The sequence below is a fragment of the Microbacterium sp. A84 genome (assembly GCF_051842815.1).
Classification (GTDB): Bacteria; Actinomycetota; Actinomycetes; order Actinomycetales; family Microbacteriaceae; genus Microbacterium.
On record NZ_JBPXMS010000004.1, the window covers coordinates 1 to 55,074 of the forward strand.

Below are 55,074 nucleotides of genomic sequence, written 5' to 3' on the forward strand. Positions count from 1 at the left end.
ACTTCTCTATCTTACCTGAGCCATTCAGCATGTCAAACCGACACGCCGTCAGACCCAAATTCGAGTAATTGTTCGAAGCGATCAAGCGCTTCGAGGCAACTTCTCTATCTTACCCTGTGGCAACCGTTTGTCAAATCGGCGATCCGAGCGAAACTCGGTTGCGATCTGCGGTACCACAGAGCATCCCGACTCAGATTCTCACCGAAGTGATCTTCTGTGTTGGGAGGTGGTCCGCTACTTGAGGGGAGCTGGGCCTGGGCCCTGTCTCAACCCTGTGGGGCGAACAAGTAATAACTTACGCGGGATCTGGAAGTCGGGCAAATCACGGCAGCCCCCCGGGCGTGTCCGAGCGGACGTTGGAACGCTTCTCCCCAGGTCACGCGCAGTTTCTTAGTGCGGATCATTCCCTGAGGCGTACGATCGTGCCATGGATTCGCTCCCCACCAGCGCGGAGACCGGGGCATCCCCTCGGCGAATTGTCCCTCTCCCTTCTCGTCTTGCGACCGGAGATCTGGCATGGGCCAGTGTCGCGTCGGTTTGGCTCGGCGCTGGTATCAGTCATGCTCCGCAGCTTGACCCCGATCGCATCGCGATGGCCTACCGCAGCGACGGGCTGTTCCGCATCGACGGTGAGCAGCCATCCGTGTGGTCGCCATTCTCCGGTTTCTGGCAAACGAAGAACGGCTGGGTACGCACCCATGGCAACTATCCGCATCATGCGCGCGCCCTCTGCCGCGGTCTTGACCTGCCTGAAGGTGCGAGTGTCGCTGATCTGCGCGCGACGTTCGCTACGGCATCCGTTCAAGAATCCGTCGAACGCATCACCCGCGCAGGAGGCCTGGCCGTCGCTGTCGCCCGTGAGAATCCGCAGTACGACGCGGCGCTGCGATCGCGACCCCTCGTCGAGATCCGTCGCATCGGCAACGAGGCACCGACAAGACCCAAGGCACCGTCAAGGCCCAGGGCGTCGAGACTAACCTCCGAGGCAGCAGCTCAGGCAGCGCCGCTGGGCGGCATCCGCGTTCTCGACCTCACGCGCGTCATTGCCGGCCCGGTCTGCACTCGCACTCTCGCTCTGCTGGGTGCCGATGTTCTGCGCATAGATCCTCCTCACATTCCGGAGCCGGAATGGCAGCACCTCGATACCGGCCACGGCAAGCGGACGACTCTTCTTGACGCACGATCCGAACAGATGACAGCGCTGCTCGAGCAAGCGGATATCGTTGTGCTCGGCTACCGCCCGGCAGCCCTTGCACGCCTCGGGCTCTCCCCCGGCCAACTCGGCGAGCGGTATCCCGGGCTGATCATCGTGCAGTTGAGCGCGTGGGGGCTGGATCAACCAGACCGCGCGGGCTTCGACAGCCTCGTGCAAGCGGAATCCGGAATCGCACTCATCGAATCCGCCGACGGTGAAGTTCCCGGCGCACTTCCCGCGCAGGCTCTTGATCACAGCGCCGGCTATCTGCTGGCGGCCGCCGTGTGCGCAGTGGTAGATCGACGCGTTCGTGAAGGAGGAACGTGGCACATCGCCACGTCATTGCGTCGCGTCGCCGCCGAGCTGCTCGGGATGCCGAGGCGTGATGCCCCGGAACCGGAACGAGAGATCGACCCGTCCATGCACACTCAGAATTTCAGTGTTGATGGGCATGCGCTCATCACTGCTGCGCCGGTGCTGCCCGGGTTCAGCTTCGCGCCGCCCCGACCGTGGGGCCGCGACGCGCCACAGTGGTGAGGATCACACACAGGGCGAGAGTGAGCATCGCCCAGAACCCACATGCTGGTGGCAGCACACGGTAAGCGAGGTGCCGGATCGTGAATTCCTCAGTGAAGGGCCCGAACACGACGTAGCCGATCACCCATGATCCGATGAGGATGACGGGGAGCGAAATCCACCAGGCCACGCGCACCCAGTGGGGAAGCACCTGCCTCACCACGCCTCCCGGTTCGGTCCGACGTAGCCAGAGCAGCGCCCAGATTGCGATGATCAACAGGCCGACGACGCTCGAACCGTGCTGCAGCCATTTGAAGCCCTGCAAAGGACCCCACTGATCCGCGAGCGCTGGTAGCAGCTCGCTCCCCCATCGTTCCTCATGCGTGAACAGGTCCCAGAGGATGTGCGAGATCACCCCAAGCAGCAACGACACCGCGAGCAGCAGCGGGTAGAACCGGTTCTTGCCGACGCCGATGGCGAGGCGGGCAGCATCCCATGGCTCCTGACTCCACTCGTCAGGAAGCCTGCGCGCGAGCCAGGACGGCGACAGCTCCCGAGTGGCAGGACGAAGTACGATCCGCCACAGCAGGAACAGCCCGAGCGCGATCACGCCGGTCCATATGATGTTCGCGATCGTGTGCGTGAAGTTGTAGGTGATACCGAAACCGCGCAGGAACAGCGGCAGATCCGGTGTCATCGCACCGATCGCGATCGCCGCAGGAATCAGTGGCGTGCGCAGGAACGGCAGCGCCACCACCGCATGGCTCGGCGTGAACGGCATGGCTTCAGCCCAGGAAGATGCCTGCGAGGGTCTTCTTGCCTCGGCGCAGCACCGATACACCACCGGGTAGGGTTCCCTGCACGACTGCAGCACCGTCCTCGACACGGGCACCGTCGAGTGAGACACCACCCTGTGTGATCGCGCGGCGCGCCTCGGAAATGCTCGCGACGAGTCCGGTCGCGACGAGCGCGTCGACGACCGTTGTTCCGACCGAGACTGTCGCGTTGGGCAGCTCCTCGAGTGCCGAACGGAGCGTCACAGCATCCAGCGCAGTCAGATCACCCTGGCCGAAGAGCGCTTCGGATGCCGCGATGACGGCGGCCGTCGCATCGATACCGTGCACCGTGGCGACGACCTCGAGGGCGAGTCGCTTCTGCGCGGCACGACGGAACGGCTCGGACTCGACGAGCGCCGCGTAATCCTCGATTTCAGCCCTCGTGAGGAAGGTGAAGATCTTCAGACGTTCGATGACGTCGGCATCCGCGCTGCTGAGCCAGAACTGGTACATCCGGTAGGGGCTGCACATCTGGGGATCCAGCCAGATGGCGTTCCCCTCGCTCTTGCCGAACTTGGTGCCGTCACTGTTCGTGATCAGCGGCGTGCCGATCGCATGTGCAGACTCCCCCTCGACGCGACGGATGAGGTCGGTGCCACTGGTGAGGTTGCCCCACTGATCGGAGCCCCCCGTCTGCAGCACACAGTCGTACTGGCGGTAGAGCTCCAGAAAGTCCATTCCCTGCAGAATCTGGTAGCTGAACTCCGTGTAGCTGATGCCAGCATCGGAGTTCAGTCGCGCAGCGACCGCGTCCTTTTTCAGCATGGTTCCGACGCGGTAGTGCTTGCCGATCTCACGCAGGAAATCGATCGCCGACATCGGCGCCGTCCAGTCGAGGTTATTCACGAGCCGGGCAGCGTTGTCACCTTCGAAGCTGAGGTAGCGCTCGACCTGCGCGCGCAGGCGATCAACCCATTCCGCGACAGTCTCCGGCGTGTTGAGCGTGCGCTCGGCTGTCGGCCGCGGGTCACCGACAAGACCGGTCGAGCCTCCGACGAGTCCGAGCGGCTTGTGTCCGGCGAGCTGCAGTCGACGAAGCAGAAGCAATTGCACGAGGTTTCCCAGGTGCAGGCTCGGCGCCGTCGGGTCGAATCCGCAGTAATACGTGATCGGGTCCCCAGCGAGAAGGGCGCGCAGCGCCTCCTGGTCAGTGGACACGTGGACAAGGCCACGCCACACGATCTCGTCCCACACGTTTTCGAACGTGGGATCGATCGCCGGGGCGGCAGTTGTCAGAGCAGAATTCGACACGCGCTCCAGGCTATCAGCGCGGATCCTCCTCCAACTCACGGATGTACCCGGCGAACCCTGGCACGGGAATGGTCACTGTGCCATGTCCTTCGGAACGGATCAGGCCTTTCGCGATCAGGCGCGCACGCACCGAGGAGAGGCTGCGGGAGGAAACATCCAGCACTTCGGCGAGGTCGGCTCGGTCGACGAAATCCTGCTTCTCCTGCAACCAGGCGACAGCCACGAGGAAGCGGCGCTGATTCGGTGTGGTGTTCGCCCAGCGTGCGGCGAAGAGGTTTCGCAGGTCGCGGTCGACACTCGCACGTGCCGTCTTCACATTGCGCTTGGTGATCGTGCCGCCGGCATCCGGTCGCCCTGCCGCAACCCACGCGGCGTCACCATAGAGCTGCACTGCGTAGGGGTATCCGGCAGCGAGTTCCGCGGCCCGCTCGAGCGCGTCCGAATCCCATGCGACGTTCAGCTCCGCTGCGGGATCCCGCAGTGCTGCCACCTGCGCGCCGACCGACAGCATCTCCAGCGGGCGATACGCGAAACGCTCGCTGAAGGTGACGGCATCGGCGATCTGCTCCGGAGCGTTCGGAAGACCAGCGGCATACACCGCGGCAGGAATGTCCGGATGCTCCGCTTGCAGGTGCTGCCATGCATAGGCAAGCGTCCGGATGCCGTCCGCATCCGCCGACTGCACCTCGTCGATGAAGAGCACCAGGGCCTTCACCCGCTTGCGATCCTCTGCAGTCGCGCGAATCAGCTTCTCGAGCGTGCGTGCGCCGACGGTTTCGGCCATGGTCGCGGCCTTGGTCTTCGCGCTGGTCTTAGCGCTGACGGAGGCAACCCCTGGCACACCGATCGTGACCGTCAACTCGTCAAGATGCTCGCGGATCGTAGCCGCCGCTGCCTGTGGCCACGAGCGCGTGGCTTCGCGGATGCCGTCGATGATTTGAACGACCAGTCCCGCTGGCTCACCCGCCGTGACCCAGATGCAGAGCGCTTCACGTTCTTCGGCGAGGCGTTGATAGGCACGCAGCAGCGAGGTCTTACCGATGCCGCGTTCGCCAAATGCCACGTGGACGCGGCCGATCAGCCTTTGGAGGTCGACCATGAGCGAGAGCCGCTCGGTGAACTCCTCGATCAGCTCACCGCGACCGGGAACAGCGCGTGCGATTTCACCTGGCGTGTACGGGCTCGGCTGCATTGCACGCTCCAAACAGATACATCGGGATACTTGGGCCCAAGTATCTCAAAGTATCCAGGCGGCGGCAATGATTACATCAGAGCCCGAGAGCGTGCGCGGCTGACTGCGCGCGGGCGATGAGCTCGGCCCGCTGCTCGGCGACGCGTACGGGCGCAGTGCCGCCCGCCCCGGTGCGAGACGCCACCGACCCTTCGATGCTCAGCACTTCGCGCACTTCGGGGGTGAGATGCGGTGAGACCTCGGCGAGCAGCTCATCCGATGCATCCTCAAGACCGATCTCCTGCAGTTCACAGGCCTTGACCAGCGCGCCGGAGATTTCGTGCGCATCGCGGAACGGGACGCGGCGCTTGACCAGCCATTCGGCGACATCTGTCGCGAGCGAGAAGCCCTGCGGGGCAAGTGCTGCCATCCGCTCGGTGTGGAAAGTGAGCGTCGCGACCATGCCGGCGAATGCGGGCAACACGACCTCGAGAGTGTTCACCGAGTCGAAGACCGGCTCCTTGTCCTCCTGCAGATCACGGTTGTACGCGATCGGCAGCCCCTTCAGCGTGGCCATGAGGCCGGACAGGTTACCGATCAGCCGGCCGGACTTGCCACGGGCGAGCTCAGCGATATCGGGATTCTTCTTCTGCGGCATGATGCTCGACCCGGTCGAGTAGCTGTCATGCAGTGTGACGAAACCGAACTCGCGCGTGTTCCAGAGGATGATCTCCTCGCTCAAACGCGAGAGGTCGACGCCGATCATCGCCGTGATGAACGCGAACTCCGCAACCACGTCGCGCGCGGAGGTGCCGTCGAGCGAATTCTCCGCTGGGCGGTCGAGCCCGAGCTCACGAGCGACCAGCGCGGGGTCGAGACCCAGAGTCGAGCCTGCGAGCGCTCCCCCGCCGTAGGGCGAGACGCCGGCACGCACGCGCCAGTCGACGAGGCGTTCAAGTTCGCGCACGAGCGGCCAGGCGTGCGCCTGCAGGTGGTGGGCAAGCAGCACTGGCTGCGCGTGCTGCAGGTGGGTGCGTCCGGGGAGGATCGCTCCGGGGTGCGCTTCGGCTTGTGCAACGAGAGCGTCGATGACGCGCAGGATGTCGCGGGCGATGACCTTGGCGTGATCGATCAGGTACATCCGCACGAGCGTGGCGATCTGGTCGTTGCGGCTGCGGCCCGCCCGGAGGCGTCCGCCGAGCTCGGCACCGAGTTCGACGATCAGCGCCTGCTCGAGGGCTCCGTGCACATCCTCGTCAGAGGGTGCCGGACGCAGCGTGCCGTCGGCGACCTTTCGCGCGACGGCATCCAAGCCCGCGTGCATCCGCTGCTCTTCGTCTGCCTCGAGGTAACCGGCTGCGGCAAGAGCCTTGGCGTGCGCGTGCGAGCCCGCGATGTCGTAGGGCGCGAGGATCCAGTCGAAGTGCGTGGACCGGCTGAGCTCCACCAATTCGGGAGACGGTCCACTCGCGAATCGTGCACCCCAGAGTGCGCCCTCATTCGTGCCGTCGTTCTTCGCCTCGCTCATGGTTCCAGCCTAGCGGCGCACCGGGCTGGGCCCGACGGCTCTCGTGGCTCGCTCGAGCACCCACTCCAGCGGACCTCGACCGATCAGCAGCGCCCACGCCGTGCAACCGAGAATCGTGCCGATCGCGAGAGGCCAGAACGGCTCGAGCGCCACAAACCCGAAGAAGTCGCTGGTGTTGCCCAGCGTCGTCAGTGCGACCGCTGCCCAGACCAGCAGCTGAACCGTATATGCGGTCAGCGGCATGGCTCCGGTTGCGCGCAATGGCAAGGTGACTGCCTTCAGCACGCGCAGGCGGCACAGCAGAAGACACGTGCCGATGACTGCGATGACGAACCCGCCCGAGCCGATGACCTCGAACAGACCGGAGGAGTGCGGCTCAGCCGTCCACACAGACGACCAGTACTCGTCGTCCTGCGGCAGTGGCAGTGTTGCCAGGGCGTATCCGACTGCGGCCAGCGCCGCTCCCCCGAACAGCATCCGCACCTGCACCACGAGTCGAGGCACTCCCGCCCTCGCAACGCCGAGACCAGCGAGGACGAATGCGATCCATACGGTGAACGGATAGTGCCACCCCAGCATCGCGTCGACCTCGCCGTCGATAGGCAGCCCAGCGAACACCGGCTGCACAAACGGCATGACGATGCCCAGCCCTGCCGCGATCCACAGCAGCGTGCGCGCAGACAGCGAGGTGAACGGCAACACCAGCAGGAACAGGATCGCGTAGGCGGGCAGGATCACGTACACCGGCACACCAGTGAGGATCAGCAGCACGCCGAGCACCCAGAGGATGAGAGCGCGCAGCACGAGCTTCAACCGGGCGACAGCCATCCGCTTGGCCGGAAGCGGCGTGCGCCCCCCGGTGACGAGCCCGATGGAGACACCGGCAAGAGTCGCGAACAGGATCGACGAGCGGCCGTCGACGACCGCCATCCACGTGGTGGGGTCGGTCCAGATGAAGCCGTCGGCGATCAGCAGCAGGTGCGCCGCGAACATCCCGAGCACGGCGAGACCGCGCGCCAGATCAACACCCGCGATGCGAGCGGGACCATTCAGACGACGCCAGTGGGTCGTCGGCCATCCCGCTCGCATCAGTGGAGACTCAGTTCTGGCGAAGCAGCCAGACCAGGAGTGCCTTCTGGGCGTGCAGGCGGTTCTCCGCCTCGTCCCAGACGACACTCTGCGGTCCGTCGATGATCTCGGAGTCGACCTCGTAGCCACGGTCGGCGGGAAGGCAATGGATGAAGATCGCCTCCGGGTCAGCGAGGCTCATGGTCTCCGCGGTGACCTTGTACCCGCCAAGATCGCGGATGCGCGCGAGCTTCTCCTCTTCCTTGCCCATCGACACCCAGGTGTCGGTGACGATGACGTCTGCACCTGCAGCTGCTTCGACGGGGTCGGTGAACAGCGTGATCGAACCACCGGTCTCGGCGGCGCGACGGTCAGCGTCCGCGACGACATCGGCGCGCGGAGAGTAAGACTCGGGCGACGCGATGCGCACGTGCATTCCTGCTGTGACGCAGGCAAGCGCATAGGAGTGCGCCATGTTGCTCTCACCATCGCCGAAGAACGTCAACGTCAGCCCCTTGAGCTCACCTTTGTGCTCGCGGATCGTGAGCAGGTCGGCGAGCAGCTGGCAGGGGTGGAAGTCATCGGAGAGCGCGTTGACGACCGGCACGCGGGTGCCCTCGGCCATCTCCTCGAGCCCCGCCTGCGCGTAGGTACGCCAGACGATGGCGGCGACCTGGCGCTCGAGCACGCGGGCCGTGTCGGACGGGGTCTCTTTGCCGCCGAGCTGACTGCTCGCGGTCGAGATGATCAGTGGCGTGCCACCGAGATCGGCGATACCGACCGCGAACGAGACCCGAGTGCGGGTGGACGACTTGTCGAAGATGACCGCGACGGTCTGCGGACCGGCGAGCGACTTGTCAGCCCAACGGTCCTTCTTCAGCTCGATCGCGAGGTCGAGGATCTCCGCCTGCTCGGCGGGGGTGAGGTCATCGTCACGCAACAGGTGGCGGGTCATGCGGGTACCTTTCCGGTTTCGGATGCCGCGATGCTCGTCTGCACGTCGGCGAGAGCTGCAGAGAACAGCGTCTGGAATTCTTCGATCTCGGCGTCGCCGATGTTCAGGGCCGGCGCAATGCGCACCGTAGAGGGATTCGCCGCGTTGATGATGAGCCCGCGCTCCTGTGCCGCGGCGACGACGTCACCGGCGACCGGAGCGGTCAACGCCACGCCGAGAAGCAGGCCACGTCCGCGAACCGCATCGACCAGCTCAGAGTCGAGCCCTTCGATGAGGGTGCGCAGCTGCGCGCCACGCGTCGCAGCGTTCTCCACGAGCCCCGCGTTCTCGATCTCGGCAAGCACCGCGTTGGCCACGGCAGTGCCCAACGGGTTCCCGCCGAAGGTCGATCCGTGGGACCCAGGGGTGAGCAGCGCGCTCGCCGAACCGAAGGTGACGAGTGCGCCGATCGGGAAGCCTCCGCCGATGCCCTTGGCGAGCGTGATGGCGTCAGGGGTGATGCCCTCGTGAGTGAAGCCGAACCATGCGCCGGTGCGGCCGGCGCCGGTCTGGATCTCGTCGACGATGAGCAGCGCGCCGTGCTTCAGCGTGAGCGCACGTGCCGCTGCGAGATAGCCCTCCGGCAGTTCGACGACGCCAGCCTCACCCTGGATGGGCTCGACGAAGACAGCGGCGACGCGGTCGTCCAACGCTGCCTCGAGAGCCTCAACGGTGGCCGGAATGTGCTCGACGCCGCCAGGCATCGGCTCGAAGGGCGCCCGGTAGGCCTTCTTCGCGGTCAGGGCGAGCGATCCCATGGTGCGTCCATGGAAGGCACTGTCCAGAGCCAGGATGCGGGGGCGCTCTGCTCCGCCGTGCAGACGTGCCAGTTTGAACGCGGCCTCGTTGGCCTCGGCGCCCGAGTTCGAGAAGAACACCCGCCCGTCGATGCCGGCGCCTGCCAGACGCTTCAATCGCGCAGCAAGTTCAAGCTGCGGCGGCGTGGCGAAGTAGTTCGACACGTGCGAGAGGATCGCGGCCTGCTTCGAGATCGCCTCGACGAACACCGGGTGCGCATGGCCGAGCGAGGTCACCGCGATGCCTGCGAGGAAGTCGAGGTGGCGCTTGCCGTCACCGTCCCAGAGATAGGAGCCTTCGCCGCGGGTCAGCAATGCCAACCGGTCGCCTGCGTTGAGCACCAGATCCCGTGCTGCTTCTTCCTGCCAGACGGTCATGCCGTCACCCCCGAATTTCCGAGTACCACTTGTGTTCCGATTCCCTTGCTTGTGAAGAGTTCGACGAGCACCGAGTGCGGCACGCGTCCGTCAATGATGGCTGCGGCATCCACTCCGCCTTCGACCGCATCCAGGCACGCACGCATCTTCGGGATCATTCCCGATTCCAGCGTCGGCAACATCTCTGTGAGCTGCGCCGACGTGAGGTGCGATACGAGCGAATCCCGGTTCGGCCAGTCTGCATACAGCCCGGGAACGTCTGTGAGGACGACCAGCTTGCGTGCGTTCAGTGCGACAGCCAGAGCGGATGCCGCGGCATCCGCATTCACGTTCAGCGACTGCCCTGGGTGATCAAGATCGGGCGCGATGCTGGAGATCACCGGAATGCGGCCCGCCGCCAGGTGATCGAGAACCGCGGTCGGGTCAACCTGCACGACATCGCCAACGCGCCCGAGATCGATCGTTTCACCGTCAATGACGACACCACGGCGGCGTCCGCCGAAGAGCCCTGCGTCTTCTCCGCTGAGACCGGTCGCAATCGGACCGTGCGAGTTGATCTTCGCGACGAGCTGCGGGTTCACCTGACCGGTCAGCACCATGCGCACGACGCTGATCGCCTCGGTGTTGGTGACTCGGTAGCCGCCCTTGAACTCGCTGGGGATCGCAAGGCGATCGAGCATGTTCGAGATCTGCGGTCCGCCGCCGTGCACGACGACCGGCTGCACGCCGACGTAGCGCAGGTACGCGATGTCTTGCGCGAAGGCCTCCTGCAACTCATCCGAGACCATCGCATTGCCGCCGTACTTGACGACGACGATCTGATCGCGGAACTTCTTCAGCCACGGCAGCGACTCGATGAGCGTCGTGGCCTTCACCGCAGCGACGTCGGGAGGTGTGTCCTGAATATCAGTCATGAGGCGTACGCACTGTTCTCGTGGACGTAATCGTGCGTGAGGTCGTTGGTGCGAATTGTCGCCTCAGCCTCGCCCACCTGGAGGTCGATCAGCAGATCGGTGGCGCGCGGGGTGAGGTCGACTTCTTCGCGGGGACGGTCTGGGCCGCCCTCGTGGCAGACCCGGACGCCATTCATCCAGACATCGACGTTGTACGGGTCGAACTGCGCAGAGGTGGTGCCGATCGCGGCGAGCACGCGGCCCCAGTTCGGGTCGTTACCGAAGATCGCCGCTTTGAAAAGGTTGTTACGGGCGACGGAGCGGCCGACTTCCACTGCGTCCTGCTCGCTGACAGCGTTCGTGACGCGGATCGTGATGTTGTGGCTGGCGCCCTCGGCATCGCCCTGCAGTTTGATCGCGAGCTGGTCGCTGAGCTCGATCAGCGCGAGCGCGAAGTCATCCAGATCAGGACGGATGCCACTGGCGCCGTTGGCGAGCAGCGTCACCTGGTCATTGGTCGACATGCATCCGTCAGAGTCGAGCCGATCAAAAGTCTGGCCGGTGGCCTGGCGAAGAGCGGTGTCGGCGTCGAGTGCGTCGAGGTCAGCGTCGGTCGTGATGACGACGAGCATCGTGGCAAGGCCAGGTGCCAGCATCCCGGCGCCCTTGGCCATGCCGCCGATCGTCCAGCCGTCGCGCGAGATGACGGCGGTCTTGGCGACCGTGTCGGTCGTCATGATGGCCTGGGCTGCGAGGTCTCCGCCCTCGGCGCTGAGTTCGGCGATTGCCTGCTCGGTACCGGAGAGCACCTTGTCGCGGAATGTCTGATCGCCGGTGCCGATGAGGCCGGTGGAGCAGACCAGAATGTCCCCGGCGCTCACGTTCAGCAACTCGGCGGCCTTCTCGGCGGTCTGATGTGTGGTCTGGAAGCCGAAGCTGCCGGTGAAGCAGTTCGCGCCACCGGAGTTCAGCACGATGGCTTCGACCGTACGATCGGCGATCACCTGCTGTGACCAGATGATCGGGTTCGCCTTGGCACGGTTGCTGGTGAAAACAGCGGCGCCGATCTTGCGCGGTCCGCGGTTGACGACGACAGCGAGGTCGGGCTTTCCTGTCGACTTGAGACCTGCGACGATACCGGCCGCTTCGAATCCTTGAGGTGCAGTGACGCTCACGGGGCGACTCCGTTCAGTGAGAGGGCCCGGTCTTCGGGAAGACCCAGCGCGAGGTTCATGGATTGGATGGCCGCGCCGGCCGTGCCTTTGACGAGGTTGTCGACCGCAGTGACAACGGTGACGCGATTCGCTGCGCGGTCGATTGCGAGGCCGATGAGGGCGGTGTTGGCGCCTATGACGTCCGCGGTGCGTGGGAACTGCCCCTCGGGTAGTAGCTGTACGAAGGTCTCGCCGGCGTAAGCGGTCTCCCATGCGGCGCGGATCTCGGCGTCAGAGACGCCGGGAACGATCGGCGCCGTGGACGTGGCGAGGATGCCGCGCGCCATCGGCACGAGCACGGGTGTGAAGGAGATGCGCACGGTCTCGGCGCCTGCCGCGGCGAGCGCCTGCTGGATCTCCGGGATGTGCCGATGAGTGCCGCCGACCGCGTAGGGGTTCGCCGAGCCGAGGATCTCACTGGCCAGCAGGTTGGTCTTCATGCTCTTACCCGCGCCCGAAGGCCCGACCGCGAGCACCGAGACGATGTCGCTGGGGTCGATGACTCCGGCGGCCACACCCGGTGCGAGGCTCAAGCTCACTGTGGATGCGTTGCAGCCGGGGGCTGCGATGCGCTTCGCGCCGCGTAGGTGCTCCCGTTGCTTCACGCCATTAATGAGCAGCTCCGGCACACCATAGGCCCACGGCTCATGGAAGTGCCCACCGTAGAAGGCATCCCAGGATTCCTGTGATGTCAGGCGGTGATCGGCACCCGCATCGATGATGAGGGGCACATCGTCCAGGGCATCCGTGTACTGGCCGGACTGGCCGTGTGGGAGGGCGAGGAAGACAATGTCGTGTCCCGCAAGAATCTCGGGGGTGGTGTCCTGCAGCGTGAGATGCGCGAGCGAACGCAGGTGCGGCTGATGCTGGATCAGCGGCTGCCCGGCGTTGGAGTGCGCGGTAACGGTGCGGATCTCGATATCAGGGTGACTCGCAAGCAGGCGCAGAATCTCGCCGCCCGCATAGCCGGATGCGCCGGAGACGGCGACGGTATACGTCATGGTTCTACCTTAACGGTCTGGGGGTGGTGGGCCGAAGGCGGCGACACCGGTGCTCAACCCGCTGAGCCGAAGATCGGCGTTCGGGGAACACGGGGTCGCCTATAGTCGGCGGCCGCCCAGCCGGCTGCGGCGTCGGCGCACGACGACGACGCTCGGAGCGAGCGTCAGTGAAGCGGATGCGGCCGAAGGCATGTGGTGAGAATAGACCCGCGGCCGCAGCATCCGCAAATCGCGCGTGCGTCAGGTGCGCCTCATGATCCCGTAGGAGCGGCGAAGAACGCCCGCTCATGCCGGGCCGACGCCTCGAATGCCGTCCGCATCCGAGCGCGGGTGGCAGGCGCAGCCGTGGTTGCCGCAGCAGCCACGTACGCGATCGCCTGACCCGTGGCATCCTCGAACGCGGGGTCGGCATAGGTGGCCAGCCAGGATGCGTAAGGATGCTCCGCACTCTGCGCATACGCGCCGAACTCTCCCGCGTGCAGCCGCTGGCCGAGGTCGGTGTACAGCCAGAAGCACGGAAGCGCTGCCGCAATGAGTTCTGGATAGCTCCCGGAGTGGGCGGCTGCCCGCAGATGATGGAGATACGCGGTGGTCGCTGGCGCTGGTTCCGCGGCGAATGTGTCAGGTGTGACACCCTGCGCCGGGGTAAGCCAGGACACGTGCAGTTCGAGCTCACCGGCGATGGCGCCGTGTGCAGACTGTGCCCAGAATGCCTGTTCCGCGGACGTGGGCGCGAGCCGCGCCGCATCGGCAAGCACCCTGGCGTATTCACGTAGGTACAGGGCATCCTGCGCGAGGTAGAACAGGAACAATTCCTGCCGGAGGGTGCCGTCAGCGAGTGCGCGGATGAAAGGCAACGCGTCGATGTCTGCACGTACCTGTGCGGTCGCATCCCACCATTCGGCGGTGAGTTCCTGCACGGTGGGGCGAGTCTGCAGACCGCCGCGCTCCCAGAGGCCGGCGAAGTGGTGCACGGGGCCGTGCCCCTTTCCGACGTCGAGATCGGCGCCAGCTCTGAGCGATTCACGCAGCCAGGAACGAGCGGATGCCACGGCTTGTGGCCATTCGTCGCCACGAGCGCGCCGGGTGGCGAGCGCTGCCGAGAGCGAGCATCCGGTGCCGTGCGTGCTCGTGGTATCGATGCGCGTGCCGGGGAATTCGTGCACGGTGTTTGCATCAGTGCCTGCCTCTATGAGCGCGTCTGGTGCTTCGTCTCCGGTCAGGTGGCCGCCTTTCACGAGCACCGCCGCTCCCGTACGCTCGGCCAGTTCGCGTGCGACGGCGATGCCGTCCGCGCAGTCATCGATGGCGTCTCGGCCCGTGAGCGTGGCCAGCTCGGGGAGGTTCGGAGTGATGACATCCGCGTATTGCAGCAGATCGTGAAGCGCGGCTTCCGCTTCGGCGTCCAGCAGACGATCTCCGCTGGTGGCGACCATAACCGGGTCCAGGACGACGACAGGCGGGCGCACCTCTTCCAGCCAGGAGATGACCGTACGGATGACGTCTGTGCCCGCGAGCATCCCGATCTTCACCGCATCGATCTCGATGTCGTCCGAGATCGCATCCAGCTGCGCACGCAGGAAGTCCGTCGGTGGCACGTGCACTGCGCGCACTCCCTGCGTGTTCTGTGCGGTGAGTGCGGTGATCACGGCCATCCCGTAGCCGCCGTTGGCTGCGATCGACTTGAGATCGGCCTGGATGCCGGCGCCGCCGGAGGGGTCACTGCCCGCGATGCTGAGAATCCGCGGCACTGTCTCTCCGCGCCACCGGCGGCGGAAGACCTGGGCCGCCGCACGCGGGTCTTCGGCTGCGCACAGCGCCGAAACCAGCGCGACTCCGGCAGCGCCGGCGGCGCGCAACGCCGCGACATCATCGAGGCCGACCCCGCCGATCGCGACGCACGGCAACGGGCTCGCCGCAGCGAAAGCACGGAAGCCGTCGATGCCCATTGCCGGCGGATGATCGGGCTTCGTACTGGTCGGGCGGATGACTCCGACGCCGAGGTGATCGATGGTTCCGGCGGGAAGTGCGCGGACGGCCTCGAGGTGCTCAGGAGTGTTCGCGGTGAGGCCGATGATGGCGTCGGGCCCGAGCATTTCGCGGGCGTGCAGCACCGAGACGTCCCCCTGTCCGAGATGAACGCCGTCGACGCGCGCTCCCCGCTCGCGCGCGGCCAGGGCCGCGTCCAGGCGGTCGTTGACGAGGAGCAACGCGCGCCCGTCGATCACATGGGACAGCTCCACCAGCTGCTCGACGATGTCGGCATCGGTCGCCGTCTTGTCGCGCAGCTGCACGATACGCACACCACCGGCGACCGCGCGCCGCACCGTCTCTACGACGCCGCGGGTGCCGCACAGCTCGGGGTCGGTGACGAGATAGATCGAGAGGTCGACGTTCATCGCTCGCTCCTTCCGATTCGGGCTGCGGCCGCGATATGTTCGGGTTCGAGCGCGGCGAGGGCATCGAGCAGTGCGACGGCGAAGCTTCCCGGTCCGTGAGACTGCGCGGCCGCACGCTCAGCGGCAACCGTGTACACGAGGCTTGCCGAGGCGACCGTCCTCAGTGTGGATACGTCGGTGCCGCGTGCGACGCCGAGGAACGCGGCCATGACAGCGCCGAGGGCGCACCCGCCACCGGTCACCTTCGTGAGTAGCTCATGACCGTTCGCGATGCGGATGATCTCTTCACCGTCGGTGATGAGGTCGACGGGGCCCGACACCGCGACGACGCTCCCGAAGCGCTGGGCGAGGGTACGAGCGGCGTCGGAAGCGGCATCCGTCGTGTCGGTGGCATCCACTCCCCTGCCGCCGGCCGTCATGCCAGCCAAGGCGAGGATCTCGGAGGCGTTTCCTCGGATAGCTGTCGGACGTTTCGCTACGAGTTCATGGGCCAGCGCAGTGCGCACCGGCAGTGCACCGATCGCGACGGGGTCGAGCACCCAGGGCGTGCCTGAGGCCGCGGCTCCGGTGGCCGCCTCGCGGCAGGCGTCTCGCTGCTCTGGCGTCGGGGTGCCGAGGTTCAGCAGAACGCCAGAGGCGATGCCGGCGAACATCTCGGTCTCCCCCACGATGTCGACCATCGCGGGCGCTGCACCGATAGCCAGCAGCACGTTCGCGGTGAAGCCGGTCACGACGGCGTTCGTGATGCAGTGCGTGAGCGGTGGTTCAGCCCGCAGAGACGTCAGCAGCTGGGCCGCGTCTTCGACGAGGGTGGTGGACGGTGGACGCAGAAGATCGCTCAATGCGACATCCCTTCGCTAGTACGAACTAGATCAGGTTCGACGGGTGTGGTCTCAGCCGCCCTGTGGCGGCACCCCGTGTCACTGCTCGGAGTCTAGCGGAGCGTGAATCACGCCAGGCCTGGCGCTACCGGTCAAGATCGAAAGCGAGTGATACCGCGGTGGCGAGCTGTGATTCCTGCGACTCGGTGAGGAATCCGATCGTTCGCCCGAGCGCGGATGCCGGAATGGTCACGGTGTTGTCGAGCGCGATGGCGCATGCGTGATCGAGACCGTTCTCACGCCCGAGCGACACCTCGCTGCTGAGGCCTTTCACGGTCGATGTGATCGGCGCGACCGTCACCTTCGTCATCGCTGCGCGCGCTGCTTCCCGGGTGAGCACAACCACCGGTCGAGTCTTGTCGAGATGTGCGAGGCAGATCTCTCGCATCAGTCGCGCTCGATCTCGAAATGGCCAGTCACCCAGTCGACAAGGCCGTCAAGATCATCGTCCGCACCCTTGGCGCGAAGAATTGAGGCGTCACGCTCTGCCGCGCGGCGCCTCAACTCGCGCTGAATCGCGACAGCCACCAACTCGGTGCGGCTTGCCACGGCTCCGGCCGCCACCAGCGCATCCAGCTGCGAGACCGTCTCGTCTGGCAGGCGGACTGCGATCTGTGTGCTCATGCGATGATTCTATCCTTGTGCATCCCATTTTGGTATGCACCAAAATTCACTGCCTGAACGAATGTCAGAAGGGTGGAGCGGCCGGCATGGGCTGTCTGGTGCGATGCCCGGTGGGTGTAGTGACTTCGACGGTGCGATCGGGGCGACTTCGATAGACGGCCCGCGTGAGATGTCGATTCACATGATCGCGCGGGCACAGTGGGCGCAGCTCAGCAATGTTGGTCTTGCCGCCCTGAGACCATGGGATCTCATGGTCGATATCCGACTGCTGTGCGAGGCGGGTACACCCGTCGCGGGCGCACGTTCCGTGCTGCAGGACCAGCCAGTCCTTCTGCGCCGGCGTCGCCCGGCGACTTCGGCGCTCCATATCGAGGATGACGCTGTCGATCGGATCGACGATCACCCGACGGAACGCCCCGATGTCGAGGAGGATCTGCTTCGCCGTCAGTGGGTCGATCGGTCCGTGGCCGACGAGCTCTGCCTGAGGCTCAGGAAGCGCAACGTTCGCATCCACATCCCCATCTGCATCACCAGAGAGCAGCTGGACGGGGATCGTGATGAACACCTTCGTCTGCACCGCGGTCGACGTGCCGATACCGCGCAACCATTCCGAGCACAGGTCGGCGCGTATCTGCGCACGAGTGCGGCACTCATTCGGATCCTGCTGAAGTTTCTTCGCACTCTCATCCGCACGCTGATAGGCCGCGACGGCCTCCTCATTCGAGATCAGCAGTCCGAACCAGGTCATGCCCTCACCCCTGTGATCGAGCACCACCCGCCGATCACGCAGCGCTTTGGCATGACGAACGCTGGGCGGTTCAGGCATGAGCTTGTCCACCAGTCGGCGCAACCGCTGTAGGAACAGCTGCGGCGTGCAGGTCAGCGACCACTCTGCGGTCGCTTCGTCGATGCGCCGGAACGCTTCCCGTTCGGCTTCGCGTTCGGCCGCATTGCCAGCGGCGGGAGCACGCACCTTTAGGAGTGCCCCGACTGCATGCGAGACGAGATACATCGACGCGAACCCGTCGCGCGCATTGCGCCAGAGCGTGGGCAGGTGTTCGTGAGCCTGCTCGGCCACGTGCAACTGTCCACGAACATAGTCTTCTGAACTCTTCAACCTCAACGCGATATCGAAGATCGCTCCTCGCTCAGCAAGGTCCACGGCATCAACATCCGTGGACAGTGCGTACAACTCAGGATTGCGGCGCGCGAGCGCGACAGCATCCGCAATACGCGCAGCCCTACTGGCCGCATGACGATTCAGATCGATATCCGCGCACTGCAGGTCGACAAGTACGGACTCGACGACAAACGCGGCATCACGAGGCCGGTCATCCACATCGTCGAACCAGGGTTCCATATACCCAGTATAGAACATACATACCCATACCGCCAGGGTTACTTTCGAAGATTTATGCTAAAACGGTTGCTGACTTCAGTCCTACCAGGGCATCGGGCGCTCAAGGTCACGCGTGGCGTCATCCGGGAGGCGCGGGAGTTCCTCACCCGCCGCGCGAATGCAGAGCCATCGCAGTTCACCGGGGCTGTCCGGCCGTGCACGCCAGGTGCGCCACACTCCCTGACCGACGCGAATGACCGACCCGGGACCGACATCGACGACATCGTCATCGAGCCCTATCTGACCGAACCCCTCGAGGAACACGTAGAGCTCCTCAGCCTTGCTGTGCGTGTGCCAGTAACCGGCCTCTTCGCCAGGGATGAGGGCATTGGAGGTCATGCCGATGTACTGCATCGCGAGTTCGTGATCGACGACGCGTCTGCCGTCGCGTGAGCGCGCCGGAACAAAACCGCCGAAGTGCTCACGCCACTGGTCTGATGCGCCGATCTCGGTCACTTCGTAATTACTCATGCGTGCGCCCTTCGTCGATTGTCATCGTGCATCAGTTCATCACTGATTCTGTAGGGTAAATAGCTCGGGTAGCCCCGCTACCCCGCCCGAATCTAGGAGCCACGCAGCATGGGATCCGAACTGTACGACGAGCTTGATCGCATCCTTGCGGCCCGAGATCGAAACAACATGGGTCCGACGATTGCGGCTCTGCTCCCACTTTATGAGCAGCACCCGCACAACCCGCGCGTGCTCTATGAAGTGGGTGGCGCATACGACACCGCCGGGGAAGAGACCACAGCCGCGGGATTCTACGAACGTGCCATGTCCGTTGGTCTTGAAGGTGACCTGCGCCGCCGATGCTATCTGCAGTACGGCAGCACACTTCGCAACCTCGGCCGCCTGGACGAGTCCGTGACGGTATTCGCCCAAGCACGCAAAGAGTTCCCGGATTCCGTCGCCCTCGGCGCATTCGAATCACTCACGCTACATGCGGCCGGCCACGCCAATACCGCGCTCGGTAGCCTCCTCACGCTGCTTGCCGATCATGTGGATGCCGAGGAACTAGACCGATACAAGCCCGCCATGCGCGGTAACGCCGAGTATCTGGCGTCGCTCGATTCGGCGACTTCTGAACCAGCCTCATAACCGGTCAGATTCCGCATCCCTCAAAACGAAGAGCGCCGGTATCCCTTACGGAACACCGGCGCTCATCACCTCAAAACGAGCGTCACTCGCGAAGAATCGCACCAAATCGCTCGGACGCCACAGCCACACCGGCGAGCTTCGCCTCGGTGGCCTCGGCGGCAGTCAACGTGCGATCGGCACGGAAGCGCAGCGCGAACGTCAGGCTCTTCTGCCCGTCATCGACGCCCTGCCCGCGGTAGTCATCAACCAGACGCAGCGATTCGAGCAGCGCACCTGCCCCCTCCACGAGAGCTGCACGCAGTTCGCCGGCAGTCACCGTCGCCGAAATGACGAGCGATACATCCTGCGTGGCGGCGGGATACGTCGACAGCGACTCGGCGACAACGCGGGAGCCCGCGAGTTCGAGGACGCCATCGAGATCGAGTTCGAGCACAACAGCGCGACCGGGAAGATCAGCGTCAGCCGCGACGTCCGGGTGCAGTTCGCCGACGTAGCCAACTTCGGTTCCACCCACACTCAACACACCGGTGCGCCCCGGATGCAGCGCCGCACGCTGTCCCTGAACGACGTCAATCTCAACGCCAGCAGCAACAGCGATCACGCGCACAGCATCCAGCGCATCCGACAGCCCGGCCGGCTCAGCATCGCGACCCGGCTGACGTGCCGACACATTGCCAGTGAAGAGCGCGGCGACGTGACGGTGCTGCGGCGGAATAGATGCGTTCAGTGCTGCGAGCGTCTCATCCGTTGGCAGTGCGCCCAACGGCGGCACCTCATCGGTGCCGTATACGACTCCCGGCTCTGGCAGGAACACCAGACCGGTCTCGTAGATCGCAAGATCTGTCAGACCACGCGCGATGTTGCGGTGCGCAATCTGAAGCAACCCAGGAATCAGCGAGCGGCGCAGGAACGGCGACTGTCCATCGAGGGGGTTCGCCATTCGGATGCTGGGCAGGTGCTCCCCCGACGCCGACCCGTGCAGGTGATTTTGCTGCTCGGTCGTGAACGGGAACGACGGCGTCTCGACGAGTCCTGCCGCGGCCAGCGCGTTCGCGACACGACGTCGACCCTGCTGAAGCACGGTGAGTCCACGACCGGACGGCGGTGTCGGCAGCACGGACGGAATGCGGTCGAGGCCATGAATGCGCGCGACCTCTTCGGCCAGCGTCCACTTGTCGGTGAGGTCTGGACGCCAGCTCGGCGGGATGACCTGCCAGCCGTAAGCGGTCTCGGTGACCTCTGCGCCGATCGTCTCCAGCGCGCCGACGATTTCTTCATCGGTGTAGTCGACGCCGATGAGGTCGGGGACGAACTCTGCGGGAAGCTCAATGCCATCGATGGAGACGTCGGAGAACAGCGCCCCGCCGACCTCATCGATCTGGCCACCGGCGAGGGAGATCATGAGGTCGGCGACACGGCGAGCCGCCACGAAGGGAACCAGCGGGTCGACACCACGTTCGAATCGCTTGGATGCTTCGCTGGGAAGCTTGTGACGACGGGCACTGCGCGCGATCGAGATCGGGTCGAAGATCGCGGCCTCGACGAGAACGTTGCGCGTTTCGTCGCCCATCTCCGTCGTACCGCCGCCCATGACGCCAGCGAGACCGATCGGGCCCGAGTCGTCAGTGATGAGCAGGTCCTCGACGTGGAGCGTGCGCTCCTGGCCGTCGAGCGTCTTCATCGTCTCGCCATGCTGCGCACGGCGTACTGTGATTCCACCGGAGAGCTTGTCGAGGTCGTAGCCGTGAATCGGGTTTCCCAGCTCGAGCATCACGTAGTTGGTGATGTCGATGAGCACGCCGAGCGAGCGGATGCCGGCGAGCGACAGCCGCGCGATCATCCACGGTGGCGTCGGGCGCGAGGGATCGACATCGCGGACGACACGCACGACGAACTCCTGCACCGCGGGGTTCTCGCGCAGCGGCTCGGCGTCGACCGCAAGCGGGAAGCCGGTGCCAGGTGAGACTTCGTCCCACTCGTGCTCTGCCGGATCACGGAAGTCCGCGCCCGTGGCGTGCGAGTACTCGCGCGCGACACCGCGGATGGAGAAGGCGTAGCCGCGGTCGGGCGTGACGTTGATCTCGACGGCAACGTCGTCCAGACCGAGAAGCTCGATCGCATCAGTGCCGACAGGTGCGTCGACGCCCAGCGACGACAGGATCAGGATGCCGTTGTGCTCATCCCCCAGCCCCAGCTCGCGTGCCGAAGCGATCATGCCGTCGGAGACATGACCGTAGGTCTTGCGCGCGGCGATGGGGAACGGGCCGGGCAGCACAGAGCCGGGCAGAGTCACCACGACCTTGTCGCCGACGACGAAGTTGCTTGCACCGCAGACGATTCCGCGAGGTTCTGCCTCGCCGACATCGAGCTGGCACCAGCGGATCGTCTTGCCGTTGGACTGCGGCTCATCCTCGAATGAGAGCACCTGTCCGACGACGACAGGACCGGAGATCTCGAAACCGTGGATCTCCTCCTCTTCGAAGCCGACCGACACCAGTGCCTCGAGGACATCTTCAGGAGTGGCATCCGGTGCCACATCCACGTACTCACGCAACCACGAAAGCGGGACGCGCATCACACCACCATCCCGAACTGTTCGCTGAAACGGACATCGCCCTCGGCCATGTCACGCATGTCCTGTACATCGCTGCGGAACATCAGCGCGCGTTCGACGCCGATGCCGAATGCGAAACCGCTGTAGACCTCTGGGTCGATGCCCGCCGCACGCAGCACGTTGGGGTTGACCATGCCGCAGCCGCCCCACTCGATCCAGCGGGCGCCGCCCTTGAAGGTCGGGTGCCACAGATCGAACTCGGCAGAGGGTTCGGTGAACGGGAAGAAGTTCGTGCGCAGACGGGTCTTCGCATCTTCGCCGAACAGCTGCTTGGCGAGGTGATCGAGCGTGCCTTTGAGATGGGCCATCGTGATGCCCTTGTCGACGACCAGGCCTTCGACCTGTGTGAACACCGGCAGGTGCGTGGCGTCGAACTCATCCGTGCGATAGACCCGGCCAGGGCACAGCACATAGATCGGCACCTCGCGGTCAAGCATCGAGCGCACCTGCACAGGGCTCGTGTGCGTGCGCATGACGAGGTGACGATCGACCGGATCGACGAAGAACGTGTCCTGCATCTGACGTGCCGGGTGGTCGACATCGAAGTTCAGCGCGTCGAAGTTGAACCACTCGTGCTCAAGCTCTGGGCCTTCTGCGACTTCCCAGCCCATGCTGACGAAGATGTCGGAGATGTCATCCTGCAACTGCATGAGCGGATGCCGCGCGCCGACGCGCGTACGCGATGAGACGGCGGTGATATCGACCCGCTCCGCCTCCAGCCGTTCGGCGGTCTCGGCCTCGGCGAGCTCGCCTTCTTTCGCGGCGAGCGCCTTGGTCACCTGCCCTCGGCCCTGGCCGACGAGCTTGCCAAAAGTGGCCTTATGCTCGGGCGCGACCTGACGCATCGAGGCGTTCAGGACCGCCAGCGGCGACCCCTCAGCGACGTGCGCGGTGCGAGCCGCTTTCAGCTCTGCGGTACTGGCGGCGGCGCCGATCGCGGCAAGAGCTGCGGCGACGGCGGATTCCACCGCCTCGGGCGTGATTTCAGGAGCATCAGACACGAGACATGAGTCTACCGGCGGTCGCTGGTCCTCCCCTACGGGCATCCACAGTAAGTCGTCAACCAGCCATCCAGGCTCCGGCTCGTTGCCGGCGGGTAAATCGAGACGGGACGCGGCTTGGTCACTGCCCCAGACCGGAGTCGGATTTCCCCGTGTCTTTCTGCAGGGTGATGAGCTCAGTGTTAGTCCCGTCGTGCATGACCGCTGCGTTGTCTGCAGCGAGAGCCTGCAGCTTCGGGGAGTGACGCGTGCGGATCTCGAGGTACTTCGCGACACCGGAAAGGATCAGACACATGATGATGTAGATGCCACCGATTACGAGTGCCGCCTGCAGGATCGGGCGCCCAGGCTGCGAGCTGAGTAGCTTGGCGTAGTACAGCAACTCCTGGTACGTGATGATGAACCCGAGCGCAGTGTCCTTCATCGCGACGACGAGCTGGGCGACGATAACCGGCAACATCGCACGGACAGCCTGCGGCAGCAGGATCAGCGTCATCACGCTGCTCTTTCGCAGCCCGATCGCGAAACCGGCCTCCCGCTGCCCACGTGGCAGCGATTCGATCCCCGCCCGCAGGGCTTCCGCGAGCACCGAGCCGTTGTAGACCATCAGTGCGACCACTACGGCCCAGTACGGGTCCACCTTCACGCCCAGAGTTGGCAGGCCGTAGTAGAGGATCATCATCATCACGAGCACCGGCACAGCTCGGAACGCCTCGGTGACCACAGTTACCGGAACACGCACCCACGCGTGATCGGACAGACGTCCGATCGCGAGCACGAAACCGAGCGCAAGGCTCAGCACGGCGGCCAGTGCGAAGGCGCGCAGCGTATTCAGCGTCATTTCTCCGATCGACGCCCAAACGGTCGAGTAGGTGAAAACGTTCCACTTCGCTGCACTGAACTGATTTGTCAGCGACAGGCGCCAGATGAGGAACGCGATGACCGCGACGACCAAGGCGATCGTCGCGACCGCCAGGATCAGGTTGCGACGACGGGCGCGGGGCCCTGGGACGTCAAAGAGGACGGAGCTCATCGTATGATCCTCCATCGGTTCTCGAGAGTTCGCTGCAGCCAGGTGAGCAGCATGACCAGGGCGACGAAGATGGCGGCGACCCAAAGCAGGATCTCCATCGGAGTGCCCGGGCGCGTGTGCGAGTTAGAGATCGTCGACTGCAACTGCGGAAGCACCGCGATCGAGAACCCGGCGGCGACTGTCGTGTTCTTCAGTAAAGCGATGAACACGCTCATCATCGGGGGCACGACCGATCGGAACGCCTGCGGCAACACGACCTGTGTCATTACCTGTCCGAACGGCAATCCGATCGCGCGAGCCGCTTCGGCCTGACCCACCGGCACGGTGTTGATGCCGGCACGCAACGTCTCGGCGACGTACGTCGCGGAGTACACGCCGATCGCGAGAATGCCGAGCACTGTGTTCGACAGCGTCGGTAGCGCCAATGCACTGTATCCGAACACGAAAAAGAAGAACACCAGAGTGAGAGGGGTGTTGCGAACGAGCGTGACGTATGCCGTGCCCACTGCGCGTGCGATCGGCACCGGCGAGACCCGCATCGCACCGACGACGATGCCCAGCACCAGCGCGATGATCCCCCCGAAGAAGAACACAAGCAGGGTGTACGAGATCCCCTCGCCCCACAGGTCGAGGTTGCCGAAGATGGCGTCCACGCGCCCTCCTTCTCAAATATCAGGGTGCGGGGCGGCCATTACGACCGCCCCGCAGCATGGATCGTCAGTCGACGGCCGGCTGGTCAACCTCGATGCCCGACTGGCCGAGCGTGGCGTCGAAGATCGCCTGCCAGGTGTCGCCGCCATCCGTGAACAATGTGTTGACATGCTCAACGAGTGCGGTATCGCCCTTCGGAATGCCGACGCCGTAGCGTTCCTCGGTGAACAGTCCATCAAGCACCTTCAGCTCGTCTGGGCTCTGAGCCGCGTAGCCGATAAGGATCGCCGCGTCGGTGGTGACGGCGTCGACCTTGCCGTTGAGCAGATCGTCCACGCACGCGGAGTACACGTCGTACTCCTCGGTGTTGATCTCGGGGAAGTTCTCCTTGATGTTCGAGATCGGCGTGGAGCCCGTTGCCGAGCAGACCGTCATGCCGTTGAAGTCCGAGACATCGTTCACCTCGGTCATCTCGCTGTCTGCGGAAACGAGGAAGCCTTGTCCGGTGATGAAGTATGGTCCGGCGAACTCGATCTGCTCCATGCGGGAGTCGGTGATCGAGTAGGTGCCAACGTAGTAGTCGATGTCGCCGTTCACAAGCGCCTGTTCACGGTTCGCCGACGCGATCGGCTCATACGTGATATCGCCTTCTTCGAAGCCGAGCGATGCCGCGATCCAGCGCGCGATCTCGATGTCGAAACCGCTGCGTTCTCCGGTCGTGACATCGAGATAACCGAGGTTGGGCTGGTCCTCTTTCACACCGATGATCGGTCCGCCGCGCTCGACCATCGCGTCGTACGTCGGGCTGCCCTCGACCGTGACGTCTGTGGCCACCTCGAACATCGATTCCTCGACGTCGCCTTCGCCTCCACCCGGGCTCGTCGGGCTACCGCTATTGCAGGCGGTCAGTGCCAACAGCGCGGTGGCCGCGATTCCGATTCCTGCCAATGTCCGTGTGCGTCGCATGAGAGTCTCCTTCTTGTGCTGTGTGTAGAGAGAAAGTCAGTGAGTCAGAAGCTTGGAGAGGAAGTCCTTGGCCCGGTCGCTCTTCGGATGCAGGAAGAAGTCCTCCGGAGTCGCCTCTTCGACGATCTTCCCGTCGGCCATGAAGACAACTCGGTTCGCCGCCTTACGAGCGAAACCCATCTCGTGCGTGACGACGATCATCGTCATTCCGTCTTTGGCGAGGCCGACCATGACGTCGAGCACCTCGTTGATCATCTCCGGGTCCAACGCGCTGGTCGGCTCGTCGAAGAGCATCACCTTCGGGCGCATCGCGAGAGCCCGCGCGATCGCCACGCGCTGCTGCTGACCGCCGGAGAGCTGAGCGGGCAGTTTCGAGGCCTGCTGGGCGACGCCGACACGTTCGAGGAGCTGCATCGCTTCCTTTTCAGCATCCGCCTTCTTGAGGCCTCGTACCTTGATCGGCCCCAGCGTCACGTTCTCGAGGATCGTGAGGTGCGCGAACAGGTTGAACGACTGGAAAACCATGCCGACGTCGGCGCGAAGATTCGCCAACCCTTTGCCCTCGGAGGGAAGCACTTTGCCGTCGATGCTGATCACACCGCTGGTGATCGTCTCAAGACGGTTGATCGTCCGGCACAGCGTCGACTTACCCGAGCCTGACGGCCCGATCACGACGACGACCTCGCCCTTGTTCACAGTGAGGTTGATATCGGTCAGCGCCTGGAACTCGCCGTAATGCTTCTGAACGTTCTCCACCACGACAAGGGGTGTACCAGTCTCGGTCATGTCCCCACCCTAGGAGTACGGGGGCGCAGGTACCAGCATCAGTCTCAGCGGGTTATCGAGTTGTAACCGACACGAAACAACTCGCAGCGTGCACAGGAGGTGTCAGCGGCCGTCCGCAGCCCGTTGCGCGAAGGCGCTTTCATACAGGCAGACACTCGCAGCGGTCGCCAAGTTGAGTGATTCGGCCTTGCCAAAGATCGGAAGTTTGAGGACGTGATCCGCCAGCTCCAGTGCGGATTCCTCAAGACCGTGAGCCTCATTGCCGAACAGCCAGGCAGTCGGCTGTGCGAGCACGCCGTCGGCGCGCGCCTGCAGCAGGTCGTCGCCCTTCACATCTGCGGCAAGCACAGTAAGCCCCGCCACGTGAGCGCGCTGAATGACGTCCGCAAGATCACCACCGACCGATACCGGGAGGTGGAACAGCGAACCGGTCGTTGAACGCACGACCTTGGGGTTGTACGGATCGACCGTGCGGCCGGTCAGCACCACAGCGTCCGCTCCTGCAGCATCCGCGGCACGGATGATGGTGCCAAGGTTTCCTGGATCACGCACTTCCTCGCAGATAGCGACGAGGCGAGGGGATGCCGCGAAAATGTCGCGGACCGACGTCGGAGTCTGCTGAACGACAGCGATGACCCCCTGCGGCGTGACGGTGTCCGCCATGGCGTTGAGCACATCGTCGGTCACGAACTCGACCTCGAGTTCGTGCTCGCCGGCCGCGGCGCGCAGATCCGGATGCTTGTCCCAACCTGTGGGCGTCGCGAAAAGTTCGACGATCGCATCAGGGCGGTATGCGAGAGCCTCGCGAACAGCCTGTGGACCCTCCAACAGGAACAGTCCGGTCTCCGTCCGTGCACTCCGCTTGGTCAGCTTCGCGACGGCTCGTACACGCGGGGATCGGGGATTCTCGAGCACGATCTCAGTCTAGGGATACCAGGACCGCTCCCGCGTACACATCCAACGGCCAGTCTTCATTCGGCATCCACGCAGGCGCCGCGAATAGAGTTTCCGCGTGTCCCCAGCCGCTCAACGCTCGTCGACGCGGCGCCGTCTCGTTGTCGCGTCTGCCGCTGTGCTGACCGTCTGCGCCGGGTTACTCGTGCATCGATTCGGCACCGGTGTCCAAGGGGACATCGTGGGCGACGCGCTGTACGCCGTTTTGATCTACCTCGTTCTCGTCTTCCTGATGCCACGCACGCCGAGAACCGTGCCAGCAGCACTCGCGATCATCTTCTGCACCTGCATCGAACTGCTGCAACTCACCGATGTGCCGTCAACCATCGCCGCGGAGTTCCCCCCGGCCGCGCTCGTGTTCGGCGCATCCTTTGATCAGCGCGACATTCTCGTTTACGCGTTCGCCGTCGTCGCCGTGATGCTGCTGGATGTCGCTGTCACCTACGCCGCGCGCCGCAGCACCCGCCACCCGGCGCGCTGAGAGCACAGAAACGGGCGCCTCCCCCAAGGGAAGCGCCCGTTTTTGAAAGATGCTTATGCAGCCGACTTCGGAGCGTTGACATCCGAAGGCAGAGCCTTCTTGGCCGTCTCGACGAGCGAGACGAACGTGGCCGGCTCGTTCACCGCGAGCTCAGCGAGCATGCGACGGTCCACCTGGACGCCAGCAAGACCGAGGCCCTGGATGAAACGGTTGTACGTGATGCCGTTCTGGCGAGCAGCGGCGTTGATGCGCTGGATCCAGAGGCGGCGGAAGTCGCCCTTGCGCTTGCGACGGTCGCGGTACGAGTAGACCAGCGAGTGGATGACCTGCTCTTTAGCCTTACGGTAAAGGCGCGAACGCTGACCGCGGTAACCCTTGGCGCGCTCAAGAATGACGCGACGCTTCTTGTGAGCGTTTACCGCCCGTTTGACTCTTGCCATTTTCCTATGTTCCTATTCCTACGATCGGGCGCGTCAGCGGCCGAGAAGCTTCTTCGCGGTCTTGGTGTCAGCCTTCGACAGCAGCTGGTCCTGGTTGAGGCGGCGGGTGCGACGGCTCGACTTGTGCTCGAGGTTGTGGCGCATTCCGGCCTGCTGCTTCTTCAGCTTTCCGCTTCCGGTGATCTTGAAGCGCTTCTTAGCACCCGAATGGGTCTTCTGCTTCGGCATCTTCTCTTCCTTCGTATTGCGCCTTATTAGGCGACGGTGTCAACCCGCGGTACGGGAGTTTGGGGGCGGGAGTTACTCCGCGGGTGCTTCTTCGGCTGATGCATCCGTCTCGTGAGACGCGTGCTTGTTGGCCGCACGCTGCGCATCGCGCTGCGCGTTCTGCTCGGCCTTCGCATCAGACTTGTTCTTCAGCGGCGCCACGACCATGACCATGTTGCGGCCATCGATCATCGGGTTCGATTCGACAGTGCCGAGCTCAGCAACGTCTTCAGCGAACTTGCGCAGCAGGCGAACGCCCTGCTCGGGGCGCGACTGCTCGCGGCCACGGAACAGGATCATGGCCTTGACCTTGTCGCCAGCCTTGAGGAAGCTTTCCGCACGCTTGAGCTTGGTCGTGTAGTCGTGCGCCTCGATCTTCAGACGGAAGCGGACTTCCTTGAGGATCGTGTTCGCCTGGTTGCGACGAGCTTCCTTCGCCTTCTGGGCGGCCTCGTACTTGAACTTGCCAAAATCCATGATCTTGACCACGGGTGGCTTCGAGTTGGGGGCAACCTCGACGAGGTCAAGATCGGCTTCCTGCGCGAGGCGCAGTGCAGCTTCGATGCGGACGACGCCGATCTGCTCACCCGCGGGGCCGACGAGGCGGACCTCGGGGACGCGGATGCGCTCATTGGTACGGGGATCGCTGATGCGGAACTCCTTTAGACGATGGGATCAAGCCACCGTGACGCGGTCTGCGTCACGGGCGAAATCGGAATCGTCTCCCACCCACCGGCATTCAGACACCGGTTTCGCACCCTGAACTTCGGACAGAGTCCGATCTGCCGGCGTGAACCGACGGAGTGCAAGACCCGGTAGCCTGGAACGGCAAGCGCGGGTGGGAAGTGAATCCTCTTTCGGTTCAGAGCGTACTGCTCTGAAGCCCGCCAAAGTCTAACAGAAGGCAAGGCATAGTGACGATTCCGGTTCCCAGTGACGGCCACGACGAGCGCCATGAGTATTGGCAGCAGCGGGAAGAAGCCGCCGCAGCGGCGACTCGAGATATTGCGGACGTGCCCGCTGTCGAGGTGATCACCACCGCGGCTGTGCATCTGATGAGCGCTGCAGCAGTCAAAACCGGCCTTGCCGACGACCCGGACAATGAGCTCGACCTCGACGAGGCCCGCAAGCTCATCAACGCACTCGCCGGGCTCATCACCGCCGGCGCGCCGGAGATCAGCGACATGCACGCCCGTTCACTTCGCGACGGACTGCGTTCGTTGCAGCTCGCGTTCCGCGAAGCATCCGTCATCCCCGACCCGATCGGCAAGGGGCCTGGCGAGAAGTGGACCGGGCCGGTCAACTAGTCGTTCGGGTGCGGGCTCGCGCCTGCGCGCGTAGGGAGCCCGCCTTCAAGCGGAGCGGCGGAGCTTGACGGTCAAGGAGTCCGCGAGGACGGCGATGCGGTCATCGGCGGCCCAGCGCTGCGCGAGGCGGGCCAGCACGGCATCCAGAACGTCGCGCTCGAGACCGTCGATGAGCTCGAGGATCACAATCAGCTCTGCACCCTGCAGCCGCGCCTCAGGATCCCCTGGCGCCACCGCGACGTCGATCACGGCGAGCTCGTGAGCGACGCTCGCCTGCAGCGCCGTGAACACTTCGGGTGACAGGAAGCTCGGCTCCCACGGCTGATCCTGCGCGACCGCCCATACTGCCGGGCGGCGGATGACAAACTCGGTCTCCGACGTCGGATCCAAGACGATGAGATCCGTCTGCTCAGACGACGCAGCAAGTGCGGCACGCACTGCCTCGACCGGGATCGGCCGTGCCGTGGCATCCCATTTCTGCATCGCGGTGACCGACGAGAACACCGGCTGCACCGCCCGCCCGTCGGGAGCGGCGACCGTCACGATCGACAGCTCTTGGGTCTTATCGACGACGAGCCCGCTGGGCGCGACGCCCTCCTCGCCTCTCTCGACGATGAGGGGAATCAAAACCCTGGCCGAGCGGAACGCATCGACAACCTCGGTCTGACTGCCCTCCCCCGCCCGAAAGCGAAGCAGCGCCGCGAGCAATGCCGGATCAGCCGAGCCATCGTCCTCGGCGCGCGTGTTTGCTTCGAAGCTGCGTCCCTCCCAGGGGACGCCGGCCGAGTCAGTCCCCTGCGACATCCAGTGCCTCTGCCAGCGTGAATGCGCCGGCATAGAGTGCCTTGCCGACGATCGCACCCTCGACACCGAGGTGCACGAGTTCACGCAGCGCGGCGATGTCATCGAGGCTGGACACGCCGCCGGATGCGACGACCGGCTTGGGCGTGCGCGCGGTGACTTCGCGCAGGAGTTCGAGGTTCGGGCCGCGCAGCGTTCCGTCCTTCGTGACGTCTGTGACGACGTAGCGGCTGCAACCGGCGTCCTCGAGGCGCTCGAGCACTTCCCAGAGGTCTCCGCCTTCCTTCGTCCAGCCGCGCGCAGCGAGCGTCGTGCCGCGCACGTCCAGTCCGACAGCGACTGCCTCACCGTAACGACCGATCACGTCGGCTGCCCATTCCGGGTTCTCGAGCGCGGCCGTGCCCAGGTTGATGCGCGCCGCGCCGCTCTCCAGCGCCGCCTCGATGCTGGCGTCATCACGAATGCCGCCGGAGAGCTCGATGTTCACGGAACGGAACTGCTTGATGACCTTGCGCAGGATCGGTGTGTTGTTTCCGCGCCCGAAAGCCGCGTCCAGGTCGACGAGGTGAATCCACTCGGCGCCCTGATCGACGAACTCACCCGCGGCATCCAGCGGGTCGCCGTAGTTGGTCTCGGTGCCAGCCTCGCCCTGAGTCAGACGGACGGCCTTGCCGCCGGCAACGTCGACTGCCGGAAGAAGGGTGAGCTTGGGTGTGGACGCGAAGTCGTTCATGTCATCCTCGGGTGGGGTGAAGGGCGCCGTAGACGGGCACGAGAACTGAGGGTACCCCGCTGTCGGGCGCTCCTCAAATGCGAGTCGACTCATACTGCGACGTCGCGCGCCCGCGCAGCCGACGCAGATGAACATCAGGTCGGGACGCTAGGCTCACAGGAAATGTCTGATTCACCTGAATTCGCCACGCCCACACGCGCAGAGACTGCGCAACCGGACGCCGGCGAGCATCCAGTCATCCGCTCGGTTCCGCTGTTGGAATCAGCCCTTCCCTCTGCCCCCTCGCGGCGCCGTTCAGACGTCGACAAGGACGCGGACGCAGCGCCGCAGTATCACCGGAACGGCAATGTCGATGCGCCCGCAGCGGATGCAGAGCAGCAGCCCTCGCGGAAGCAGCAGCGCGAGGCACGCGAACGGCAATCGTTCCTGCAGACCGATCGACCCGAAGAACCTGCTCGTCAGGGTGCCCGCGGCACATTGAACAAGCTGGGCTTCAAGTTCTCGCCCAGCGCAGCCGAGCAGTCGTCGCGAGACGATGAACTGTCAGTGAGTCAGCACTGGCCGGGTCCGCGGACGATCGCCGTGGTCAACGGCAAGGGCGGAGCAGGAAAGACTCCGACGACGATCCTCCTCTCCGCGGTGTTCGCACGCTACGGCGGCGCAGGCGTTCTCGCCTGGGACAACAACCAGACGCGCGGAACGCTCGGCTGGCGAACCGAGGCCGGCGCGCATGACCGCACACTGCTGGAGATGCTGCCCGAAGCGGAGCGACTGCTCGGCACCGGAGCGCAGTCGGCAGATCTGGCGCACTTCGTGCACCACCAGCCCCGCGAGAAGTATGACGTTCTGCGCTCCAAGCCGATCCGGCTTGCGCACGAGAACCGTCTGAGCCCCGAAGACGTGGATGCCATCCACGCGGTGGCCGCGAAGTTCTACCGGTTGATCATCATCGACTCGGGCAACGACGAGTCCGATCCCATGTGGCTCAGAATGATCGATCGCGCAGATCAGATCGTCGTTGCAACGACGACGCGCGACGATCACGCCGAAGCAGGAGCGTTGCTGCTTGAGGCGCTCGAAGACCGCGATGAGCGCTCGGCAAAGCTCGCCGAGCAGTCGGTAGTCGTGGTCTCACAGGCCGACCCGAAGGCGACAGCGGCCGACGTGAGTCATATCGTCGGCGGGTACCAATCGCTCGCGCGCGAGGTCGTCACGATTCCCTTCGACCACGAAATGGTCGATGGCCACCTTCACTATGGCGCGCTGGCCAACAACACTCAGCGGGCCTGGCTTTCGGCTGCTGCGTCGGTCGCCCGAGGGTTTTGAGCCCCCAGCGGTTTTGAGCCCCACCGGTGGCGGGCGGGTTAGAGACTCTCGACCCAGTTCCTCAGCAGGCGGATGCCGGCATCGCCGGACTTCTCCGGATGGAACTGCGTGGCAGACAACGGACCGTTCTCGACCGCTGCAAGGAACGGATTCCCGTATGTCGTCCAGGTCAGCTTGGGCTGCGGGAACGGCGGAATAACGTCGAGCTCCCAGCGCTGCGCCGCGAACGAGTGCACGAAGTAGAAACGCTCATCTTCGATGCCGTCGAAGAGCACGCTGCCCTCGTCAGGTGTGACCGTGTTCCAGCCCATGTGCGGCAGAACCGGCGCATCAAGCTCGGTCACTGTTCCCGGCCATTCTCCGAGGCCCTCGACGTTGTGTCCGCGCTCGACTCCGTGCGAGAACAGCACCTGCATGCCAACGCACACGCCGAGCACCGGGCGTCCGCCCGACAACCGCCGGTCGATGATCTCATCGCCGCCCTTGGTGATCAGTGCCTCGCGCACTGCGGCGAACGCACCAACGCCGGGCACGAACAGCCCATCCGCTTCGAGTGCTTCTTTTCGATCGCCGGTGAGCTTCGCGTCGGCCCCCGCTGCGATCAGCGCCTTGACCGCCGAGTGGACGTTGCCCGACTCGTAGTCGTAAACCGCGACGGTGGGGGTGCGCGTCACAGCGCTCCCTTGGTGGACGGTATGCCGACGACCAGCGGGTCGAGCGCTTTGGCCTGACGGAACGCTCGTGCGAACGCCTTGAACTCCGCCTCGGCGATGTGGTGCGGGTCGCGGCCGCCCAACACGCGCACGTGCACCGTGAGCGCGGCGTTGAACGTGATCGCCTCGAATACGTGGCGAACGAGCGAACCGGTGAAATGCCCACCGATGAGGTGGTGCTCGAACCCGGCAGGTTCGCCGGTGTGTACGAGGTACGGCCGACCGCTGATGTCGACGACGGCCTGCGCGAGCGCTTCGTCGAGAGGGACCAGTGCGTCGCCGTAGCGCGATATGCCGGCCTTGTCGCCGAGCGCCTCGCCGATGGCCTGACCGAGAACGATCGAGATGTCTTCGACAGTGTGGTGGGCATCGATGTTTGTGTCGCCAGAGGCACGCACGGTCAGATCGGTGAGCGAGTGCTTCGCGAACGCCGTGAGCATGTGGTCGAAGAACGGCACGGAGGTGTCGATGTGGCTCTGACCAGTGCCGTCGAGATTCACCTCGAGTTCAACAGTCGACTCAGATGTGCTGCGGGTGCGGGTCGCGGTACGAGAAGCGCTCATGAGGCTGATTCTATCGAGGCCAGCGCATCGAGGAACGCCGTGGTCTCGGACTCGGTACCGGCCGTGACACGCAGGTGGTTCGGGATGCCGACATCGCGCACCAGAACGCCGCGATCGTAGAGGGCCTGGAAAGTCGCCTTCGGATCAGCCACTCCCCCGAACAGCACGAAGTTCGACCACGATTCGTGCGGCTGATATCCGAGCGCTTCGAGCGTCGCGGTGATGCGATCGCGTTGCTCAACGATGTCGTCGACCATCGCCAGCATTGTGGACGAATTGCGCAGAGCCGCAACAGCCGCAGCCTGGGTGAGCGCGCTCAGGTGGTACGGAAGGCGCACAAGCCGAAGGGCATCGATGAATGCGGGGTCTGCTGCGAGGTAGCCGACCCGAGCGCCCGCGAACGCGAACGCCTTGCTCATCGTGCGCGATACCGCGAGACGTGGGCGTCCCTCGAGAAGAGTCAGGGCGGAGACTGCCCCGCGTGGGGCGAATTCCCAATAGGCCTCATCGACGACCACGACGCCGCGGGTCGCTTCGTAGACCGCCTCGACAACATCGATGCCGAGTGGTGTACCCGTCGGATTGTTCGGCCTGCACAGCATGACGACGTCCGGGTCGGCATCCCTGATCTGTGCTGCGGCGTCGACAGCGGTGAGTGTGTAGTCGGACTGCCGAGTACCCGCCGCCCAGCGGGCGCCGGTGCCCTGCGCAAGCAGCGGATACATCGAGTAGGTGGGCGCGAATCCGAAGGCGGTGCGCCCTGGACCTGCGAAGGCCTGCAGGACGTGCTGCAGCACCTCGTTCGAGCCGTTACCCGCCCAGATCTGCGAGGCGTCGAGGCCGTGCCCGAGATAACCGGCAAAGCCCTCACGGAGGGCGGTGAACTCACGGTCTGGGTAGCGATTCACCTCACGCAGCGCGACGGCGACGTCATCGAGGATGTCGCTCGCCACCTCGTCGGGAAGAGGATGAGAGTTCTCATTCACGTTCAGCGCGACAGGAAGCGGAACCTGCGGTGCACCATAGGGGGTAAGCCCACGAAGATCATCACGGAGGGGGAGGTCAGCAAGCGAAGCAGTCACCCTCCCCATGTTAACGGTGAGATCAGTTGTTCTACCTCTCCGTTGCTGTATTGCTCAGTTGCTGTACTGCGCGGGGATGGCCAGCTGCTGGCCGACCTGCAGGGATCCGGTACGGAGGAGATTAAGCCGCTCGATCTCACCAATCACAGCGCGCGGATCGGTCGACGGCGCAAGGGACTCCGCGATCGACCACAGTGTGTCACCGGGCAGAATCGTGATCGTCTCGAATGTCGCGGTCTCCGCCGAATCGCCTGATGCGATGGCCGAGCCGCCGCCGATCGCCGCGATCCCGATGCCCGCAGCGAGTGGGAGTGCCGCAAGAGCGACCAACACGCGACGCCCCCGGGTAGTCATTCGAAGCCGGGTGGTGCCAGTTGAAACGGTGGTGCCTGTTGAAACGGTCGTACCTGCTGTGATGCTGATGGTGCTCATGGGATTCTCCTCTGCCTCTTTGGCGTAGCGTTCGCATTCACCACTCGGCCGGGAGCAGTGAATGCGAAGCTACGTACCGAATGTATCTTCGAATTCGAACATCTGTCAAGACTTATTCGAAAGCGAACCGCTGTTTTCTCCGACACGCTCGAACAGATCTTCCTAATCGGCGTGTTTCTCGGATACGATTTCGATAGACACACCACATCACGGACCTCAGACATTCGAAGAGCAGCCCCGGGATCGCGTACAAAGGAGCACCCATGACCGACATGAGCGACATCAGCGATAACTCCGCCTCCGAACCCGAGGCTCCGCGCACTCGCCGGCGCAAGAGCCTCAGCCCGAAGCAGATGGCGATCCTCGAGGTCATTCAGACCTCCATCGCCACGCACGGATACCCGCCGAGCATGCGCGAGATCGGCGATGCGGTGAACCTCAAGTCGCTGTCGAGCGTGACCCATCAGCTGGGCCAGCTTGAGCTCAGCGGCTATCTGCGCCGTGACCCAGGCAAGACTCGGGCGATGGAAGTGCTGATCGATCTGCCGGGCTCCAGTGGTGAGAACCCTGCTGATTCCAGCACTCCGGTGGGCGACGCGGCAATGGTGCCGTTGGTCGGACAGATCGCCGCTGGCGTGCCGATCACAGCGGATCAGCAGGTCGAAGAGATTTTCCCTCTCCCCCGTCAGCTCGTTGGCAAGGGCGATCTGTTCATGCTCAAGGTCACCGGCGAATCGATGATCGACGCCGCGATCTGCGACGGTGACTGGGTGGTCATCCGCACGCAGAACACGGCAGAGAACGGTGAGATCGTTGCGGCAATGCTGGACGGCGAAGCCACAGTGAAGACGTTCCGCCAGCGCGACGGTCACACGTGGCTGCTGCCCCGCAACTCCTCCTTCGAGCCCATCCTCGGCGATGACGCCACGGTGCTCGGCAAAGTCGTCGCTGTGCTCCGCGCGATCTGATCTGAGACAGCACAAATAATCTGAGACAGCACAAAGGAGGCGCTCCCCGTCGGGGAGCGCCTCCTTTTTTCTCGAACTATTACGCCGTGACTGAGATGTCTTCTCGCACGCGACGGGTCGCCTCGACGATGTTGCGCAGCGACTCGGTCGTCTCGTCGTAGCCGCGAGTCTTCAGGCCACAGTCCGGGTTGATCCAGAGCTGACGCGTCGGGAGCTCATCCACTGCGCGACGCAGCAGCGACTCGATCTCGTCGACCGTGGGAACGCGCGGAGAGTGAATGTCGTAGACGCCGGGTCCGATGCCGTGATCGAAGCCGACCTCGGCGATATCCGTGACGACACCCATGCGGCTGCGAGCGGCCTCGATCGAGGTCACGTCAGCATCCAGCGCACGGATCGCGTCGATGACGACACCGAACTCCGAGTAACACAGGTGTGTGTGCACCTGTGTGGCCGCAGCCGCTCCCCCAGTGGCCAGACGGAACGAGTTCACTGACCAGTTCAAGTACGCGGCCTGATCGGACTTCTTCAGCGGCAGCAGCTCACGCAGTGCCGGCTCGTCGACCTGGATGATGGCGATTCCGGCGGCCTCGAGATCGGTGATCTCGTCACGCAGTGCGAGGGCGACCTGGTTCGCGGTCTCTCCCAGCGGCTGGTCATCGCGCACGAACGACCACGCGAGGATCGTCACGGGACCGGTGAGCATGCCCTTCATGTGCTTGGCAGTCTTCGACTGTGCGTAGACCGACCATCCGACCGTGATGGGAGCCGGACGCGAGACGTCGCCCCACAGAATCGATGGGCGCGTGGCACGCGAACCATAGGACTGCACCCAACCGTTCTCCGTCACAGAGAATCCGGAGAGGTTCTCCGCGAAGTACTGCACCATGTCGTTGCGCTCTGGTTCACCGTGCACGAGCACGTCCAGCCCGAGGTCTTCCTGCAGTTCGACGACGGTGTCCACCTCGCGGCGAAGGAATGTGTCGTAGTCGTCCTGCGACAGCTCACCGCGGATGTACTGCGCACGAGCACGACGGATGTCACCGGTCTGCGGGAACGAACCGATCGTGGTGAGCGGCAGTGCCGGCAGGCCGAGGGCTTCCGCCTGGGCGGCCTCGCGCTCAGCATAGGAAACACGCGAGAAGTCGCCATCGGCAAGTTCACGCGAACGCACAGCACCGTCACGCACGCCCGGTGCGTTGCTGCGGTCGGCAAGAGCTGCGGATGCCGCATCCAGCTCTGCCTGAATCGCCTGACGGCCGGAGCCGAGGCCACGAGCCAGGGCGACGACCTGTTCGACCTTCTGGTCGGCGAATGCGAGCCAGCTGGCCAGTCGTTCGTCGAGCTTCGACTCGTCGGTCACGTCATGCGGGACGTGCAGCAGTGAGGTGGAGGTGGATGCCGCGACCTGAGCCGCGCCGAGCGCGCCCAGCGCCTCGAGCTTGTCGAACGCGCCAGCGAGGTCGCCGCGCCAGATGTTGTGACCGTCGATCACTCCACCGACGAGCACCTTGTCGGCCAGTCCCTCGACCGCTGCCGGGACGCTACCGCGCACCAGGTCGATCGCGATGGCCTCGATGGGAGCCGCAGCAAGTACGGCAAGGCTCGCGTCCAGAGCAGCGTAAGGAGCCGCAACGAGGATCGACGGGCGCGAAGCTGCGCCACCGATGACGGCCAGCGCGCGAGCTGCGGCATCCGCCAACTGCTCGGCGGAGGCGGGGAGCGATTCGCTGACGAGCGCGGGCTCATCCAGCTGGACCCACTCGGCTCCGGCTGCGCGGAGGCGGGCGAGCAACTCGACATAGACCGGCACGAGGTCATCCAGACGCGACAGCGGGTCAAAGCCCTCCGGCGCCGCGTCCGATGCCTTCGCCAGTGCCAACAGCGTGACGGGACCGACGATGACGGGGCGGGTGACGAAACCCGCGGCGACTGCCTCCTCGACCTGGCGCACGACACGGTCGCTGGAGAGCGAGAACGTCGTCTCCGGACCGATCTCGGGAACGAGGTAGTGGTAGTTCGAGTCGAACCACTTGGTCATCTCGAGCGCGGCACGCTCACCCTCGCCGCGCGCGATGGTGAAGTACGCCGGCAAGCCGATCGAGCCGTCCGTCTCGCGGAGGTTGTCGAAGCGGGTGGGGATGGCGCCTACCGTGACTGCCGCATCGTGCACCTGGTCGTAGTACGAGAATGACTCCGGGATCGCCGAGTCGGTGCGGCCGAGGCCGAGGGATGCAAGGCGCTCACGGCTCGCCGCGCGCAGGTCAGCGGCGGTCTGCTCGAGGGCTACGAGGTCGGAGCGGCCGGCCCAGAAGGCCTCGACAGCCTTCTTGAGCTCGCGACGGCGGCCGATGCGCGGGTAGCCGAGGATGGTCCCCTGGGGGAATGCGGTCATGATGTGTTCCTTTCGGGGATGGATCTAGTGATGCAGGGCAGGAAGGACGCCTGCCTCTGCGAGAACGGTCAGAACGGTTTCGTGTTGGTTGAACGCGTACAGGTGCACTCCGGGTGCTCCGCCGGCCACGACCTCGCGGGTCAGGCGCGCTGCCCACTCGGTGCCGATCTCGCGACGCCCCTCAGGCGTCGGCTCGACCTCGAGAGCGATCGAGAGCTCGCTGGGCAGGTCCTCGCCGGTGAGTTCGAGCACGCGCCTCAGACGCGCGGGCGAGGTGATCGGCATGATGCCGGGGAGAATCGGAATCGTGACACCCGCGGCCCGCGCACGCTCGACGAACGCGAGGTAGTCGTCAGCGTGGAAGAACAGCTGTGTGATCGCGAACGTCGCTCCGGCCGCCTGTTTGGCAAGCAACGCCTCGACATCCTGCGTGCGGTGAGCAGAGCGCGGGTGCCCCTTGGGGAATGCGGCCACGGCGATGTTGACATCGCGCCCGCGGGTGACGCGAGCGGCCCCGGGAAAGCCCGGAATCGGCGTCTCCTCATAGGGGGCGCGCTCGGCCTGCGCGCGGCCGATCAATTGCACAAGTTGCGCTGAGCTCTCCAGATCGCCGAGGAAGGGCTCCGTCTGACCGATGGGCGGGTCACCGCGAAGGGCGAGGAAGCTGAGGATGCCGGCATCCAGGAACTCTCGGATGAGGGCCGCGGCGCCCGCGTAGGTATTACCGACACATGTCAGGTGCGCGAGCGGCTCGACGTCGGTGTTCTCACGGATGAAGCGCAGCACATCGAGTGAGCGCCCACCTGTGGAGCCGCCTGCGCCGTAAGTGACGGAGATAAAATCAGGGCCGGCTGCGGCAAGCTGGCGGACAGTCTCGTGCAGCGCCTCATCGCTCGACGCCGAACGCGGCGGGTAGAGCTCGAAGGAGAACGGGACACGTGGGGCCCCGAGCGTCGAAGACTCGGAAGACATCATTCTCCTGGGGTGACAGAGTGGGCAGGGCAGCCGCGAACGATCTCAAAAACACTTGCTCGTTCGCGGGCGGGTGCCGGGCTCGGCTGTCGCTCCACGTCCGGGATGAACCGGCCGTTTCCAGAAACTTATGCCACCGATGCCGCCTCGCGCACAGTGTGTGACGCCGTGTGTCACAGCACCACCGCATAGGGTCGAAGCATGCAGCCGTACGGTACCTGGACTTCCCCCTTCCACGCGGCGGATATCGCCTCATCTGCGCCCCGCATTGACGGCGCGAAGTTCGTCGGCGATGAGATCTGGTGGGGCGAGTCCGTCCCGGCCGAAGGCGGACGCGTCACTGTGCGCAGTTCGAACGGCAACGTGCTCTTACCGGAACCGTGGAACGCCCGCTCACGAGTGCACGAGTATGGTGGCGGCGCGTGGACGGCGGATGCCGACGGCACGCTGTTCTTCGTGAACGCGAAGGATCAGCGGGTGTATCGGATGCTCCCTGGCGCCGAACCGGAGCCGCTGACGCCAGCCGGTCCGAACCACGGCGGGCTGCGGTTGCAGCACGGCCGACTCTTCGCGGTGCGCGAAGACCTCACCGGCGATCGGCACCGCCGCGCGATCGTGGAGATCCCGACCGACGGCGACGACGACGACGACGTTCAGGAGATCATTGCGACCTCCGGGTTCGTCGCGCATCCTGCTCTCTCCCCCGACGGCACGCGCATCGCGTGGGTCCAGTGGAGCGATCGCCACATGCCGTGGCAGCTGGCACTGCTGCACGTCGCCCAGCTCGGCGGCGACACGGTTGCCAGCACCCCCACACGCGCCGCACTGCAACCCGAATGGATCAGTGACACCGAACTCGTTTATGCCGATGATCCGACGGGACGCTGGCAGCTGCAGAGCATCACGCTCGACGGTCTGGAGCGCACCTCCGGCCCAGACCCGATCGCACCGGCTGACGCCGACACTGGTTACGGCCTGTGGGTGCTCGGCAATCGCTGGTATCAGCCGCTGTCTGACGGGCGGATTGTAGCCGTGCGCACCAACGGCTCTGATGAGATCAGACTGATCGAGCGCGATGGATCCAACAAACGCCTCGAGGTGCCAGCCAGCGCGCATGTGAGCGTCGATGATGTCTCAGGCACCCGCGTGCTGCTGTCCGGTGGAGGGGCAGGCGTCAATGCCGGACTCTGGTGCGTGGACGTCAACTCCGGCGCAGTCGAACGCGTGCGCGGAGGGGCCGCGGTCGATGAGGCATGGATGCCGGCGGCGACGCGGGTCACCTTCGACGGGCCGAACGGCCCCGTGCACGCCTTCGATTACGCACCCGCGAACCCCCATGCCACCGCCCCCGCTGAGGAACTGCCGCCGTACATCGTGTTCGTACACGGCGGACCCACCGCGCACGTGTCCGGCGGAGCATCCGCGGCGATCGCGTACTACACAAGCCGCGGAATCGGCGTTCTCGATGTGAACTACGGCGGCTCCACAGGATACGGCCGTGCCTACCGCGAGCGCCTCGACGGGCAGTGGGGCATCGCCGAGGTCGACGATGTGCTCGCGGCCGCGCGAGGGCTCGCGGCGGCCGGCAAGGCAGACCCTGAGCGCATCGCGATCCGCGGCGGCTCGGCGGGCGGCTGGACAGTGCTGTCAGCGCTCGTCCGCGGCGGCGTGTTCGCCGCCGGCATCAGCCGCTACGGCGTCACCGACCTGCGGATGCTGGCAGAGGATACCCACGACTTCGAGAAGTACTACCTCGACGGCCTGGTGGGCCCACTGCCCGAGGCGGAGCAGGTGTATATCGACCGCTCCCCGCTCACCCACGTCGAGCGGATCAACGTGCCGGTACTCCTGCTGCAGGGCGAGGATGATCGGGTCGTGCCGCCGTCGCAATCGGAAGCGATCCGGGATGGGCTCGCCGCTCGCGGCGTTGATCACGAGTACGTGCTGTATCCAGGAGAAGGACACGGCTTCCGGCGCGCGGAGACCATCATCGATGCCCTGGAGCGGGAACTGACGTTCCTCGGCAGGGTGTTCGGGTTCGCCCCGGAGCTGTAGGGCTACTCCCCCACGCGGTTGCGCAGGCGCATCGCGCGCTGGGCCTCGCGGGTGTCCTGGCGCTCGCGCAGGGTCTGGCGCTTGTCGAACTCACGCTTACCCTTCGCCAGCGCGATCTCGATCTTCGCGCGGCCGTCCAAAAAGTACAGCTTCATCGGGACGAGCGTGTAGCCACCCGCGGAGACCGCGTGATCCAGCTTCTGGATCTCCTCGCGGTGCATCAGCAGTTTGCGGACGCGCTTGGCGGAGTGGTTCGTCCAGTGACCCTGCGAATACTCCGGGATGTGCACGGAGTCGAGGAAAATCTCATGGCCCTTGATGAAGGCGTAGCCGTCGGACAGGTTCGCACGACCCTGTCGAAGTGACTTCACTTCGGTGCCGGTGAGCACCATCCCCGCCTCGTACGACTTTTCGATGTTGTAGTCGTGACGTGCGCGACGATTGGTCGCGATGACCTTCTCCCCGCGTTCCCTGGGCATGATGATTCCTCTTCCTTCGGCGGCCAGCCCCTCAGCCTATATCAGGTGCGCAGCCAGCTATATCAGGTGCGCAGCCAGCGACGGATCGCGAAGCCAGCGGAAAGGGCGGCCAGGAGCACGCCGACGCCGATGAGCACTGGCACCACGAGCACGGCATCCTGCATCGACACCCACGTCGTAATGAACGGAACGCGTCCCTTCAGATAGCCGTTCACACCGAAATGCATTCCGGCGATCACGGCGGCACTGGCAAGAGCCGAGCCGAGGAAGGCAGCGAACACGCCCTCCAACACGAACGGCGTCTGGATGAATCTGTTGGATGCGCCCACGAGGCGCATGATCCCGATCTCCTTGCGGCGCGCGTAGGCGGAAAGGCGGATCGTGGTCGCGATGAGCAGGATGGCAGCGATCAGCATGAGCACCGCAATACCCACCGCGATATAGGTCGCGACCGTGAGTGCCGAGAACAGCGGATCGAGGTATTGCAGCTGATCGCGCACCTCTTCCACGCCGTTCACGCCTGCGAACGCCTCGACGATCACCTGCGACTGGCTGGGGTCCTTGAGCGTGATGTAGAAGCTTTCCGACATCTGCTCCTCGGTGAGCACACTCGCCTGCTCTTCGCCGAGCAGTTCGGTGAGGTTGGCGTACGCCTCGGCCTTGTCCTCGAAGCGCACATTGCTGACGAGCGCCCCGAGGGCATCGCCTTCCAGTTCCGCGCGTACCTGGTCGACCTGCTCTTCGGAAGCGGCACCATCCAGGCATGTCGTTTGATCACTCGAGACGGGCGAGCACATCGACACCGAAACCTGCGCACGCTCCGTCCAGTACCCGCGCATGGTGCTGATCTGGCCCTGCATGAGGATCGCTGCGCCGACGAAAGTCAGCGAGACGAAGGTCACGAGAACGACGGAGATCACCATCGAGATGTTGCGCCTCAGGCCCCCGAGGGCCTCCATGAGGATAAGTCCAACTCTCACGAGGTCGGCCCCACTTCCTCGTCATCGTCGGTATCCGACAAGCCCAGCCGATCGGCGACACCCAGCTCAGCGACATCGACCTCCGGGAGCAGGATGGGATGCGTTCGCGGGCCGACCTGTGGCTGGCTCTCAGCAGCCTCGGCTGCCTCAGCGGCGCCGGCTGCCCTCATCGACGCGATCAGCTCGTCGGTGAGCGGCTCCAGAGACTCGGTCTCGCGCTGCACCTCCTGCATAGCGGTGCGTGCGGCAGTCGTCGCCGCGCCACGCTGCACCTGCGGGCCCAGCAGCGGGATCATCGAGCGATCACCGTAGCCGCCCTGCACCTCATCGCGGATCATCTCGCCGTCACGGAGTTCGATGACGCGACGCTGCATCTGGTCGACGAACGTCGCCTCGTGCGTGGCCATCACGACCGTGGTGCCGCCGGCATTGATCCGAGCAAGCAACTGCATGATGTCGACCGAGGTCGCGGGGTCAAGGTTTCCGGTCGGCTCATCCGCGAGCAGAACCTGCGGACGGTTGACCAGCGCACGCGCGATCGCGACACGCTGCTGCTCGCCGCCGGAGAGCTCATGCGGCATCCGCTTCTCTTTGCCGTCGAGTCCGACCAGGGCGAGGGCCTCCGGTACCGCCTGGTGGATGAATCCACGCGACGAGCCGGTGACCTGCAGAGTGAAGGCAACGTTTTGGAACACCGTCTTGGACGACAGCAGGCGGAAGTCTTGGAAGACCGAGCCGATGTGACGACGGAAGTAGGGCACCTTGCGGTTCGCGAGCGAACGCAGGTCGCGGCCCAGAACGGCGACGCGTCCGGAGGTGGGGACATCCTCGCGCAGGATGAGCCTGAGACAGGAGGATTTTCCTGACCCTGACGCTCCGACGAGGAAGACGAACTCGCCCCGCTGGACTTCGAAGTCGACCCCGGAAAGGGCCGGTCGCTTCGTCCCGCGGTAGCGCTTGGTGACGTTCTCAAACCGAATCATGGCGTTATGAGCCTAAGCGCGCGTTCCAGCCTGGCAGCGAGCGACACCCGGTGCGGATCAGTCGTCGTCATCCTTGCGCTTGCGCCACCGGATACCGGCCGAGATGAACCCGTCGAGATCGCCGTCGAACACAGCGGCAGGGTTACCCGATTCGTGTCCGGTGCGCAGATCTTTCACGAGCTGCTGACCGTAGAGGAAGTACGAGCGCATCTGATCGCCCCAGCTCGCCGTGATGTTGCCGGCGAGTTCCTTCTTCTTCGCTGCTTCCTGTGCCTTCTGCAGCAGCAGAAGTCGGGTCTGCAGCACGCGCATGGCAGCAGCACGGTTCTGGATCTGCGACTTCTCGTTCTGCATCGACACGACGATGCCGGTGGGAAGGTGCGTCAGGCGCACAGCCGAGTCGGTCGTGTTGACGGACTGTCCACCAGGGCCGGAGGAGCGGAACACATCCACCCGGATGTCGTTCTCGGGGATCTCGACCGCGGTGGCCTCTTCCATAAGAGGGATCACCTCGACCGCCGCGAAGCTGGTCTGGCGCTTGTCTGCGGATCCGAACGGGCTGATGCGTGCGAGTCGGTGTGTGCCGGCCTCAACCGACAGCGTGCCGAAGGCGTAAGGAGCCGTGATCTCGAAGGTGGCGGATTTGATGCCGGCACCCTCCGCGTAGGACGTGTCCATGACCTTGGCGGGATACTTGTGGTGCTCGGCCCAGCGCAGATACATGCGCATGAGCATCTCGGCGAAGTCTGTGGCGTCGTCGCCGCCGGCGCCAGAGCGGATCGTGATGATCGCGTTGCGCTCGTCGTATTCACCGTCGAGGAGCGTCTGCACCTCGAGCTGGCTGATGACCGCGCTCAGTGCCTCGAGCTCGCGCTGTGCCTCCTGCGCGGAATCTTCGTCTTCCATCTCGTTGGCAAGCTCCACCAGGACTTCGAGATCGTCGATGCGGCTTCCGATACCGGTGACGCGAGCGAGCTCGGACTGCCGGTGACTGAGTGCGCTGGTGACCTTCTGAGCGTGCTCGGTGTCCTCCCAGAGATCGGGTGCACCAGCTTCTTCACTGAGTCGGACGATATCCTCGCGGATCCGCTGGACATCGACGACCTCGCTGATGTCGCTGAAGGTGTTCTTGAGCGCCTGAATTTCGGCGGAGATATCGAGTTCGAGCATGGCACCTCAGCCTATCGTGCGTGGTTACCCTGAGATGTGCAGATTCCTGTGAGCCGATCCGGCAACGCCACAGACAACGATTCTGCGCGAGAGTTGCTGACCAGCGATCGGGGTAGCGTGGCACCGTGAGCAACGCGTCGTCGGTCCTGAAGCAGTTCGGGCCGATGGTGTACCTGCCCACCATTCTGTTCGCGCTCGGCGAGGGCGCTGTGCTCCCGCTGATCCCGATCATCGCCGCGAAGATGGGCGCGGATGTGGCCTTCGCCGCTCTTGTCGCCTCGGCGCTCGTCGTCGGTCAACTGTGCGGAAATCTGCCAGCGGGGTGGGCTGTTGCTCGCATCGGCGAGCGCTACACGATGGTGATCGCCGGCCTGGTTTCGATGGTCGCCGTACTCGGGATGCTTCTCGCCCCGACGCTCGGGGTGTTCGCGGCCTCCGTGTTCATGCTCGGATTCTGCGCCGCCGCGTTCGGCCTCGCCCGGCATGCGTTCATGACGACACGCGTGCCGATCCCCTTCCGCGCCCGTGCACTGTCATTGCTCGGCGGCAGCTTCCGCCTGGGCATCTTCATCGGCCCCTTCGTCACCGCAGCGCTGCTGCAGATCTTCGACGGCGAAGACGCATCGATCTGGTTCTTCCTCGCGTGCCTGCTCGCGATGGTCGTGCTCGTGACTTTCGGGCCCGACCCGGAGAAGCTGATCGCCCCGGTGCGCGCTGCATCGTCCCCCACCATCGTGGAGGACACCGGAGAGGCCGTGACCGGTTCTATCCCTACATTGGCGCGGGCCGGGATCTTCCGCACCATGTGGCATCACCGTGGGGTGCTCGGCCGTCTCGGGTTGGCCGCTGCATCGCTGTCGGCGGTGCGCTCCGCCCGCCAAGTGGTGTTGCCGCTGTGGGGCCTGTCGCTCGGACTCGACACACAGACGATCGCCCTCGTCGTCGGCGTCTCCGGCGCGATCGATTTCGCACTGTTCTATGCGAGCGGGCAGGTGATGGACCGTTTCGGCAGACTCTGGGCCGCGATGCCCGCGATGGTCTTGATGGGTGCCGGCTTCCTCGCGCTCTCCTTCACGCATGAAGGGGATGCTGCAGTGCTGTGGTTCGGGATGCTCGCCGCCGTGCTCGGTGTGGGAAATGGCCTCTCCAGCGGCCTCCTGCTGACGCTCGGTGCTGATATCGCACCGCAGCAGGAACCGGCCACGTTCCTCGGATCGTGGCGGACATTGACAGACGCGGGTGGAGCAATCGCACCGCTCATCGTCGCTGGCGTGACGGCCGTTGCCTCGCTGTCGGTCGCGAGCGGCGTGATGGGCGTCGTCGGGCTGCTCGGGGCAGCCGGATTCATCCGCTGGATTCCCCGGTTCAGTCCGCGACGACCCGAGTAGCGTTCTCCGTTCCTCATTGAAGTGCGGTGCGGCTGGTCGCGGTCGATTCGAGCAGGATGCCGTCGGGGACGAACGGCGAGAACAGCGGCGGATGCCAGGCTGAGGCGACGATGACGTGCGCTGTCACACCGTCAGGCGCGGATGCCGACACCAGAGTCGCCTCCGTCGAGATCGCCGCCACGATGCTCTCTGCCTGCTCGCGCACGCCGCCATCGGTGAGCACCGCACGCACCGTGTCGCCGTCGATGACGAGCGTGAACCCGTCGGCTCCGGCGAGCGCGGCAGAATCCGCAAGGGAATCGAGACGCTTCTGCGTGATGTGCAGGTCAGTGGCGCAGACGCACACAGAGATCACGGCGATCGCGAGCACGACATAGCCGAGCAGAAGCGGCAGGATGCTGCCAGCGTCGTCGTTCGCGCGCCGGGGCCGCGTCATCCTGTGCTCCACAGCCGAGAGAGTTTTTGCGCTGCCTCTGCCTGCAACGGGATGCGCGCCGCACTGTCGAGTCCGAAGATCGGCGGGACGAACGGCAACGACACCCAGGTGTCCACGGTGACGAGCACGGTTACTCCGGAAGACGGACAGGGCACGCCTGTCGGAATACAGGAGATCGAGACGCCGGTGTTCTCGACATCCAAGCCGTACTCGTCGATGACATTGGCCAGCACAGCCGCACTGCTGCGTGCCGCGGATTCGGGGTCGTGTGACTGACCGATCACACGGGCGGTGTGACGGGCCGCGGCCTCCGCGCCCAGCGTGCTCTCCTGGATCACCCCCAGCGTGATGATCAGGTAGGCCAGCGGCACGAGAAAGATGACGCCGGCGGTGAGGAACTCCAGTGCGGCTGAGCCGTCGTCATCACGGACCCAGCGATTCCATCGGCGCATCGGCATCCACCTCCAGCGCGAAGGGAACGCCCAGTAGCCCGACAAGCGGAAGAGTCGTTCGGACAGTGACGACCGCTGTGGGATGCCCCAGCCGGTCGCTCTCGGCGACACTGATGTCCGCGGCAAAGGATTCACCCACGGCACGAGTGATGGATAACCGCGTGTGCTCGGCGCCCTCCTCGAGAGAGGTGTCAGCGAGCGCCGCATAGTGCGCACCCTCGACGGCTGCATCATGCACGACGTTGCGCACGTAGACCGCGAGCCCCAGTTGCAGTACGGCGAGCGTCAACACTGTGAGCAGCGAGCCGACGAGCACGAAATCGACGGGACTGGACCCGCGATCATCTGCCGCCTCTGCTCGCCAGTGCATCTCAGATTCCGGACACGTTCGAGATCGCCTGCTCGAACAATCCGATGAGCGCCGGCCCCGCAACAGCCCAAATCACGACGACAAGACCAGCCGTCATGAGCGTGACAAGCACCCATCCAGGAACGTCGCCGGTCTCATCTTCGCCGAGCGCTCGTGCCTCGGCCGTTACCGCCGTCCACCAGTTTCGAATTCGATTCATCATCGGTCCTTTCATCAGTAGGTCGCACGCCTCAGCCGATGCCGAGACGCAGAATGAACATTCCTGGGAAAACGGCAAACAGCACAGACAACGGCAAAATCAGGAACACCAAGGGCGCGGACATTGCGAAAAGGTACTATGTCCACATGGACGCTGTGATGTACACCCGCATCAGCCTTGACCGCACTGGCGAGGGGCTGGGCGTTGCCCGTCAGGAACAGGAATGCCGTGCGCTGGCTGCACGCCTGGGCTTCAATGTGGTGGCGGTGTACTCCGACAACGACATCAGCGCCACGAGCGGCAAGGAGCGCCCCGGCTTCGAGGCCATGCTCAAGGCCAAGCCCACGGCCATCATCGCTTGGCATCAAGACCGGCTGCTGCGCCTGACCCGTGACCTTGAACGGGTGATCGCGCTGAACGTGCCGGTGTACACCGTGACGGCTGGAACCCTGGACCTAACCACACCGGCAGGCCGTGCCGTGGCCCGCACCGTCGCCGCGTGGAGCCAGTACGAAGGCGAGCAGAAGGCCACACGGCAGGTCGCCGCCAACGTGCAGCGGGCAGCCAGCGGTGTCCATCAGGGGCGCATAGGCTACGGCTACCGGCGCGGGGATGGTGGTCTGGTGCTGCACGATGATGAGGCTGCGACCATCCGCACGGCAGTGCAGCGCGCGCTTGACGGTGCTTCGCTGCGATCTATCGGCAAGGACTTCGATGCTCAACAGGTACTCACCCCAGGACGGGGCGCAAGCTGGAACACGACCACGCTGCGTCAGCTTCTGCTGCGACCTAGCCTGGCGGGCTTGACTGTCCACCGGGGGAAGGTAGTAGGCCGTGCCCCTGCCGACGCCCCGCGCGTCATTGACGAGGACACCCATGAACGGATCAAGGCATTGCTCACTGACCCCGCGCGCCGCACAAGCCCACCAGGCAGGCAGCCCAAGTATCTGCTGAGCGGCATCGCCCGTTGTGGACGCCCTACCGGCGCTCTGGATGACGCTGGCGAGCCAGTGCTGTGCAATGGCGTCATGGTGCGCGGTGTAGGCCGGACGACACGCCAGCCGAACGGGCGCTCCAAGAAGCAGCCGTCAAGCTACGTGTGCAACGAGTGCTTCCGGGTGCGGCGTAAGCAGTCCAACGTGGACGACTTGGTGGAAGGCATCGTGGTCGGCAGGTTGCAGATGCCCGACGCTGCGCAACTGTTTACCAAGGGCGACCCCGACGCCTTGCAGCAGGCGCGTGACACCATAGACGCTGTTGACGCCCGCATGGCCAACGCTGCCGACATGTATGCAGCAGGCACCATCGAAGCAACTCAGCTTGTGCGCATCACCGAGGGGTTGAGGGCCGACCGGGCACAGGCTGCTGCTGCCGTGGACGCCGCGCTGCCTGCTGCTGTGCCTGCCGAGTTGATCGGGGCCAACGCCCAGCAGGTATGGGACGGACTTGACATGGACAGCAAGCGCGCCGTGATGGACTCACTGGTGTCGGTAGTGATCCTGCCCACTGGCAGCGGTGGCGTGTTCGACCCGGACTCGGTGCGGGTTATCTGGAAGGGCTAGCTGATCTAAACCTGCTTTTCGTCGGAAGCGCCCATGTCCACGTGCTCAGGAGGAAGTTCAACGACGAATCCGTTGGGGCCGTACCAACGGACCTCCCCAGAATTGAAGGTGACCTTGCCAATCAGGCGGTCCCTGAACTGCCAGTCCGTGAGATCGGGTTCGCGGCTTATATCCTCCGGTTTGAAGCCCCAGATGCGGCGTTCTTCTCGTCTCACATCCGGCGCGGGGAAGTGCGGTGGCATCGGGTAGTCCTCACTGATCGCGTACAGGGACCGCCGCACATACTCGACATAGTTCTGTAGGTCACTAGCGTCCCGCCGCCGAAGGTCGTCTGGGCGCTCCGGTTGTTTCGACTGATTGAAGCGGACCATCCATACGAGCGCATCCCATCGCTCGCGCACCTCTTCCGGGAGCGCGTGCGCGTAGCTAGAGCTCATTTGAAGAAATGCCGCTGCACGATCGCCCCGTTCTCGATGAACGTCTGCCGTTGCCGGAAGCCGGACAAACGCCGCCGAGCGGTCTCCGTCATCTCGGTTGACTGTCGTAAAGTCCGCAAGGGCCGCGATCAATTGATCAGCTGCTAGCGATCGTCGGCGGTCCTCATCGACGCGCTGCGCTTCTCGTCGCTCTGTCGCAGCTAGCTCCGTCTCGTGCTTCAAGACTTTGGCAGTTTGCCATGAACCCACCCAGGCGGAGAGCACCCCACCAACGAGCGCGCCCAAGAGCGCCGCCAACAATTCAGTCATGCTCAGCAACCTAGCTGCTGGCACAGCCACCGCCAACCGCATCGCGCGGAAGAACGCGCCGCTAGAGGTTGTTCTTTATCCACTCGACGGCGTCCTTGTTCGCGCCGTGTGTGGCCCAGCCCTGACCGCCAACAGTCACAATAACCACGTCGTCGTTGCCGTCAATGTGGTTGTTGATGCCGTCACGCAGCTGAACCGCCGTGAGCGGGGTCTTGACGAAGAAGCTGCTCTTGAGTGGCTTCGCCCAGGACTGGTGCGACTTGAGGTATTCGGTGAGCTTCGTGTAGTCCTGACCAGACTTGTTGAGGTCGTAGTTGACCCAGTGAACTGCCATGAGGTTCTCCTTCGGCTTGATGAACTCAGCAGCTGCAAGCTACCCCGAGGGTGCGACATCCGGGTGGACCGCTCCACGAAATCAGACTTCCTCGGCACCGAAGGGTGGAAATGGTCTCCTATCTGAACTGAGCGAGGGGTTAGGACCTGCGCGGAGCTGGCACAGACACTGGCTACTCACTCGTTGGCCTGAAGCGCCCCCTTCCGGAAAGTGCGTGCTGCCTGTGATGTGCGCTGCTGCACGGGCTGGGCTGCCTGCCGTGGGGTGGGAGCGCCCCTGCATGTCTGCGCGGCTGTCTCTGGGGGTCCCGCTGGCGAGTTGGCAGGTCTGGTGCTCGGCGGTGGGCCTACCTCGGCACGCAAGAGACCGCCAGGCGCTTGTCCAAGGCTTCCGGCGAGGCGGAGTGGAGATACTGTGATGGCTATGACGTCAGCGCAGATACTTCAAGCCCTCGGGATCGGGATCCCCGCAGTGGTGAGCGTCGTGTCCGCGATCGTCGCGGCAAGATATGCGAGCCGTGCCCGCCTCGCTGAGCAACAGGCGGCACGCCTCTTGGCCTTGGAAGAGCGGACGGCAGGGCGCAAGCGCGAGGTCTACGAGCCATTCGTCGAGACACTAGGAGCTATCCTCGTGCCATCTCAACGGGACGCAACCATGGCCAAGATGGAGAAGGTCATGATCGAGTTCCAGACCTTCGTCATGATCTGGGGCTCAGATCAAGTCGTCGAAGCCTTCTACCGGTTTCGACGCGCATCGAACCATGAACCGCCCGCGAGGATCATCGTTCGCCTCGTGGCAGACCTGCTGATCGCTATCCGCAAAGATATTGCGTGGCCGAATACGCAGGTCACGGCGCTGCAGACCCTCGGCTCCAGAATCACTGACCTCGAACCAGGTGGCGAGCTGGAGCAGGCGTTCACGCTCCCGTTCGAAGAACTGGCGCGTAAGGAGAGTTGGACGATTCCCTGGTGACGATGTGGCTGTGAACTGGGAGATGGCTCCTGCAGTGGTGTCAGATCGTTAGTGGCAGATCTTTGCTGGAGTGCCGAGGCGTCGGCGAGGTCTGTGCGACGCGCTTGTGCGCCTTGCAGACGGCGTTCTCAGTCCACGGTACGCCGGTAGCCGTGGTGAGGCCTTCGGCGTTCAGGGCGTCAGCCGTGGCGGCGAGAGTGCGCGTGGCCCGCAGCTCCAACAGCCTGTCAGCCGTCGCCTCCGGCAGTACCGACACCCGGCCCATGTGACGGCCTGCCCGCTTGGCTGCCTGCATGGCGGCGCTGGTGCGCTCACCGATGATCCGGCGCTCCCACTGGGCTACCGACATCATGACGTTGGCGACAAGTTCGCCGGTCGGGGTGCTGGTGTCCACACCAAGGTCAATCGCCACCAGCGCCCAGCGGCGCGACCGGGCCAGTTCCAACATGCCTGCGAAGTCGGCCACACTACGGCTCAGGCGATCCAGCTTGGCTACGACGATGCCGTCAACATCACGGCGCTTGGGGCTGACGCCAAGCCGATCCAACGCGGCCTGTAGCTGGGGGCGCGCCAGCGACTTGGCACTGAGGCCTGCATCCTCATACCAGGCCACGTCCCAGCCGTGGGCGTCGGCATAGCGCTGGATGGTGTCGCGCTGGGCGTCAAGTCCCAGGCCGCTGCTGGCCTGCTCCTCAGTGGACACCCGCAGGTAGCCGATCATTGTGGCCATTGCTCGTCCTGCCCGTCGGCGCGGGGCTCGTCCATCACGATGGTGCCGTCAGGCTGTGTGTGGAAGGTGCCCACCCCGGTGAACTCGTTGTCACCCAGGGCGGTCCGTGCGCGGCAGTTGCTCATGCCTGAACCTCGACCGTGCGCTGAAGTTCCCAGCCGCTGGGCAGGCTACCCACATTGCCGATGGCCTGCTCCACCAGCTCATCGAACGTGCCAGCCTCAATCGCGTTGACGAATGCCTGGTAGGCGATGGCTCGCATGGCCTTGTAGCGGGCCTTCTGAACGGTGATGCTGTGGGCCTCCATGACCTGGCTGATGGCCTCGGTGACGATGGGCAGTGCCTCGTCGAACTGCGCGGCCTCGGTGGTCTCGACGGTGGTGCGCTTGCTTGCCATGATGCTCTCCTTGGGTGATGCAAAATCCGAACGTTTATTCGAATGCATGAACCATGCCATGACCACCGATCGCGTCACAAGCGGCATCCTCACTCCGGGCGTGTTGCCGGTTTCAGTAGCGCGTGCCACGGGTGCGTCCCAGCCCGAATGGGACCCTTCTGGCAATCGAAAAACCGAGCATCACGGTGCCTGACCGCGGATCGCGCGTATCGAACTACTCAGCCGCCGAAGCCGACGAGCTCAGTCGATGAGCCATCGCGCTGGCGAGGGGACGATCATTCTCCATGCGCCATCCACCGTTGCAGAACCATGTGCTGTTGCTCCATGCTTCGAAGGCTGCCGCTGCCCAAGCGCTCTGCGGTTCGCCTGCATAACTCATCGCCAGACGCGCGGCTTCCCGTTGAACGGCCGCCGGGCCATCACCACCCGGTGTATCCGTGAAAAATGACTCGAATGCCAGGCGATGGTTGCCTAGCAGCGTGCCTGCCTTCTGACTGAGGAGGATCCCCAGCTCGAATCGCCTGAAGTGACTCTGCACCCGCTGATGAAGCGTCTCATCCCAGTTCGACGCCCGTCGCACTTCGAAAACTGTGGGAGACGATGGCTCTTCCAACACTGTGACGTGCATCCAGCGCTCCGGACCCAGTCGGTCGAAGAAGGGATGCAAGAACTGTTCTGTCGCTGCGGTCGCAGATTGTCTCAGCTTCACTCCGTTGCACGCGGTACAGATTGGCAACAGATTCGTAGGCTGGATCGCCACTACGGGAAAGTCGATTTTGGGCAGATAGTGGTCAAGCGCCGCCGCGTCTCGCGCCATGCAGTTACTGCAATTGCCGCCCGGTGCCTGTAGACGCATCTCGTCGTAATAGGCCCGACCGGGACCCTTTTTTGAAGAGAGACGAATGTCGTAGGCCCAGGAAACGTTGTCCGCGACGTCAGTGCTTACTCCAGGCTGATCTGACTGAAACTCAAAGATTCGCCCATCGCTCGCTAGCTCTGCATAAGTCGCCTCGACCTCCAGCAACGCGTCCGTGGCACCAGCGAACGGGTTTGTCTCAGGATCCAGGGTGCACGCGGCCACGATTTCGCTCACGCCAAAGCGCGGCATGGGAAGCTCAATCATTCAGACCCTCTGGGCAGCAAACCAAGAGCGCAGCAGCCCTCGCGCCTCGAAGCCAAGCTCGCCTTGGAAGTGATTCACGACGGCTTCATAGCTTCCCAACTGGAGTGCTGCAGTCGTCAGCATCCGATGGAACCCCGAGTCCGAAAGCTCCAGACTGAATACCTCGGAGCTCAGCATGCCGATACTCTCCCCGAATGTCTCAATCGAGGGCCGCTCAGCTGTCTGAGACCTCCCCACGCGCAGGAGCTTATAGGCGCACTTGCGCGGGACTTCTTGCAGGACAACGGGTGCGTGAGTGGCGACAATCGCGACGCCGTTGCGAGCTTGAAGTAGGTCGGAGATGGCTCGGATCAACGCGGCAAGCAACGGCGGATGGAGGTGGCCCTCCGGTTCGTCCGCGAGTACCAGCGTTCGCTCCACGACTGTCTCCACGAGTCGCGTGATCGTGAGTAGCACGATTTTGTGTCCGGTGCTGAGCGTCTGCCAAAGCGCCAGCGCGTTAGCAACGAGTTGATCTGGATCCACTTCCTCAAGGGCGAGTTGCGAAACCTCTGCCTCGTTGAAGTTGGGATCGGACTCGAGAGTGCGCAGCGCCGCGAGCCAGGATTCTCGCCAGCCTTTCGCGATAACGTTCTTGGCGCTCGCCGCGAAGTCGGTGCCGAGCGCGGTGGGGGGCCTCGTTTGCTTTTCCATGTTGAGCGGTTCCGGCAACTCCGGACCTGGCGGGTCAGCAACGTGATCTGGGATGTATTGCAGCCCAACGTACGAATAAGGCACGTTCCACTGCAACTGCTTGTCGAGGACTGGAAGGCTCACCTCATCGAAGGCACTGAACGACACGTACACGAGATTCGCGATGTCGAGATCGCTGCCGTCTCTGGATCGGAAGCTGCCGTCTGCGGGGGTCACGATACTGCCGCCCAGAAGCGCTCTAGCCATCGATCGAAGAATCGTCGTCTTTCCACTCCCG

Annotated in this window: 59 protein-coding genes and 1 riboswitch (1 of these 60 only partly in view); of the genes, 10 read left to right on the plus strand and 49 right to left on the minus strand. The window is 64.5% G+C overall.

Translation table 11 applies throughout. The features are described from left to right. The first annotated feature begins 427 nt into the window (after positions 1–427). On the plus strand, positions 428–1,732 hold the full coding sequence (locus tag ACSU04_RS14760) for a CoA transferase (RefSeq protein WP_439290119.1): 1,305 nt from the start codon (positions 428–430) through the stop codon (positions 1,730–1,732). Here the strand turns inward: ACSU04_RS14760 and ACSU04_RS14765 are convergent. The 16 genes from ACSU04_RS14765 to ACSU04_RS14840 form a co-directional block, all read right to left on the minus strand. Further along, positions 1,683–2,492 (minus strand): DUF4184 family protein, encoded by an 810-nt coding sequence (locus ACSU04_RS14765; protein WP_439290120.1) that lies wholly within the window; start codon positions 2,490–2,492, stop codon positions 1,683–1,685. The two genes, ACSU04_RS14760 and ACSU04_RS14765, sit on opposite strands and share 50 nt — an antisense overlap. A gap of 4 nt (positions 2,493–2,496) precedes the next feature. Continuing rightward, positions 2,497–3,798, minus strand: coding sequence for a tyrosine--tRNA ligase (gene tyrS, locus ACSU04_RS14770; RefSeq protein WP_439290121.1), 1,302 nt, complete (start codon positions 3,796–3,798; stop codon positions 2,497–2,499). 13 nt (positions 3,799–3,811) lie between these two features. After that, positions 3,812–4,990, minus strand: a complete 1,179-nt coding sequence (locus ACSU04_RS14775; protein WP_439290122.1) for an ATP-binding protein — start codon at positions 4,988–4,990, stop codon at positions 3,812–3,814. A gap of 76 nt (positions 4,991–5,066) precedes the next feature. After that, positions 5,067–6,497 (minus strand): argininosuccinate lyase, encoded by a 1,431-nt coding sequence (gene argH / locus ACSU04_RS14780; RefSeq protein ID WP_439290123.1) that lies wholly within the window; start codon positions 6,495–6,497, stop codon positions 5,067–5,069. A 9-nt stretch (positions 6,498–6,506) separates the two neighbouring features. Continuing rightward, positions 6,507–7,586 carry a heparan-alpha-glucosaminide N-acetyltransferase domain-containing protein gene (locus ACSU04_RS14785; protein WP_439290124.1) on the minus strand — a complete coding sequence of 360 codons (1,080 nt, stop codon included), beginning with the start codon at positions 7,584–7,586 and terminating at the stop codon, positions 6,507–6,509. A 10-nt stretch (positions 7,587–7,596) separates the two neighbouring features. After that, positions 7,597–8,520, minus strand: coding sequence for an ornithine carbamoyltransferase (gene argF, locus ACSU04_RS14790; RefSeq protein WP_439280466.1), 924 nt, complete (start codon positions 8,518–8,520; stop codon positions 7,597–7,599). After that, positions 8,517–9,734 (minus strand): acetylornithine transaminase, encoded by a 1,218-nt coding sequence (locus ACSU04_RS14795; RefSeq protein ID WP_439290125.1) that lies wholly within the window; start codon positions 9,732–9,734, stop codon positions 8,517–8,519. The genes argF and ACSU04_RS14795 overlap by 4 nt, the downstream gene beginning before the upstream one ends. Then, positions 9,731–10,648, minus strand: coding sequence for an acetylglutamate kinase (argB, locus tag ACSU04_RS14800; RefSeq protein WP_439280468.1), 918 nt, complete (start codon positions 10,646–10,648; stop codon positions 9,731–9,733). The genes ACSU04_RS14795 and argB overlap by 4 nt, the downstream gene beginning before the upstream one ends. Continuing rightward, a complete protein-coding gene (gene argJ, locus ACSU04_RS14805; RefSeq protein ID WP_439290126.1) occupies positions 10,645–11,802 on the minus strand; it encodes a bifunctional glutamate N-acetyltransferase/amino-acid acetyltransferase ArgJ in 1,158 nt (385 codons plus the stop codon). Before argJ ends, argB begins: the two co-directional genes overlap by 4 nt. Next, positions 11,799–12,842, minus strand: a complete 1,044-nt coding sequence (gene argC / locus ACSU04_RS14810) for an N-acetyl-gamma-glutamyl-phosphate reductase (RefSeq protein ID WP_439280470.1) — start codon at positions 12,840–12,842, stop codon at positions 11,799–11,801. The genes argJ and argC overlap by 4 nt, the downstream gene beginning before the upstream one ends. Positions 12,843–13,093: 251 nt before the next feature. Next, on the minus strand, positions 13,094–15,241 hold the full coding sequence (locus tag ACSU04_RS14815) for a bifunctional hydroxymethylpyrimidine kinase/phosphomethylpyrimidine kinase (protein WP_439290127.1): 2,148 nt from the start codon (positions 15,239–15,241) through the stop codon (positions 13,094–13,096). Next, entirely contained in the window at positions 15,238–16,083 is an 846-nt protein-coding gene (gene thiM / locus ACSU04_RS14820) for a hydroxyethylthiazole kinase (protein ID WP_439290128.1), read from the minus strand. The genes ACSU04_RS14815 and thiM overlap by 4 nt, the downstream gene beginning before the upstream one ends. After that, a riboswitch (TPP riboswitch) is annotated at positions 16,074–16,169 on the minus strand. (Overlaps the previous gene by 10 nt.) Positions 16,170–16,207: 38 nt before the next feature. Further along, positions 16,208–16,510 carry a type II toxin-antitoxin system PemK/MazF family toxin gene (locus ACSU04_RS14825; RefSeq protein ID WP_439290129.1) on the minus strand — a complete coding sequence of 101 codons (303 nt, stop codon included), beginning with the start codon at positions 16,508–16,510 and terminating at the stop codon, positions 16,208–16,210. Further along, positions 16,510–16,746 carry a ribbon-helix-helix domain-containing protein gene (locus ACSU04_RS14830; RefSeq protein ID WP_439290130.1) on the minus strand — a complete coding sequence of 79 codons (237 nt, stop codon included), beginning with the start codon at positions 16,744–16,746 and terminating at the stop codon, positions 16,510–16,512. Before ACSU04_RS14830 ends, ACSU04_RS14825 begins: the two co-directional genes overlap by 1 nt. Before the next feature lie 64 nt (positions 16,747–16,810). Beyond that, positions 16,811–18,106, minus strand: coding sequence for an HNH endonuclease signature motif containing protein (locus tag ACSU04_RS14835; protein ID WP_439290131.1), 1,296 nt, complete (start codon positions 18,104–18,106; stop codon positions 16,811–16,813). 81 nt (positions 18,107–18,187) lie between these two features. Beyond that, entirely contained in the window at positions 18,188–18,616 is a 429-nt protein-coding gene (locus ACSU04_RS14840) for a cupin domain-containing protein (protein WP_439290132.1), read from the minus strand. 108 nt (positions 18,617–18,724) lie between these two features. On the opposite strand from ACSU04_RS14840, the gene ACSU04_RS14845 reads away from it, so the two are divergent. Then, positions 18,725–19,243, plus strand: a complete 519-nt coding sequence (locus tag ACSU04_RS14845; RefSeq protein WP_439290133.1) for a tetratricopeptide repeat protein — start codon at positions 18,725–18,727, stop codon at positions 19,241–19,243. A gap of 82 nt (positions 19,244–19,325) precedes the next feature. On the opposite strand, the gene pheT is transcribed toward ACSU04_RS14845, so the two are convergent. From pheT to ACSU04_RS14880, 7 genes are all read right to left on the minus strand, one after another. After that, positions 19,326–21,818: a phenylalanine--tRNA ligase subunit beta gene (pheT, locus tag ACSU04_RS14850; protein WP_439290134.1), complete on the minus strand. Its 2,493-nt coding sequence runs from the start codon at positions 21,816–21,818 to the stop codon at positions 19,326–19,328. Then, a complete protein-coding gene (pheS, locus tag ACSU04_RS14855; RefSeq protein WP_439280479.1) occupies positions 21,818–22,858 on the minus strand; it encodes a phenylalanine--tRNA ligase subunit alpha in 1,041 nt (346 codons plus the stop codon). Before pheS ends, pheT begins: the two co-directional genes overlap by 1 nt. A gap of 121 nt (positions 22,859–22,979) precedes the next feature. After that, a complete protein-coding gene (locus ACSU04_RS14860; RefSeq protein ID WP_439280480.1) occupies positions 22,980–23,891 on the minus strand; it encodes an amino acid ABC transporter permease in 912 nt (303 codons plus the stop codon). Continuing rightward, the gene (locus ACSU04_RS14865) at positions 23,888–24,544 is read right to left on the minus strand and encodes an amino acid ABC transporter permease (RefSeq protein ID WP_439280481.1); all 657 of its coding nucleotides are present in this window, start codon (positions 24,542–24,544) and stop codon (positions 23,888–23,890) included. Before ACSU04_RS14865 ends, ACSU04_RS14860 begins: the two co-directional genes overlap by 4 nt. A 64-nt stretch (positions 24,545–24,608) precedes the next feature. Continuing rightward, positions 24,609–25,508: a glutamate ABC transporter substrate-binding protein gene (locus ACSU04_RS14870; protein WP_439280482.1), complete on the minus strand. Its 900-nt coding sequence runs from the start codon at positions 25,506–25,508 to the stop codon at positions 24,609–24,611. A 36-nt stretch (positions 25,509–25,544) separates the two neighbouring features. After that, the gene (locus ACSU04_RS14875) at positions 25,545–26,294 is read right to left on the minus strand and encodes an amino acid ABC transporter ATP-binding protein (protein WP_439280483.1); all 750 of its coding nucleotides are present in this window, start codon (positions 26,292–26,294) and stop codon (positions 25,545–25,547) included. Positions 26,295–26,396: 102 nt separating this feature from the next. Next, entirely contained in the window at positions 26,397–27,209 is an 813-nt protein-coding gene (locus ACSU04_RS14880; protein WP_439280484.1) for a TrmH family RNA methyltransferase, read from the minus strand. A 97-nt stretch (positions 27,210–27,306) separates the two neighbouring features. Here ACSU04_RS14880 and ACSU04_RS14885 point away from each other — a divergent pair, with 97 nt between their 5' ends. Then, positions 27,307–27,729: a DUF2809 domain-containing protein gene (locus ACSU04_RS14885; protein WP_439280485.1), complete on the plus strand. Its 423-nt coding sequence runs from the start codon at positions 27,307–27,309 to the stop codon at positions 27,727–27,729. 53 nt (positions 27,730–27,782) lie between these two features. Here the strand turns inward: ACSU04_RS14885 and rplT are convergent, their stop codons facing one another. From rplT to infC, 3 genes are all read right to left on the minus strand, one after another. Beyond that, positions 27,783–28,169, minus strand: coding sequence for a 50S ribosomal protein L20 (gene rplT / locus ACSU04_RS14890; protein WP_417510501.1), 387 nt, complete (start codon positions 28,167–28,169; stop codon positions 27,783–27,785). A 33-nt stretch (positions 28,170–28,202) separates the two neighbouring features. Further along, a complete protein-coding gene (gene rpmI, locus ACSU04_RS14895; RefSeq protein WP_439280486.1) occupies positions 28,203–28,397 on the minus strand; it encodes a 50S ribosomal protein L35 in 195 nt (64 codons plus the stop codon). Between the two features lie 72 nt (positions 28,398–28,469). Continuing rightward, positions 28,470–29,087, minus strand: a complete 618-nt coding sequence (gene infC, locus ACSU04_RS14900) for a translation initiation factor IF-3 (RefSeq protein WP_439280878.1) — start codon at positions 29,085–29,087, stop codon at positions 28,470–28,472. A gap of 269 nt (positions 29,088–29,356) precedes the next feature. On the opposite strand from infC, the gene ACSU04_RS14905 reads away from it, so the two are divergent. After that, positions 29,357–29,743, plus strand: coding sequence for a DUF1844 domain-containing protein (locus tag ACSU04_RS14905; RefSeq protein ID WP_439280879.1), 387 nt, complete (start codon positions 29,357–29,359; stop codon positions 29,741–29,743). A gap of 45 nt (positions 29,744–29,788) precedes the next feature. Here the strand turns inward: ACSU04_RS14905 and ACSU04_RS14910 are convergent, their stop codons facing one another. Beyond that, on the minus strand, positions 29,789–30,547 hold the full coding sequence (locus ACSU04_RS14910) for an SseB family protein (protein WP_439280487.1): 759 nt from the start codon (positions 30,545–30,547) through the stop codon (positions 29,789–29,791). Next, complete coding sequence (priA, locus tag ACSU04_RS14915; protein WP_439290135.1) at positions 30,531–31,277, minus strand: bifunctional 1-(5-phosphoribosyl)-5-((5-phosphoribosylamino)methylideneamino)imidazole-4-carboxamide isomerase/phosphoribosylanthranilate isomerase PriA; 747 nt, start codon at positions 31,275–31,277, stop codon at positions 30,531–30,533. Before priA ends, ACSU04_RS14910 begins: the two co-directional genes overlap by 17 nt. A 162-nt stretch (positions 31,278–31,439) precedes the next feature. Here priA and ACSU04_RS14920 point away from each other — a divergent pair, with 162 nt between their 5' ends. Beyond that, positions 31,440–32,603 (plus strand): AAA family ATPase, encoded by a 1,164-nt coding sequence (locus ACSU04_RS14920; RefSeq protein ID WP_439280489.1) that lies wholly within the window; start codon positions 31,440–31,442, stop codon positions 32,601–32,603. Positions 32,604–32,641: 38 nt separating this feature from the next. Here ACSU04_RS14920 and hisH read toward each other — a convergent pair whose 3' ends face one another. The 4 genes from hisH to ACSU04_RS14940 are packed head-to-tail and all read right to left on the minus strand — an operon-like array spanning position 32,642 to position 35,393. Beyond that, entirely contained in the window at positions 32,642–33,277 is a 636-nt protein-coding gene (gene hisH / locus ACSU04_RS14925; protein WP_439290136.1) for an imidazole glycerol phosphate synthase subunit HisH, read from the minus strand. Further along, positions 33,274–33,879: an imidazoleglycerol-phosphate dehydratase HisB gene (gene hisB / locus ACSU04_RS14930; RefSeq protein WP_439280491.1), complete on the minus strand. Its 606-nt coding sequence runs from the start codon at positions 33,877–33,879 to the stop codon at positions 33,274–33,276. The genes hisH and hisB overlap by 4 nt, the downstream gene beginning before the upstream one ends. Beyond that, complete coding sequence (locus tag ACSU04_RS14935; protein WP_439290137.1) at positions 33,876–34,970, minus strand: histidinol-phosphate transaminase; 1,095 nt, start codon at positions 34,968–34,970, stop codon at positions 33,876–33,878. Before ACSU04_RS14935 ends, hisB begins: the two co-directional genes overlap by 4 nt. A gap of 45 nt (positions 34,971–35,015) precedes the next feature. Beyond that, positions 35,016–35,393: a LysM peptidoglycan-binding domain-containing protein gene (locus tag ACSU04_RS14940; RefSeq protein ID WP_439280493.1), complete on the minus strand. Its 378-nt coding sequence runs from the start codon at positions 35,391–35,393 to the stop codon at positions 35,016–35,018. A 272-nt stretch (positions 35,394–35,665) separates the two neighbouring features. Between ACSU04_RS14940 and lexA the strand changes: the two genes are divergently transcribed. Then, positions 35,666–36,361: a transcriptional repressor LexA gene (gene lexA, locus ACSU04_RS14945; protein WP_439280880.1), complete on the plus strand. Its 696-nt coding sequence runs from the start codon at positions 35,666–35,668 to the stop codon at positions 36,359–36,361. 79 nt (positions 36,362–36,440) lie between these two features. Here the strand turns inward: lexA and metE are convergent, their stop codons facing one another. Together metE and ACSU04_RS14955 are read right to left on the minus strand one after the other, a co-directional pair. Continuing rightward, the gene (gene metE / locus ACSU04_RS14950) at positions 36,441–38,756 is read right to left on the minus strand and encodes a 5-methyltetrahydropteroyltriglutamate--homocysteine S-methyltransferase (protein ID WP_439290138.1); all 2,316 of its coding nucleotides are present in this window, start codon (positions 38,754–38,756) and stop codon (positions 36,441–36,443) included. 24 nt (positions 38,757–38,780) lie between these two features. Beyond that, positions 38,781–39,728 (minus strand): methylenetetrahydrofolate reductase, encoded by a 948-nt coding sequence (locus tag ACSU04_RS14955; RefSeq protein ID WP_439280495.1) that lies wholly within the window; start codon positions 39,726–39,728, stop codon positions 38,781–38,783. 201 nt (positions 39,729–39,929) lie between these two features. On the opposite strand from ACSU04_RS14955, the gene ACSU04_RS14960 reads away from it, so the two are divergent. Beyond that, positions 39,930–41,783, plus strand: a complete 1,854-nt coding sequence (locus ACSU04_RS14960) for a S9 family peptidase (protein WP_439290139.1) — start codon at positions 39,930–39,932, stop codon at positions 41,781–41,783. Between the two features lie 2 nt (positions 41,784–41,785). Here ACSU04_RS14960 and smpB read toward each other — a convergent pair whose 3' ends face one another. The 4 genes from smpB to prfB form a co-directional block, all read right to left on the minus strand. Next, positions 41,786–42,262, minus strand: a complete 477-nt coding sequence (smpB, locus tag ACSU04_RS14965) for an SsrA-binding protein SmpB (RefSeq protein ID WP_439280497.1) — start codon at positions 42,260–42,262, stop codon at positions 41,786–41,788. Positions 42,263–42,324: 62 nt separating this feature from the next. Further along, positions 42,325–43,242, minus strand: a complete 918-nt coding sequence (ftsX, locus tag ACSU04_RS14970) for a permease-like cell division protein FtsX (RefSeq protein ID WP_439280498.1) — start codon at positions 43,240–43,242, stop codon at positions 42,325–42,327. Then, positions 43,239–44,225 (minus strand): cell division ATP-binding protein FtsE, encoded by a 987-nt coding sequence (ftsE, locus tag ACSU04_RS14975; RefSeq protein WP_439290140.1) that lies wholly within the window; start codon positions 44,223–44,225, stop codon positions 43,239–43,241. Before ftsE ends, ftsX begins: the two co-directional genes overlap by 4 nt. Before the next feature lie 57 nt (positions 44,226–44,282). After that, positions 44,283–45,395 carry a peptide chain release factor 2 gene (gene prfB, locus ACSU04_RS14980; RefSeq protein WP_439280500.1) on the minus strand — a complete coding sequence of 371 codons (1,113 nt, stop codon included), beginning with the start codon at positions 45,393–45,395 and terminating at the stop codon, positions 44,283–44,285. Between the two features lie 164 nt (positions 45,396–45,559). On the opposite strand from prfB, the gene ACSU04_RS14985 reads away from it, so the two are divergent. After that, complete coding sequence (locus tag ACSU04_RS14985; RefSeq protein WP_439290353.1) at positions 45,560–46,783, plus strand: MFS transporter; 1,224 nt, start codon at positions 45,560–45,562, stop codon at positions 46,781–46,783. Positions 46,784–46,796: 13 nt separating this feature from the next. Here the strand turns inward: ACSU04_RS14985 and ACSU04_RS14990 are convergent, their stop codons facing one another. Genes ACSU04_RS14990 through ACSU04_RS15005 form a run of 4 tightly spaced genes read right to left on the minus strand, consistent with a single transcriptional unit; the run spans position 46,797 to position 48,240 of the window. Continuing rightward, on the minus strand, positions 46,797–47,219 hold the full coding sequence (locus tag ACSU04_RS14990; protein ID WP_439280501.1) for a pilus assembly protein TadG-related protein: 423 nt from the start codon (positions 47,217–47,219) through the stop codon (positions 46,797–46,799). Then, positions 47,216–47,671 (minus strand): TadE/TadG family type IV pilus assembly protein, encoded by a 456-nt coding sequence (locus tag ACSU04_RS14995; RefSeq protein ID WP_439280502.1) that lies wholly within the window; start codon positions 47,669–47,671, stop codon positions 47,216–47,218. The genes ACSU04_RS14990 and ACSU04_RS14995 overlap by 4 nt, the downstream gene beginning before the upstream one ends. Continuing rightward, entirely contained in the window at positions 47,643–48,041 is a 399-nt protein-coding gene (locus ACSU04_RS15000; RefSeq protein ID WP_439280503.1) for a TadE/TadG family type IV pilus assembly protein, read from the minus strand. The genes ACSU04_RS14995 and ACSU04_RS15000 overlap by 29 nt, the downstream gene beginning before the upstream one ends. 1 nt (position 48,042) lies before the next feature. Continuing rightward, a complete protein-coding gene (locus tag ACSU04_RS15005) occupies positions 48,043–48,240 on the minus strand; it encodes a hypothetical protein (protein WP_439280504.1) in 198 nt (65 codons plus the stop codon). Between the two features lie 146 nt (positions 48,241–48,386). Here ACSU04_RS15005 and ACSU04_RS15010 point away from each other — a divergent pair, with 146 nt between their 5' ends. Next, the gene (locus ACSU04_RS15010; protein ID WP_439290141.1) at positions 48,387–49,802 is read left to right on the plus strand and encodes a recombinase family protein; all 1,416 of its coding nucleotides are present in this window, start codon (positions 48,387–48,389) and stop codon (positions 49,800–49,802) included. Positions 49,803–49,807: 5 nt separating this feature from the next. Here the strand turns inward: ACSU04_RS15010 and ACSU04_RS15015 are convergent, their stop codons facing one another. Both ACSU04_RS15015 and ACSU04_RS15020 read right to left on the minus strand, forming a co-directional pair. After that, positions 49,808–50,548 carry a hypothetical protein gene (locus tag ACSU04_RS15015; protein ID WP_439290142.1) on the minus strand — a complete coding sequence of 247 codons (741 nt, stop codon included), beginning with the start codon at positions 50,546–50,548 and terminating at the stop codon, positions 49,808–49,810. 61 nt (positions 50,549–50,609) lie between these two features. Beyond that, a complete protein-coding gene (locus tag ACSU04_RS15020) occupies positions 50,610–50,882 on the minus strand; it encodes a hypothetical protein (RefSeq protein WP_439290143.1) in 273 nt (90 codons plus the stop codon). A 423-nt stretch (positions 50,883–51,305) separates the two neighbouring features. Here ACSU04_RS15020 and ACSU04_RS15025 point away from each other — a divergent pair, with 423 nt between their 5' ends. Beyond that, on the plus strand, positions 51,306–51,854 hold the full coding sequence (locus tag ACSU04_RS15025) for a hypothetical protein (RefSeq protein WP_439290144.1): 549 nt from the start codon (positions 51,306–51,308) through the stop codon (positions 51,852–51,854). 40 nt (positions 51,855–51,894) lie between these two features. On the opposite strand, the gene ACSU04_RS15030 is transcribed toward ACSU04_RS15025, so the two are convergent. From ACSU04_RS15030 to ACSU04_RS15050, 5 genes are all read right to left on the minus strand, one after another. Beyond that, entirely contained in the window at positions 51,895–52,584 is a 690-nt protein-coding gene (locus ACSU04_RS15030; protein ID WP_439290145.1) for a recombinase family protein, read from the minus strand. Next, complete coding sequence (locus ACSU04_RS15035) at positions 52,572–52,709, minus strand: hypothetical protein (protein WP_439290146.1); 138 nt, start codon at positions 52,707–52,709, stop codon at positions 52,572–52,574. The genes ACSU04_RS15030 and ACSU04_RS15035 overlap by 13 nt, the downstream gene beginning before the upstream one ends. Continuing rightward, positions 52,706–52,981, minus strand: coding sequence for a hypothetical protein (locus ACSU04_RS15040; RefSeq protein WP_439290147.1), 276 nt, complete (start codon positions 52,979–52,981; stop codon positions 52,706–52,708). The genes ACSU04_RS15035 and ACSU04_RS15040 overlap by 4 nt, the downstream gene beginning before the upstream one ends. 214 nt (positions 52,982–53,195) lie before the next feature. Continuing rightward, positions 53,196–54,104, minus strand: a complete 909-nt coding sequence (locus ACSU04_RS15045) for a hypothetical protein (protein ID WP_439290148.1) — start codon at positions 54,102–54,104, stop codon at positions 53,196–53,198. Then, positions 54,105–55,074, minus strand: the 3' portion of a protein-coding gene (locus tag ACSU04_RS15050) for an AAA family ATPase (protein ID WP_439290149.1). 605 nt of this gene lie beyond the right edge of the window; only the last 970 of its 1,575 coding nucleotides appear in the window; its start codon lies off the right edge, out of view — the gene reads right to left on this strand; its stop codon occupies positions 54,105–54,107.

Bases quoted from the DNA above. Each gene is read 5' to 3' on its own strand.
- ACSU04_RS14760 (WP_439290119.1), top strand. From the start codon at position 428: ATGGATTCGCTCCCCACCAGCGCGGAGACCGGGGCATCCCCTCGGCGA.
- ACSU04_RS14765 (WP_439290120.1), bottom strand. From the start codon at position 2,492: ATGCCGTTCACGCCGAGCCATGCGGTGGTGGCGCTGCCGTTCCTGCGC.
- ACSU04_RS14775 (WP_439290122.1), bottom strand. From the start codon at position 4,990: ATGCAGCCGAGCCCGTACACGCCAGGTGAAATCGCACGCGCTGTTCCC.
- argH (WP_439290123.1), bottom strand. From the start codon at position 6,497: ATGAGCGAGGCGAAGAACGACGGCACGAATGAGGGCGCACTCTGGGGT.
- ACSU04_RS14785 (WP_439290124.1), bottom strand. From the start codon at position 7,586: ATGCGAGCGGGATGGCCGACGACCCACTGGCGTCGTCTGAATGGTCCC.
- argF (WP_439280466.1), bottom strand. From the start codon at position 8,520: ATGACCCGCCACCTGTTGCGTGACGATGACCTCACCCCCGCCGAGCAG.
- ACSU04_RS14795 (WP_439290125.1), bottom strand. From the start codon at position 9,734: ATGACCGTCTGGCAGGAAGAAGCAGCACGGGATCTGGTGCTCAACGCA.
- argB (WP_439280468.1), bottom strand. From the start codon at position 10,648: ATGACTGATATTCAGGACACACCTCCCGACGTCGCTGCGGTGAAGGCC.
- argC (WP_439280470.1), bottom strand. From the start codon at position 12,842: ATGACGTATACCGTCGCCGTCTCCGGCGCATCCGGCTATGCGGGCGGC.
- ACSU04_RS14815 (WP_439290127.1), bottom strand. From the start codon at position 15,241: ATGAACGTCGACCTCTCGATCTATCTCGTCACCGACCCCGAGCTGTGC.
- ACSU04_RS14825 (WP_439290129.1), bottom strand. From the start codon at position 16,510: ATGCGAGAGATCTGCCTCGCACATCTCGACAAGACTCGACCGGTGGTT.
- ACSU04_RS14830 (WP_439290130.1), bottom strand. From the start codon at position 16,746: ATGAGCACACAGATCGCAGTCCGCCTGCCAGACGAGACGGTCTCGCAG.
- ACSU04_RS14835 (WP_439290131.1), bottom strand. From the start codon at position 18,106: ATGGAACCCTGGTTCGACGATGTGGATGACCGGCCTCGTGATGCCGCG.
- ACSU04_RS14840 (WP_439290132.1), bottom strand. From the start codon at position 18,616: ATGAGTAATTACGAAGTGACCGAGATCGGCGCATCAGACCAGTGGCGT.
- ACSU04_RS14845 (WP_439290133.1), top strand. From the start codon at position 18,725: ATGGGATCCGAACTGTACGACGAGCTTGATCGCATCCTTGCGGCCCGA.
- pheT (WP_439290134.1), bottom strand. From the start codon at position 21,818: ATGCGCGTCCCGCTTTCGTGGTTGCGTGAGTACGTGGATGTGGCACCG.
- ACSU04_RS14860 (WP_439280480.1), bottom strand. From the start codon at position 23,891: ATGAGCTCCGTCCTCTTTGACGTCCCAGGGCCCCGCGCCCGTCGTCGC.
- ACSU04_RS14870 (WP_439280482.1), bottom strand. From the start codon at position 25,508: ATGCGACGCACACGGACATTGGCAGGAATCGGAATCGCGGCCACCGCG.
- ACSU04_RS14875 (WP_439280483.1), bottom strand. From the start codon at position 26,294: ATGACCGAGACTGGTACACCCCTTGTCGTGGTGGAGAACGTTCAGAAG.
- rplT (WP_417510501.1), bottom strand. From the start codon at position 28,169: ATGGCAAGAGTCAAACGGGCGGTAAACGCTCACAAGAAGCGTCGCGTC.
- rpmI (WP_439280486.1), bottom strand. From the start codon at position 28,397: ATGCCGAAGCAGAAGACCCATTCGGGTGCTAAGAAGCGCTTCAAGATC.
- ACSU04_RS14910 (WP_439280487.1), bottom strand. From the start codon at position 30,547: ATGTCGCAGGGGACTGACTCGGCCGGCGTCCCCTGGGAGGGACGCAGC.
- priA (WP_439290135.1), bottom strand. From the start codon at position 31,277: ATGAACGACTTCGCGTCCACACCCAAGCTCACCCTTCTTCCGGCAGTC.
- ACSU04_RS14920 (WP_439280489.1), top strand. From the start codon at position 31,440: ATGTCTGATTCACCTGAATTCGCCACGCCCACACGCGCAGAGACTGCG.
- hisB (WP_439280491.1), bottom strand. From the start codon at position 33,879: ATGAGCGCTTCTCGTACCGCGACCCGCACCCGCAGCACATCTGAGTCG.
- ACSU04_RS14935 (WP_439290137.1), bottom strand. From the start codon at position 34,970: ATGGGGAGGGTGACTGCTTCGCTTGCTGACCTCCCCCTCCGTGATGAT.
- ACSU04_RS14940 (WP_439280493.1), bottom strand. From the start codon at position 35,393: ATGAGCACCATCAGCATCACAGCAGGTACGACCGTTTCAACAGGCACC.
- lexA (WP_439280880.1), top strand. From the start codon at position 35,666: ATGAGCGACATCAGCGATAACTCCGCCTCCGAACCCGAGGCTCCGCGC.
- metE (WP_439290138.1), bottom strand. From the start codon at position 38,756: ATGACCGCATTCCCCCAGGGGACCATCCTCGGCTACCCGCGCATCGGC.
- ACSU04_RS14955 (WP_439280495.1), bottom strand. From the start codon at position 39,728: ATGTCTTCCGAGTCTTCGACGCTCGGGGCCCCACGTGTCCCGTTCTCC.
- ACSU04_RS14960 (WP_439290139.1), top strand. From the start codon at position 39,930: ATGCAGCCGTACGGTACCTGGACTTCCCCCTTCCACGCGGCGGATATC.
- smpB (WP_439280497.1), bottom strand. From the start codon at position 42,262: ATGCCCAGGGAACGCGGGGAGAAGGTCATCGCGACCAATCGTCGCGCA.
- ftsE (WP_439290140.1), bottom strand. From the start codon at position 44,225: ATGATTCGGTTTGAGAACGTCACCAAGCGCTACCGCGGGACGAAGCGA.
- prfB (WP_439280500.1), bottom strand. From the start codon at position 45,395: ATGCTCGAACTCGATATCTCCGCCGAAATTCAGGCGCTCAAGAACACC.
- ACSU04_RS14985 (WP_439290353.1), top strand. From the start codon at position 45,560: ATGGTGTACCTGCCCACCATTCTGTTCGCGCTCGGCGAGGGCGCTGTG.
- ACSU04_RS14990 (WP_439280501.1), bottom strand. From the start codon at position 47,219: ATGACGCGGCCCCGGCGCGCGAACGACGACGCTGGCAGCATCCTGCCG.
- ACSU04_RS14995 (WP_439280502.1), bottom strand. From the start codon at position 47,671: ATGCGCCGATGGAATCGCTGGGTCCGTGATGACGACGGCTCAGCCGCA.
- ACSU04_RS15000 (WP_439280503.1), bottom strand. From the start codon at position 48,041: ATGCACTGGCGAGCAGAGGCGGCAGATGATCGCGGGTCCAGTCCCGTC.
- ACSU04_RS15005 (WP_439280504.1), bottom strand. From the start codon at position 48,240: ATGAATCGAATTCGAAACTGGTGGACGGCGGTAACGGCCGAGGCACGA.
- ACSU04_RS15010 (WP_439290141.1), top strand. From the start codon at position 48,387: ATGGACGCTGTGATGTACACCCGCATCAGCCTTGACCGCACTGGCGAG.
- ACSU04_RS15015 (WP_439290142.1), bottom strand. From the start codon at position 50,548: ATGACTGAATTGTTGGCGGCGCTCTTGGGCGCGCTCGTTGGTGGGGTG.
- ACSU04_RS15020 (WP_439290143.1), bottom strand. From the start codon at position 50,882: ATGGCAGTTCACTGGGTCAACTACGACCTCAACAAGTCTGGTCAGGAC.
- ACSU04_RS15025 (WP_439290144.1), top strand. From the start codon at position 51,306: ATGACGTCAGCGCAGATACTTCAAGCCCTCGGGATCGGGATCCCCGCA.
- ACSU04_RS15030 (WP_439290145.1), bottom strand. From the start codon at position 52,584: ATGGCCACAATGATCGGCTACCTGCGGGTGTCCACTGAGGAGCAGGCC.
- ACSU04_RS15035 (WP_439290146.1), bottom strand. From the start codon at position 52,709: ATGAGCAACTGCCGCGCACGGACCGCCCTGGGTGACAACGAGTTCACC.
- ACSU04_RS15040 (WP_439290147.1), bottom strand. From the start codon at position 52,981: ATGGCAAGCAAGCGCACCACCGTCGAGACCACCGAGGCCGCGCAGTTC.
- ACSU04_RS15045 (WP_439290148.1), bottom strand. From the start codon at position 54,104: ATGATTGAGCTTCCCATGCCGCGCTTTGGCGTGAGCGAAATCGTGGCC.